We start from the raw sequence: 57,671 nt of genomic DNA, 5'->3' as shown, positions 1-57,671 counted from the left end.
CACACCCTCGCTAAATTTATAGATAGGGCTGCTGCCCTCATAAAATCGTTTTGATCGCCAGTGCTGGTGAAAGAATAGGGTAGAAGCAATCTCCTTATCTCTGTTTTTTTTAGCCACAATATTCATCTAGTGTGCTCTTTGTGAGTCTGTTCGTGATTGCATCTCAAAATAAACAATATGGCTTATGGCAATGTGTAAGCAATTTGTCATAAATGACTGTTTTGTGATAACACAGTACTGTGTTTTAATGCGGAGCGAATAGCATGAGCAGAGAAACTGAAAAAAGTATGATTGTTCTCGCACGGCATCGTCTGAAATGGTTAAAAGTCGCCTTAGCGGGTAGGAATGCAGATTTAAATCTTGTTCAAAACACATTTCATCAACTAACAGGCCTAACCAGTCTCAGGTTTGTTCAAGACAATGGCTTAAGTGAAGAAACCATTCGAGAGCTGGCCATCATCGATAATCTCGCCACCCTAAATGTGCAACAGCAACACCCTGAAGTATTGGACAAACTATCAAAAGAAGCTCAGGAATTATCTAAATATCTCGATATGCCCGCGCGTGAATTGTTAGATTTACTCTTCAAACAAGGGGCGCGATTTCATAATCAGGATGCCATCTCAGTAGCACTTCACCGAGGCCTAATCAGTGATATTCATCATGAAGCTGAAGCCTACGCACGCCTGCAAGAAAGGGAGTGTCGTGATAAAGCATAGCGATAATGGTATAAAGTTTGACTCTTAAAGACGACCGGTCATATTATTGCTTCATGACATTACAAAAACACATCAAAAAAGAACAAATTCTTAACCATGGCATTCAGTTACTGATGAAGCATGGTTATCATGGAACAGGCATCAAACTGATACTCGACACAGTCAAGGTGCCAAAAGGATCGTTCTATAGTTATTTTGATAGTAAAGAAAATTTCACATCCGAGGCAATTACGCATTACATCACGCCTTTCATTTCCAGATTACAAGGCTTTTTGGATAATTCAGACTTAAATGGTCATCAGGCTATAAAAGCGTATTTCGACTCTTTGATAACTGATCTGGAACACTCTGATTTTAGCGGTGGTTGTTTACTAGGCGATATGATGGGAGAAATCAGTACCTCCAGTGAGTTATGCCGACAGACATTACTCGCCGCGATCACGGATTATTGTCAGCTTATAAGTCATGGACTCAGTGAAGGCCAGGCCTTAGGTATTATTCGTGATGATATGTCTGCAGATAACATGGCAATGCTGCTGTTCGATCAATGGCAAGGCGCGTTACTGCATATGAAAGTGGAAAGATCGACAGCCCCGTTATCACGTTGTTTATCGCAATTACTGGACGACTATTTTCTTCAACGTTAAATGACGTTGATTTTTTTCAGCCGGTTATAAAGACGACCGGTCATTTTTAAGAGGTAATAAGATGAATAAATATATTATCGAGCGAGAAATTGCAGGTGCAGGTGATTTGACCAATAATGATCTGGACCAGATAACGCACAAATCCTGTTCAATTTTAAGAGAGATGGGGCCGGAAATTGAGTGGGTAGAAAGTTATGTGACAGATAATAAAATCTATTGTGTATACAAAGCTGAAAGTAAGGATTTAATCTTGCGTCATGCAGAGCAAGGTGGTTTTCCTGCCAACGCTATCTCAGAAGTCAAAAATATGATTAAACCAAAATAAATACTGAGAAAAAACACACCCTATATAAAAAAGGGGAGAGAAATGAAAAATAAAACAAAAGTCACGTTAAGTGCCATGACATTAGCCATTAGTACCCTGTTGATGCTGAATGTCAATGCGGAAGAATACCCAGTAAAACAAGTGAGTGAGGGTATTTATTATCACCAGGGTGTTCAGGAAGATGCCAATCGGGACAATAAAGGTGAAATAGCCAATACTGGTTTTATCATCGGTGAAAAGTGTATTGCCGTAGTTGATACCGGTGGCAGTTACCTTGAAGGGAAATCGCTTTTTGCAGCGATACGCGACAAAAGTGATTTACCGATTTGTTATGTCATCAACACGCATGCTCATCCGGATCATTTTTTAGGCAATGCAGCATTCAAAGAGACTGAAGCAACCTTTATTGGCAACGATAAAATGCCAGCTGCAATCGAAGCCCGAAAATCGTTTTATGAAACCCGTTTCAGTGACATTCTGGGGCCTCACTTTGAAGGCACAGAGTTTATTGAGCCCACCCAATTAGTGAGTGTGGATGACCCCATCACTATTGACTTGGGTGAGCGTGAACTGGTTCTGACCAGCTATCCCACCTCACACACAGATAATGATCTGACGGTGCTGGATAAAAAAACCAAAACCTTATGGACCGGCGACCTACTCTTTGTAAAACGGATTCCAGCCCTGGATGGCAGTATTAATGGCTGGCTAAGCACAATTGAAGCACTTAAATCCATGAAGTTAAATACGGTGATTCCCGGCCATGGACCTGCTCAACATGAAGAGTGGCAACAAGCCTTTGATGATGAAGCGCATTATTTCAGTACGATTAGAGAGCAAATCAGAGCCATTATTTATGATATGGGCACCATCAACGAAGCAACCGAATCTGTCGGTCTGAGTGAGAAGGGCAAGTGGTTGTTATTTGATGATTATCATAAACGCAACATCACCGCTGCTTTTACCGAACTGGAATGGGAATAGAACAATGAAAATATTATTAAAACATTTCGGCTTTGCTGCTTTATTGAGCTTAGTCTTCTTGCCGTGGTTAAGCATGGCTGATGATGAGCCTGAAGAACAATGGCAAACCCTGAAAGAAATCTACTTTGAAGATAAAACCATTCTAGAAGATGCGGATGACTGGTTAATTATCGAGGCACCGAAAAGAGCAGAAGATGCGGCGATAGTGCCGATTCATCTTATTTCAAAGAAACCACAAACGACCAATTCGTATATCAAAAATCTCCACGTTTTTATTGATAATAACCCCATGCCATATTCGGCTAACTTCCATTTATCACCGGCATTAGAAACGGTGGATATTTCCACACGAATGCGGGTCGATCAATACACCTATATTCGAGCCATAGCAGAAATGAATGACGGCAGCCTGCATATGGTGAAACGGTTTGTTAAGGCGTCTGGTGGTTGCAGTGCTCCTGCAGCGAAAGACCAGGTAGCGGCAATGGCCAGACTTGGCAAAATGCAGATTCGTTATCGTGATGGGGATACGGAGCAAGCCAAACCGGTTCAGGTGGTCATCAGCCACCCTAACAACAGTGGTTTACAGATGGATTTAAAAACCCGTGGTTACATACCCGCTCATTATGTCGAAAAAATGCTGATAACATTGGATGATGAAGTGTTAATGACCATTGATACAGGCATTTCTATTAGCGAAGATCCCAGCATGCGTTTTGTGTTACCGGCGGGCAAAGAAGGGCATGGTGTGCTGAAAGCAGAAGTAACAGATAATAAAAAACAGGTTTATACAATAGAAAAACAAATTTAATGACGTAATTAATGACTGACAGGAAAGTCAGTCATGAAATGGAAATTTCCAGTTGATTTGTTCAGCCGGCATCATCTGATTCACGCTCAGTTGAATCATGCCGGTAGGATCGCTGGCTTGGCCTATCACAACATAACGCTTACCTGACTCGGTATAGCCTATGCCTTGGGCTTGATTAAACTCTTTAATAGGACTGCTATTGCGTAATGTAAAAGGCAGTAACTCATCTTCTTCATCCACTGGCTTGAATGGCGGCACGGTTTCTGGCCGTTGACGTAAACCCACAAAGATTTCCTCACCACTGGGAAGAATGAGTATATTCCAGTTATATAAGGTCATGACTGTATTGGCAGCGCTTGTCATTTACTGAGCACCTTCGATACGGTGAGTTAAAAAATACATAGGGCAATCTTCAGGTTTTAACGGGGGACTATGATAGTAGCCTTGGAATATATCACAGCCCATTTCCACTAGGGCCTCTCTTTGTTCTAGCGTTTCTACATATTCAGCCACAACCGAGACTTTCTGAGATTTACCCAATGCACTGATAGTGCGGATAATATCGGCATTGGTAGAGTTCGTTAGCACATCCCGGGTAATCGACCCATCAATTTTAATCGCATTCACAGTAAAGCGACGCATATGTAAAAGCGATGAGTAGCCCATACCAAAATCATCCATGGCCAGATGAATACCGAGATCACTGATTTCCTGTAAGATTTTTTCTACTTGCTTCGAGTCAGAAATTTCAGATGACTCAGTAATTTCTAATTCAATTTCATCCGTACTGAGTCCGTATTGTTGAATACAACGTGTGAGAAATGCAGGCAAGGCATTATCATTGAGCTGGAGTGGTGAAATATTTATTGCCATCGTCAGAGCATGATGGCCTTCTTTATTCCATTTGGCTTTAGTGATGCAGCATTGTTCAAACACCCAATTACCTAGTTTGTTGATATCGCCACTGTCTTCTGCCAGCATCACGAGCATGGCAGGGGACACAAAGCCGTAGCGTGGGTGTGTCCAACGTACCAGCGCTTCAACGCCCACAATGTGACCAGCACGATGATGCTTAGGTTCGTAAACAACCGTTAATTCATTGCGGTAAATAGCCTGACGCAGGTCATACACCAGATCCCTGGCAATCATGCCGACTTTGTCTTGGCGGCTAATAATTTGCTGTTTGGCCTGACCATGGTGAATGATAGTACTGGTGGCTTCTTCAAAAGCCAGTTGTTCTTGTTGCTGTCTGTAAACCTCTGCTTTACGAACGAAGGGTAGATAGAACACTGTACTCATACCGATTGACAGTAGTTGTAATGCTACACCGTACCATGACTCAGTGATTAACCAGGCTGATAAAAGAGGTGGTGTAGTCCAGGTCGCACCGGATGAATTGACTACGTCAATCAAGCCTGATTGAAAGGCCAGCAATGATATTGCCATCAATATCAGTGGCACGGCGAAAAAGGGGGTTAAATACCGAGGGTTAAGAACGATAGGTAAACCATAAATCAAAATATCGTTAATGTTAAAGAGGCTAGGTATAACTGAAATTTTGGCGACCTTATTTTGAACACCTGTGCGTGTGGCCACTAATATGGCGATAACCAATCCCATGGTTGCGCCTGAGCCACCTATTAAAACGAAGCTTTCGTAAACAGACCGTGTTACCCAATCAGTACTGATGGCAACAACATCATTAATAAAAAATGCCCCTTGCTGGTATGACTCAATAGCAATTCCACCATGAATGCCGACAAACCATAAGCTTTGATTAATCAATACGGTGAGTGTGCTGAGCACCCATGCACCGTACCCTGTTTTCTGTGCCCAGCTTGTCATTGTATTGTACGCATCGGGGAAGTCGGGCAATACAGCAAGAAAAGCGGCAAGCAGAAAAAAGAAAACCCCGACAAGGACAATGGTCGGAGTTAATCGCATGGCATTATAAAAAGCCGTATCTGATTCGATGGATAGGTGTAATAAGTCTGGTAAACGTTTATGTGTCAACCATGAGATTAATTCAGCGGTTGCAACGCCTAATATGATCGAAAGCATCATTGATTCGATACTGAAACTAAGAGCCGAATAGCCTAATAGAGTCAACACAACGATAAAATTTATGGCCGCGCTGATAGCAATCATTAGAGGTGTGGGCACATCAGTTTCAGATGTGCTCCGACTGTTAAGTTTATAGGCTAATTGAACAGCAATAATGGTTGTCAGCGCCAAGGCAAAAAAACTAAACGTAAGATGAGTCATCTGAGTTAATGGCTCTTTCCAACCATCACCAAACAAGTTCGTCATAAACGTTTGGTATGAATTCCAGGGGAAATAGACAAGTAAGTCGAGTGTTACACGAAGTAATGTCAACGGGAGTAAAGAAACAAAACTATTACGTGTTGCTACTATCCATAACAGCATTCGTTGTTTCAATCTCTTTCTCCCTAAAGCTTTTATAAAAGTTTTTTCTAATTGAAACATAAACACAGTGAAAAAGCTGTGCAATATCTCATAAATTTATAAAAATCATCACTTAAGCGTGAAAACCTAATCTGTATTATATTCACTTAAATGTATCACATGCTTCAACATGACCGTTCTCATAGCCGGTTTTAAACCATGACACGCGTTGAGCCGAACTGCCATGTGTGAATGAGTCAGGTCGCACCACGCCGGTGGCTTGTTTTTGTAATGTATCATCGCCAATAGCACTGGCTGCTGTTAATCCTTCTTCCAGATCGCCCACTTCTAATAACTGCCTTGCTTTATTCGCGTGATGTGCCCAGATGCCAGCAAAACAATCAGCCTGTAATTCTTGCTTAACTGATAACTTATTCCATTCAACCTGGCTTATGCTATTTCGAGCCGCATTCACTTGTTGCGATATGCCTAATAAAGTCTGAATATGATGACCCACTTCGTGAGCGATGACATAAGCCTGAGCAAAGTCACCCGGGGCATTTAACTGATTCTGTAATTGATCATAAAAACTCAGGTCGATATACACACGCTGATCGGCCGGACAATAAAAGGGCCCCATAGCCGATTGAGCTGTACCACACGCTGAATTCACCACACCGCGAAATAAAACCAGTTTGGGTGGGGTATAACGTTGGCCATTATCGCTAAAGATCGCTGACCAGGTTTCTTCAGTATCAGCAAGAATGACGGAGACAAAGTCGACACGTTCTTTTTCTTCAGCGGTTTCTTGCAATGGTTCGGAGGATGAGACGGTAGGGGCAGAAGCGGGGATACCGAACAAAGATAATAATGCCGGTAAGTTACCTGTGAATGTCGCCAACAACACAACACCTATCAGCAGAATGGCCGTGCCTTTAAAACCCAGTAATCGAAAGATAGCTGGTAGCAAACGGATAATACCGCCAGAGCCACTACGAACAGCTGAAACGCCTTGACTACGACGATCTTCAATATTGCTGCTTCTCTGTCTACCACGCCATTTCATTGTGTATCCTTTAGTAAAAAGGGAGCTTCTAAACAGGTCTGATATTACGGCATTTCGGGTACTGACTACAGCCCCAGAAAAACTGACCGGCATTGTCACCTTTTTTGCTTTGGCGTTTAACCATTTTATGGCCACAGCGAGCACATAGTGGTTCGTCCGTTTGCTGCCGCTCAACTAATTGCTTTACATGAGCCACATGCTCTCTGTTTGTTTTCAAGCTGCGTGAAAGGCGACCAGATTCAATTTGAGCAATGATGGCGTCCTTTTCTGCCGGCGTCAGCACAGGATTTGTTTTTGATTTTATATAGCGAGCATAGCCCAAGCCATAAGTCACATTATCTGGCATCGGTGTTTTAAAGTGGCTGTCACCAATAAAAACAATGACGGAAAAGACGTGTTCGTCTCTTAAGTCGAGCAAGGTTTGAAGTGTTTTGAGGTGTTTATGATTTTGATGAAGTGGATTTTGAAAACGGTATTTGTGCTTATAAAGTTGCTGAGTCCAATTTTTCTGAGAAGCACTGCCAAATATCCAGCCGCGAATATTTTTGGTTTCTACGACAAACACGCCATAAACAGAGACGATTATGTGATCAATCTGAGTCGTGCCATCTTCTGTCGGCAGGGTCACGTTTTTGATTAAATGATAATGCTGTTTATCCAATTGCCATCGGGCAATCACGTTGACCATAAACTCACCCATCATGCCTTTGAACCAGGCTGAGCGAAGAACGGCCAGACAGAGAAATAACGGAATGAAATACCAGAGAGACAATAAAGAAGAGAATATCGGAGTGAAGTCCATTTCAGCACCTTGGGGTTAATGTTCCAAGGTCATACAATGCACAAAAAAGGTGGGATAAACAAGCGGGCTGGAATAGAAGAGGAGATTTTCTTGGTGGGTGCTGAGGGGATCGAACCCCCGACCCTCGCCTTGTAAGGGCGATGCTCTCCCAGCTGAGCTAAGCACCCCAAGAAAGCGAGGCATTCTACAACATCTTTTTGAAGTTTGCTCGAAAAAAATGAAGAAATTTTTATCTTTGTTAAGGATTATTTTTAAGCAGATTAACTAAGTGATTGATTCACCGTTTAAAGCCTGATTAAAACCATTTCTTCCAACGGAATAAAATTAATAATATCAGAGCTACAACAGTCAGCATGATGATGACATCAGTAAAAGCATGACTATCATTCGCGCCTGGAATGCCACCCACATTAATCCCCAATAAGCCTGTCACAAAGCTTAAAGGTAAAAACACAGCAGCAATCACAGACAGCACATACATACGTGCATTGAGTTGTTCAGCGGTTTTACTATGCAGTTCTTCCTGAACCAATACAGCCCGTTCACGCACAGCGTCCAGATTTTCGATGTAACGAATCAGCGTGTCACTGATTTCATGAATCTGAATCCGATCATAATCAGATAACCAGGATATCATCTCCAGTGTCAGGCGAGCCAGGGCATCCCGCTCTGGTGCAAGATAACGGTGCATGCTAATCACTTGTCGACGCAACTGAGCAATATTATCGTGTAAGTTTTCTGTATTGCCTGCCAAGACAGCGTCTTCGTAGTCAGCAATCATATCTTCGAAGGCGGCAATCGTATCTGACATGCCATCGACGGTCAGATCAATAAGCTTAATTAAAAATTCAGCACTGTCTTTCGGGCCGATACCTTTATTGAGTAACTTATCCAGCTCAGCAGCAGAAGACGACATTTCACGACGTGTTGTCACAATAATATGTGGGTCGATCCAGACACGAATAGAAATCATATCGTCACAATGAGCGTGCTGATTGTGATTGATGCCACGTAAGGACATCAGCAAACCATTGTTTATTGACGTCGTGCGTGGGCGTGTTTCATTTTCCAATAAGGCATTGGCAATAACGCTGTCCAGCCCAGACTGCTCAAGTAACCAGCGTTCGGCATCAGGATGAGTATAGTCAAAATGCAACCAGAGCACACCATGATCAGCTTGCCATGCCGGCAGATCCGTCTCATTCAGTTCGCTGCTTCCACCTTGACCATCCAGTAAATGTGCAAAAGCTAAACCTGATGAATTGGACATAACACGGATATTCCCAAGCAATTGAAAAAGTGAGCTTAGCATAACAGGGGAGTGATAGAGCCAGACTAGAACTCAAAAAAAGTTATATCTTGAGACAATAAAAAAGGGAGCCAATGATGCCATTGACTCCCTTTAAAACTAAATAACTAAGGCTATTTAGCAAAGTGTTCTACTGAACAGATTTAACGCCAGTTGATAACCGATTTGTGCCGTTTGTGCATCATAACGACCACCATCACCTTCATCACGCATAAACGCATGCTCAGCATTAAACTCATGCCAGGTGAAGATAATATCGGTTGCTTTTAATTCCTGATAGATTTTCAGTAAACCATCTGCAGGCACATGGTTATCCTGCTTACCCCAAATCATTAATAACTCACCTTTGATGTCATCCAGGCGTTCCATGCTGTGCTGGCCTGGTTTGTTGGGGATTTTCTGAATATGTAAATCTGTGGCGTAGAAACACGCGGTGCCTTTGACTTCAGGTTGTAAAGCAGCACGGAAAGCAAGGTGACCACCAATGCAATAGCCCATGGCACCAATGTGACCGTTACACCATGGTTGTGTTTTGACGTACTCAATCATGGCGACGTTATCAGAGTCATAACCCTGAACATCTTTCGCTTCTTTATCTGCATTGCCTTTGTCACGACCAGCATCATCGTAGCCCAATACAGTGCCGATAGGATTCAGCTCATGAAAGACTTCTGGCACTAACACGGCATAACCGTGGCTGGCCATCAATCTTGCGGCACGTTCAATGGGGCCGGTTTGTTGAAAAATTTCAGAGTAGAACAAAATGACTGGGTAACTACCTTCACCTACCGGGCGGTGAATATAAGTACGCATCACGCCAGTAGGGGTATCAAGATCGACAAAGTGGCTTTGAATTTTCATAGTAGGCTCGCTAGATTGCTTGAATGTCTGAAGAACGAAAGCACGCTATTGTACAAGAACTTGTCTGCTTCATCATGGCTGACTTCAGCCGCAAATTTATTAGCATCATTTATTGTTTCTATTAGAGTGCATATCTTCAGATTGAAAAAGTGAAAAATAGTTAATTTTTAAAAAGTCAGGGTAAAAACCTCCCGAAGCGCCTAAGCACCGATTCATTTTTTATAACTGGTTTAATCTCTGTAATTTTAGGAATATTTCCTATATTTACTCTGTGCGATGCGTAGTAAATTTGCGTATCCTTATGTGAATTTTGTGAACATGCTCGCAGAGTTTACCCAGAACTTGTGACAAGCAATCTTACTGCAAACCATCAAAAACATAGGGTGTAGTTAATCTGGCAGCTTATCTAACAAGGGAAGCAGGCAATTGAGTGACATAGCCTTACACCATGAATCAGACGTGAGTATTCTGGGTAATTTTGAAGCAACACGTGACTCCATCGTCACCGACCTTTATCGTACACACAACAGCTGGTTAATGGGCTGGCTCCGCAAGAAAATCGGCTGTAGTTTTGATGCCGCTGATTTAATGCAAGATACCTTTTCCAAAATTTTGCAAAAAGAGGATCTGGGCAGCATCAAAGAACCACGAGCCTACCTGACCACAGTTGCACATGGCCTCATGGTCAACCATGTTCGACGCAAGGATATTGAAAGAGCTTATCTCGAGGCGTTGGAAAATATGCCCGAAGTTGACGTACCTTCACCTGAGTCTCTCAATATCATGGTAGAGACCTTAGCTAAAATAGATGAAATGCTGGATGGCTTACCTGAACGAGTTCGCAGTGCTTTTTTATGGTGTCAGCTGGAAGGGTTGTCACACGCCGAAATTGCTTCACGACTCTCAGTTTCAGTCAGCTCTGTTCGCCAGTACATCGCTAAAGCACTACTGCATTGTTTAAACCTGGATAACTAAAATGTTCTTTTATGGCTCATTCTAAGAAAGACGCGCTCTATGAAGCGACAAACTGGTTTGTTGAACTGACATCCGGTGAGGCGACAGATACAGATCGTAAAGAATGGCAAAGATGGTTAAATGCTTCACCAGAAAACAGACAGGCATGGGAACAAGTTGAAACCGTCACCAACTGTTTTATGGGGCTGGATTCAAAAACCAGTATTGCCGTATTAAACCGTCCGATTGATACCCGATATATCCAATCACAAGAACGTCGCCAGGTCATTAAAACACTGAGTTTGCTTATCGCTGCCGGTACAGCAGGCTGGTATGGCTATCAACAAAAACCATGGCAGGTTTTATTAGCAGACTATTCCACTGCCGTGGGGGAAATTAAACAGCTCGTCCTGGATGACGGCACGCAACTGGTCCTCAACACAGATACCAAACTATCTGTTCATTATGATGAACAAGTTCGTAACGTTAGGTTATTACATGGCGAAGTATATGTAGAAACGGCAGAAGACCCCAACCCAACTTATCGCCCCTTTATCCTGACCACAGAACACGGCACGATCAAAGCCTTGGGCACAAAATTTAGTACTCGCCTCATTCATGAGAGAAGCTGTGTCAATGTCTACGAACATGCCGTTGAAGTGAGCCCCATTAATGGTTATGGCGATAAAGTTGTCGTGAATAGAGGTGAAGCAGTGAAATTCACCGCCGACTTATTTCAGCAAAAAATGTTATTTGATGCCTCCATCCTGGGTTGGACAAAAGGTTTCTTAGTTGTCGATAACATGCCACTCAAAACCTTTGTTGAAGAACTCTCACGTTATCGAACCGGCATGATGCGCTGTGATCCCGCGATTGCTGATTTAGAAATCTCTGGGGCTTTTCCAGTAAAAGATATTGATGGTGCATTAAGAAGTATCACCAAAACCCTGCCAGTACGTGTTGAAAGTTACACACGTTATGTCACCATGCTAAAACCTGCCTAAGAGTTAACTCAAGATCAGCCACACAGTTTATAAAAAACACTAAGAAAGTATCGTCCTTAAAAAGCATTACTAAATCTCTGCTACTAACTGTTGAAACTGATACTTGTTTCTTTATCAATGAGCAAACTTCGTAAAAATATCTCCTCGCAAACCCAGATATATCAACGTTTATAAAAAAATTTTAAAAAAAGTCTAAAAAATAATTGTCACTTTCCAATTCTCGATTGGCATACCTAATAGAACAACAAAAAAATAATAACTATTAGTCGGAGAGAAATATTGGAACTGCAAGCAAAGGGCCGAGTTTGCCTTAAGAATAAACTCTGTCGCTGTTTATCTATCGCCACGATGAGCATGGTCGGTGCCATGTCAATCAATCATCTTGCCCTGGCAGAAGATAACGCAGCTGAACAAGTGAAACGTTATGACATTCCTGCTGGCCCTTTGGGCAAAGCCATCTCAAATTACGCAGCCGAAAATGGTGTGAGATTAACCTTTGACCCAGCCTTGGCAGAAGGAAAAGAAACCAAAGGTCTTCATGGTGAATATTCCGTTGAAGAAGGCTTTCAAAAATTATTAAACGACAGTGGCCTCGAAGCCATTGATGATACAGATGGCGGCTATTTTCTGGTGCCTGGTCAAGAAGAGTTACCTGCTTTGGGTGATGACCGCTTAATTCTGGACACCGTCCAAGTCAGAGCACAACGTTTTTATGAAGTAGGGCCATTGCCAGGTCTAGGCCTTACCAAAGAAGAAATTCCGGCCAATGTGCAAAGTATCTCGGCCAAAGAGATAAAAGAAGCACATTCATTAAGCATGACGGATTTGTTTAATACAAAACTACAAGGCGTCACGGTTAATGATTACCAAGGTAATCCATTCCAGATGGATATCCAATATCGTGGTTTTACGGCGGGACCACAAATAGGTACACCACAGGGCTTGAGTGTCTTTATCGACGGTATTCGGGTGAATGAACCGTTTGGCGATGTGGTGAACTGGGACATGATCCCCATGAATGCCATAGCTGGTGTGGAGCTATTTCCTGGGTCCAATCCTATCTTTGGTTTGAATACCTTAGGCGGTTCATTTGCCTTAAAAACCAAAGATGGCTTTAACAATACCGCTGCAGATGCTGAGGTGCTTGCTGGCTCATTTGGTCGTAAACAATTACAAATGGAAAATGGCTGGAACAACGGCACCATCGCCTTTTTCGGCGCGGCCAGTTTATTTGACGAAAATGGTTGGCGTGATAATTCTCCGAGTGAAGTGAATCAGTTATTCGGTAAAGCTAGTTATCGAGGTGACAAACTTGATTTACATTTCAGCACACTGATTGTTGATACTAATTTGGTCGGTAATGGGCTTATTCCAAGTGAAGAATATCGACAAGACAGGGAAGGAGTCTTTACCGCACCAGATACTACAGAAAATAGATTACAGCAGTTTCAGTTAGCTGGTGCTTATCAGGTAAACGATACGTTTAGTATTACGGGGCAGGTTTACCGTAGAACAAGTAGAAGAGATTCTCAAGGTGCAGATGTATACACAGATTTTGATAACCAGACAGTAAAAAGAAACCTTGCCCCTGGCGAAGAATATACCTGTCTTTATGAAACGACAAATGAATATAACTTACCAGATTACTACGTTATAGATTTACCCGGTGGGGACCCTTTCAGCTCACCAGATTATATTGATTTCGTGTTAAGCCCTACTATTGAAGATGCTTTTGCGACGCTTGATGCGAGTCAGTTCAATACAGCACTCCCAGATGAAGTGGTGGCATTGGCGCAGAGCTCAATAAACTTCTGGAAAAACTTTCAAGCAACTGAAATTTTTCAAGCTGCTAACGATACTGGAGCAGGGCCACAGCTACTTGATGAAGGGGATGAAACATCATATTCAAATAATGAACATTCCTACATATACAACGCTAAAGTTGATTTAACAGCGCTAAAAGATAGTGATCCTTTTGCATTTGCAGCAGGAGCTGAGGGGAGCTTCTATTATTACACCACTGATGGTGTTAAACATGTGATCCTACCCAAACTCCCAACTAACGCTGATACGTGTAAGGGCGATGCCGGCTCAAATGATACATTGGAAGTAGCAGGACCTGAAGGTGGTGTACAGACCGTTGATGGTGCTGCATATAGCCAAACCAATCCTGGTGTTGTAGATGGAACACCTACCGCAGTATTAACTGATAACACAATTGATCAAGTTACTGATGGTGTATCCATTCAACTCAACTGGAATACAGATAAACACAAATTCATGATTGGGGCGTCAGTCGATAGACCCACAGCGGAATATACCAGTACACAACAGTTAGGCCTTTTAACTGCAAACCGGGAGTTCTACTATGCTCCTGATGAAATTCGTGATCAGTATGTAGCGGCTGATGTACCAATTAGTAACAATAATTTTGAAGGGGAGCAATTAACGAAGAGTCTTTATTTCAGTGAAACCTGGAGTCCCGTTGAAACGTGGCATTTTAATGTTTCTGCGCGCTACAACGATACTCAAGGAGAAAACAGAATGAGGTCTAGAGAGTATGGTATCGCTTTTATTCCCAGCCTTGCTCAATTAGAAGCCTTTCCAGATTATTTTGACGTCTGTGCGCCGGGTGAGGATTGTCCAACAGGCTATGAAACACCAGACACAAGCAGCCTACTAAACGAAGAAGAAAAAGAATCATTTAGCTATTATTCGTTAAACCCCTCTTTTGGTGTCGCTTGGCAGGCAAGAGATGATTTAAATCTCTACGCTAATTTCTCACAAGGTGTGCGCGTTCCTTCCGTTATTGAGCTAGGGTGTGCATTGGATAAAACACCTGTTGGTTCGAAAGGAATTTATAGAAGTCTTATAGAAAACAGGACATGCTCACTACCTTCGACTCTCTCCGGTGACCCATATTTGCCTCAAATAAAAGCACAGACATTTGAAGTCGGTGTTAGAGGGGTAATAGATGATTATTTGCAATGGAATTTATCCGCCTATCAAACCAATATTAAAGATGATCTTTATCTGGTTTCCTATCCTGATAATCGTAACTTCTTTGACAATATTGGTTCAACACGTCGTCAAGGTATCGAGGCGGGATTCTCTGGTCAAAAAGGTAAATGGGCGTTTAGTGTTAACTACTCACTTACTGATGCCACATTTGAAGATAACTTTACTATTGCAGGCAATGACAATAGCAGTTCTTATGAGGACTTTGCCGGTAATTATAACTATAGCCGTTTAATTGATGTTGAAGCCGGTGCTCGCATGCCGGGCGTATCACTTCATAACCTTAACGCATCTGTCAACTACCAAGTTACCCCTAAATGGACCGTTGGCCTCACGGCTGTAGCTCATTCATCAAGTTATGTCAGAGGTAATGAAAATAATAAACACCGAGCAGGGCAGGTGATATACGAGACTGCTGAAATTTCCGGAACGCAAACACGCGTTGCTAGAAAAGCGACGAATAATCCAGGCAAGGTGCCGGGGTATATGGTGTTTAATTTCCAAAGTAATTATCAGCTCACCAAAAACTTCAGTGTCAATTTACTCGTAAACAATATCTTTGATAAAGAATACTTTTCAGCTGGCACGCTGGGACGCAATCCATTTACACCTGGCACCTATGGTGCTAGAGGGCCTGATGGCTACAACCACAACTCACTTGAATGGAATAGCACAAACTTCGTGGCGCCTGGTGCACCGAGAGCAGCTTGGGTCAGTGTGAGATGGTTATTTGATTAAAAAATATGGAAATAAGTTGAGGCAAGTGTGACTGCCTCACAATGAGTTCATCTTCGATCGATGGAAGTTTAAGACGCTCACCAAGATTGAAGTGAATGGGTGATTCGGGCAGCCACAAATGCCCGCCTATATCTTGTTGGTGACTAGTCCAGCTCTTCACTCAAGTCATCTAAGGCAAGATGGCTACGTGGGCCAAGGTCATTGGCTAATATGGTTAAGGTTTACTATTCATATAGCTAATGAATGTGACTGATAAAAAAGAAAAGGACATCAAAAATAGTGAAGGGGATTAAAAACAAGCAGAGGCATAGGCAATTCGGGATTTCGATATATCAACTCCTCGTTCTCTTCGTCACGCTTAGCATCATTGTTATTGTATTCATCAATAATTACGAAACTATGGATACCCAACTCACAGCCCAAGAGAATGTGCTCCGTCATGAACTCATCGTGATGCGAAGCGCTATCATCCAATACCACAGTGTCATGAATACCTACCCTCACTCAATAGAGCAGCTTGTTGATACTGGCTATTTGCGAGATATTCCTGTCGATCCCATCACCAATAGTCATGAAACCTGGGAGTTAATAAAACACGCAGAAACTGACGATGTTATTTCTGATGTCCGAAGTGGTTCTCGACTTATGTCATCAAAAGGTACCCCGTATTCAGACTGGTAAGTTCATGTTTTACAAAGCAATTAAAAAAGTCAAAAAAATGTCACTTTTTCATTTTCGATTGGCATATAGAGTAAGAGCACAAGAAACAGTGCTCCTTGGTCAATGGTTGGTTTAACTTTTTAGTTCGTCATTGCTTGTTATCTTGATTCTAGGGAAAGTGGTTTTTTATGGATGCAGTTCCAGATATTGTTGATGCGGTACTTATCTTCCTTGTTATTTTATCGGTACTTATCTGGTCAGTAGGGATTAGTAAATACCTGGCCTTTTATCGTAATAGCCGTTTTGATAGAGAATTTCTAGCGGTTTTCTCCAAAGCTCGTGATATTCAGGATTTGTTGGCGGTGATGTCTTCAACAAAAGGCCGTCTTGCTCGTGTTTGTCAGGCAGGATTAGATGAGCTGGTTTCATGGCAATATCTGGCTAACTCTGTTGCGCCAGATGATAAACGTGAAATGTTGATGCACTCGCTGAAACAACAAGCGCATGCTGAGCAAACCCGCATGGAAAATGGCTTGTCTATTCTAGCCAGTGTGGGCTCAACTGCCCCCTTTATTGGTTTATTCGGTACGGTCTGGGGGATTATGAATGCACTAAAAAGCATTACGGCATCGGGTTCAGCGAGTCTGGATGTGGTGGCGGGACCGATAGGGGAGGCGTTGATTGCAACAGCCATAGGTATTGCTACCGCTGTACCTGCCGTTCTGGCGTACAACTACTTTTTACGTAAAGTCAGGTTGTCTGCGGCCACCATGGATAATTTTGCGTCGGCATTTCATCTGTTAGTGCTCAAATCTCGTATCAAACACGATTAGGCGGCTCAACAGGAATAATGCCTGCTGAAGGCATCAACCTGTTGCTCGATAATGCATAAAGGAAATTTGTTATGGCGATGAATACTGGCGGTGATGACAATATGATGAGTGAAATCAATGTGACGCCCTTAGTGGATGTGATGTTGGTGCTGCTGACCGTTTTTATCGTGACAGCCCCGTTATTGATGAATTCGGTGCCAGTCAATTTACCTAAAGCCAGCTCAGACTTAACACTCACTCAACCTGAGTCTATCAACATTAGTGTGACTGCTGACGGCACCATGTATTTTAGTGATGAAACGGTGAATGCTGAACAACTGGATATGGCACTGATGGAGGCGGCACAAAACGTGGACACTAGTGTTGAGATTTTTGCTGATGAAAAAGCGGAGTACGGCACAGTGGCTAAAGTCATGGCGGCCATTCAACGTGCTGGCATCAGTAAGTTTACCTTTGTGATACAACCTGAGTCTGGTCAGTAATGCTGTTTATTGATTGGTTGTGTGACGCGTTAATATGACGGCTTTGGTCGTTGATTTCTCTTCAAATCGTTCGGTTGGATCAGAACGCTTTCTACCTGGTTTTTTATGGGCAGTGCTGATTCATCTGTTATTGATTTTATTATTTATGCCCACACTGGAGCCAGCAGCACCGGCAGCACCAACAAGAATCACGGTGCAGGTAAGCCAGCTTGAACCCATCGTTGAAGAGGTGGTTGAACCTGAACCAATGCCAGAACCTGTCGCTCCGATAAAAAAACCAGAAACAAACAAAAAACTGCTCGTTGCTAAAGATGATACCCCTCCTGAGCCAGAGGAAATGGTGGTGATAGAGCAGCCACCTGAAAGTGAGCCGGTAGAAGAGATAAAACCCGAACCACCCAAGCCTGAACCGAAAAAAGTTGAACCTAAGCCAGAACCTAAAAAGGCAGAGAAACCTAAGCCAAAGCCCGAACCCAAAAAGGTTGAAAAGCCTAAACCAAAACCTGAGCCGAAAATAATTGAAAAGCCTCAGCCCAAACCTAAGAAACCGATTGAAACGGTGAAACAGGTGCAGCAAAAACCGATGGCTGAACCTGAGGTTGTAGAAAAGATTGAGCAAGTCGAGACGCCAAGCGAAGTAGTTAAGGGCGTGGTGACTGATACACCAGCAGCACCGTCAGTGACGGCATCCGGTAGCTCGACCTCATCTCAGGCTGACGCCACTGGCACGGGCAATGCAGCTAATGGTAATGGTAATGGTAATGGTAGTAACCCAGGTGGTACTGGGGAAGTGGATCGAAATACCGCCTGGAAAGGTTATGGACAGTTGCTTTATGCCATGGTGTCTAAGAATAAAACCTATCCACAATTAGCGATTCGCCGTCACCTTGAAGGCACAGTGATGGTGAGTGTCCGTTTTGAGCAAGGCAGGATGGTGAGCATGTCCGTTGTTGGTCAGGGTAGTGGACATAGTGTTTTAGATAGAGCCGCGCATGAGATGGTCGAAAAAGCGGTGAAAGCCTTACCCGTTCGCGGTGATTTATCGAGAAAATCCTTTAGTGTGGTGGTGCCTGTTAACTTTCGTTTAACAGACTAAACTTATTCGTCAGCTTTTATCATGGCTATAGTGATGTATAGCGCCAATCAAGATATGATAAAGTGTGTCAGCCAAAATTATGGAAACCCAGCGTTACACAGTCTCTTAATCAACCTTGCCATTGAGGGAGGGGTGATTAAGGCAGTAGTCGAAATGTCTCTCATATTTCAAACGAGCTATTGTCGCCAGCCTTACGCGGGTATGCGAGGTCATCAGTGCATGAACTTGCGATTCAAAATCACGTATTTTTAAGGGTTTAGAATGTCGAAAATTATTTATACCAAAGTAGATGAATCACCTGCATCAGCAACGTACTCTTTGTTGCCCGTTATTCGTGCTTTTACAGCCAATGCGAATATTGATATCGAAAGCCGGGACATTTCACTTGCAGGACGTATCATTGCTAACTTTCCCGATAATCTAAGCGACGAACAAAAAATTCCTGATCACCTGTCACAACTCGGTGCCTTAACTCAGGACCCGGCTACCAACATTATCAAGCTACCGAATATTTCTGCTTCCATCCCACAGTTAAAAAACGCGATTGCAGAATTAAAATCAAAAGGTTATGACCTGCCTGATTATCCTGAATCACCTAAAAACCCTGCTGAACAAGCGATTAAAGATCGTTATGCCAAAGTATTAGGTTCTGCTGTGAACCCCGTGTTACGTGAGGGTAACTCTGATCGTCGAGCACCCGCAGCGGTGAAAAACTATGCACGTAAAAATCCGCATAGTATGGGCGAATGGAAAGCTGATTCAGCCACTGACATCGCGCATATGGATGCGAATGACTTCTATGGCAGCGAATTATCCATTACCTCTGCTCAGGCCGATGACTTTAAAGTGACGTTTGTCGATACAGCAGGCAATGAAACGGTACTGAAAAAGTCGATTCCGGTATTAGCGGGTGAAGTAGTAGATGCGACGCGTATGCGTGCAAGCAGCCTGCAGGCGTTTTATGCCGATGCCATTGCGAGAGCAAAACAAGACAATGTGCTGTTATCTCTGCATTTAAAAGCCACCATGATGAAGGTATCTGATCCTTTGATGTTTGGTTTTGCTGTCAGAGTGTTTTTCAAAGATTTAATTGAAAAACACAGCAATTTATTTGATGAACTGGGTGTGGATTTCAATAACGGTTTAGGTGATTTATACAGCCGTCTCGCCAATGTTGATGAAGCGACCAGAAAAGAAGTCGAAGCGGATATTGAGGCAGTCTATGCCAGCCAGCCTGATGTGGCGATGGTCGATTCAAACAAAGGTATTACCAATTTCCATGTTCCTTCAGACGTGATTGTGGATGCCTCTATTCCGGCGATGATTCGTGCCGGTGGCAAAATGTGGAATAAAAAAGGTGAGCAACAAGATACGCTGGCGATGATTCCGGATCGCTGCTATGCCGGTGTGTATAAAACAGTGGTGGATGACTGTAAACAAAAAGGGGCTTTGGATCCGGTCACCATGGGTACCGTACCGAATGTGGGCTTGATGGCTCAAAAAGCCGAAGAATATGGCTCGCATGATAAAACCTTCCAGGCGAAAGGCGATGGCAAAATTATTGTCACTAACCAACAGTCTGAAACGGTATTTGAGTTTGATGTGGAAGCAGGGGATATCTTCCGTATGTGTCAGACCAAAGATGAGCCGATTCGTGACTGGGTGAAATTAGCCGTCAGCCGAGCACGTTTATCCGATACACCGGCGATTTTCTGGTTGGATGAAAACCGGGCACATGATGCTGAATTGATTAAAAAGGTAAATGACTATTTACCTGAGCATGATACAGCTGGATTGGATATTCGCATTCTAAATCCGGTCGTGGCCACACAACTCTCTTTAGATAGAATTCGAGCTGGTAAAGACACGATTTCGGTGACTGGTAACGTATTACGTGACTACAACACCGATTTATTCCCGATTCTGGAGTTAGGAACATCGGCGAAGATGTTATCTGTAGTGCCACTCATGCAAGGTGGTGGTTTATTTGAAACCGGTGCAGGTGGCACAGCGCCAAAATTACTGGATCAACTGATTGATGAAAATCATTTGAGCTGGGATTCTTTGGGCGAATTGATGGCTTTGGCGGCTTCGTTGGAGCATCTATCTAATACCCAGGATAATCCAAAAGCAAAAGTGTTAGCTGACACCTTGGATGCCGCAACGGGCAAATTACTGCAAGAAAACAAATCGCCCAAAGAAAAAACGGGTGAGTTAGATAACCGGGGTAGTCATTTCTATTTAGCCATGTACTGGGCTGAAGCACTGGCTGAGCAAACAGACAATGCCGAGTTAAAAGCGGTATTCACACCTGTCGCTCAAGCCATGGCTGAAAATGAAGCTGCCATTGTGAACGAATTGAATGAGGTACAGGGTAGATCGGTTGATATGGGCGGTTACTACCTGCCTGATGATGAGATGATGAATTCGATTATGCGTCCAAGTGCCACATTGAACGCCATTCTGTCCCAGCTTGTTTAAGCGTCATCATTTAATAAAAAAAGCCCCGAATGTCGGGGCTTTTTTGTTTTTATCGCATTCTCAGTAACGACTATGATAATAGTACCGGTCATGTTGGTATTTTCTATGTTGATGTTCAACCGCTTTTCGATACTTGCGATATTCTCGAGCCCTGTCTTGACGGTATTTGGACTCTAAACGTGCCATTTTTTGTTTGTGTTTCCAGTATTTTTTATCGTAGTGATCATTGTGATAACGGTGGTGATGATCATCACGATACCGGTTTGATGAGACCTTGCTGGTGGCAACTGACCCGACAGCGCCACCAATGGCAGCACCCAAGATAGCGCCGTTTTGACCTCCCATTTCGTGTCCTACTGCAGCACCGACTGCACCCCCAATACCTCCGCCCAAAGCGGCGTTAATCGTATTGTTATCTGCCATGGCTGCACCAGAAATCAGTGTTGATGACAGTAGTAAAGGTATTAATCGCTTCATATCTACCTCCTGATGTTTGGTATTCACTTAAGTAAAAAGTGAAAAAAGAAGCTAGGCACCGCGGCTATCTATTAACAGCATAGAAGACCGTGATGTCATGATGAGTTGTAACAATCAGGAGGTTAAGTCTTGGTTAAGTGAGCGAAACCTTAATCCACAATATTCTTTTGTAGCAGGTCGGTCACAATTTCAGGTACGAATGTCCGTTTAATGGTGATGGCGTAAAAGTGTTCGTAGACATTGGGTAACACTTGGTACTCAGACAAATTGCCACTGGATATTTCATCTTTGACGACAACCGGAGGCAGGGCAGTAATGGCGCCGGTATCACGTACTAATAGTCGTAACATCGCCATGTCATCGGCTTCGGCAATAATATCCGGCTCATACCCGAGCGTGGCACAGTAGGCATCAAAAGCCGAACGAATTTCAGTGATTTTGGTAGGCAGCACCCATTTCAGTTTTTCATAACCTTGTGGAAAGGTTTTTTTAGGGTTGTGTTTTGCCGGACCAATGATAGATACCGATTGTCTCGAGACCAACTGGCTTTGCCAGATGGCATCATCATTTTGTTGGCTGACAGAGCGATTGGTCAGCACCAGATCCAGTTCATGACTACTGAGGCCATTGAGTAGGTTGGTCATGCCTCGCGTGGTGAGTGTAAAGCTGACATTGGGCTCTTGAAGTAAGGGGCTAATAAAGCTCTCAGTAAAGTTTCTGGACAGGGTGGTCAGTACACCGATTTTGATGTGTTTTTGTGTCGCTGTACCGCCTTTACTGATAAAGGATTGTAACTCTTCACCTGTCGTAAAAATTTCATCTGCATAGGTCAGAATCTTTTTGCCCATATCCGTTAATAAAAGTTGTCTGCCTGCACGCTCGAATAATTTGACGTTCATCGTGGTTTCGAGTTGTTTGATTTGCTGTGATAATGCCGATTGTGAAACATGACATTCTTCAGCTGTCTTGGTGATACTGCCAGACAGGGCAACGCGCCAGAAATAATAAAGATGATGGTAGTTTATTTTTGCCATACTTAATTAAAACTTATTTATTTGTTAATAAATATCTATTTTATTTATGTTAAAGCATTTGCCATACTTTCACCATCTTAAGGAGGTATGTGTGTGAATTTTGAACTGACAGCCGTTTTCCCAGCGCTTATTCCATTAACCTTAGCCATTGCTAGTCTTTTATCCGGGGCAAGTCGACTCAGTGACAACACCCGTCAAAGCATTCTTAAATCTATTTCGGTGGCTGTTGTCATCTCCGCCATATTAATCACTGTTTGTCATATAGAAAAACCAGAAGACTCACACGCCTTACTGGCCATGAACAATGTCAATCTGATTGTGCTGTTGCTCGTGTGCTTTATGACTATTGTGCTGGTGAAGTTTTCTCAGCGTTATTTATCCGGTGAGACAAAAACACATCGTTACTGGCGTTGGCTATTTTTAAGTCTTACCTCTGTATCCATAGTGATTGTCAGTAATCATCTGTTGATTTTCTGGCTGGGCTGGGTGTCCATCAGTTTATGTTTCCATCGTTTATTATTATTTTATCCAGACAGACCTCGCGCTGTACTAGCCGCCCATAAAAAATTCATCTTAGCGAGAGTGTCTGAGCTCAGCTTACTCTCAGCATTTGTTCTTTTATATACACAACACGGTTCGTTTTACCTCAGTGAAATAAGCCAGTACTACCTGACATCGGCATCGGCTGCTGAGTTGGGTGTCGCAGAGACTGTAGCGGCTATCTTACTGGCCATCACCGCCTTAATTAAATGTGCTCAGTTACCGCTACATGGCTGGTTAATTCAAGTGGTTGAGGCTCCCACGCCGATTAGTGCTTTGTTGCATGCCGGAATTATCAATCTGGGTGGTTTTTTATTACTGAGCTTTGCACCATTGATTGCGTTTAGTGTTGATGCACAATGGGTACTGCTTATTATTGCTGGTTTGAGTACGCTCATCAGTGCCTTAGTCATGATGACGCGTATCAGTATTAAAGTAAAACTGGCCTGGTCAACCTGTGCCCAAATGGGATTAATGTTGATTGAATGTGCTTTAGGGTTATATGAGCTGGCATTACTTCACTTAATCTCTCATTCACTTTATAAAGCTTATATGTTCCTCAGTGCAGGTGATGTGTTGCAGGAATACAGTCTTAAGCAATTAGCACCGCAGAAAAACGTCACTTTTCTCTCTGCGATGTCGAGTCTATTACTGGTCATCATCAGCACTTATGGGATTGTCTATTTCACTTCCTATTCAGGGCCGTTGAGTGTCTGGTTATTAGTGAATACTGCATTAGCTTTATATCTGGTGTCTGCAGTAAGAAACGGCACTCTATTGCAGTTCCTCACTTCTTGTCTGACTGTGGCGTTACTGGTTGGCTTTTACATGGGTGGCAAAGCGATGTTTACTTGGGTCATGCCGCCTGTGTATGCAAGTACGATGTTTGATGCCATGGACATCTGGTTGTCTGCACTGTTTATCGCATTATTTTTACTGGCTGTGCAGATGCGTGTGTTTCCTCAGGCTAAAGCCACCAGAACCTTATATCGTTGGCTGTTTTCAGGTTTGTACTTAGATGAATTGATGACCCGACTGACTCTATTTCTGTGGCCAATCACATTAAGACCAGAAACCAGAGTGGAATCTAACAATCAGCCACTTAGCAAGGAGACTTCATGAATACTGTGAATCAGTCATTGTCTGGACTCAGCGTCGAACATACCGCTGCCATCCATCAAGCGAGTTCATATATTGCTCCAAACTGGCCATTGGATCGGTTCATTGCGGTCAATGCTTTATGGGAATTTCGTGAGCAAACGATCGAGTCGGCTTCAGCCAGAATAGGGGCATTACAAGGTCTGAACACAACGATGTCAGCTGACTATTACCTCGGCTTGTTTCAACAAGGCCAAATCAGTGAGTCGGCATTACTCGAATCTGCTAAGACATATGGTGTCAACACGGCGACAGTTGATGAATTGAAGGCCTCACTTGAACATCCACAGCCCGATGCAGCATTGAGCATCGCCGAAATTGCGGATTTAAGCCGTGATCATCACAAAATGCGTTGGCAGGATGAAATTGTTCACCAGATCAGTCAGTTTTGTGGTGAGTTTGTGAATCAGGAGCCAGAGACTTTCGATCATCTCTATTCTGCCTGGTTGGATTTCACTCGTCATGATTACGGCATGTCACTACTGATGGGTGAGAAAAAACTGCGCCACGCCTTCACTCAGCTGCCTGATGACCTGGAAAGTTTGTTTGCCCAAGCGGTTGCTGAGTTGGAATTGACGCCGCAGCAGCTCGAGTTATATGCACATAAGTTATTGATGTGTATTAATGGCTGGGCCAGTTATTTTGCCTGGCAACGCTGGGAAAACCGCCTCAATAGTCAACAGACCGCCTGTGTAGAAGCGCTGCTTGCTATCAGAATCGCTTGGGATTTAATTATCTGGCGTCAGTTAAAAAGCAAGCCTGGACAGGTTGAATTTAAGGCATTAAAACAACAGTGGGAGCATCAAAAAGAATCTCTGATGTCACGTATAGCCGCCCATCATGAATATGCCTGTCATTATTGGGTTTGGGCTTATGCTGCAGAACTGACTTACCAACAACAACTACAGAAAACACTAACCCAAACACCTAAGCCGCTTGATTCAAGACCGGTCTTACAAGCCGCATTTTGTATTGATGTACGCTCTGAACGTATTAGACGCAATCTTGAATTACAGAGTGATGCTATTCAAACCATTGGCTTTGCAGGTTTCTTTGGCTTACCTATCACCTATCAACCCGCCAAGACACAGGTTAAGCGTCCACAACTGCCAGGACTGATTGCGCCGTCAGTGAAAGTGAGTGAGCAAACACCCAACCATAAAAAGTTGACCAAAGTCAGTAATGCAAGTACCTGGAAAAACTGGGCCAGTTCACCGGTATCTTCATTCACCATGGTAGAGACCATGGGTTGGACCTACGCTTATAAACTGATAAAAGATAATTTCTTTAGCAAGAAAAAAGAAAAACTAATTGATGAGTTTACTCACCATCATCAATGGCACATAAGCCATAACCATGCTGAGCTAAGCTTGTCTGAGAAAGTCAATATGGTTACGGGTGTACTCAAAGGCATGGGCCTGACCAACACCTTTGCATCAACCATTTTACTGCTAGGTCACGGTAGTGAAAATCGCAATAACTTGCATGCATCAGGTCTGGATTGTGGTGCTTGCTGTGGTCAAAGTGGGGAAGTGAATGTCCGTGTTTTAACCAGCCTGTTAAATGATCCCGCTGTCAGAACAGAGCTGCACAAAGCGGACATCCACATTCCTGAAAACACACGCTTTATATCTGGATTACATAACACCACAACGGATGAAATCGTCTGTTTTGATGCATTAAATAATGCTGACATTGATACTTGGTTAGAACAGGCTTCTAAACAAACCCGTCGCGAACGCATTCAGTTAATGGATGCAGGCTTAAAGGACCTGGATGATGTTGCATTAGAAAAGTCGCTAAAAGACAGAGGTAAAGATTGGTCAGAAGTTCGTCCTGAATGGGGCTTAGCGAATAATGCCTCATTTATTGTAGCACCGCGTGAGCGTACGCGTGGACTGGATTTACAGGGCCGTTCCTTTTTGCATGACTATGACTGGCACAGCGATGCCGAGTTTGCATTACTGGAGCAAATTATGACGGCACCGATGATTGTGACTCAGTGGATCAATATGCAGTACAACTTATCGGTCACAGATAATACATTTTTTGGTAGTGGCAATAAGCTGCTACACAATGCCGTCGGCCAGCATATCGGTGTGTTTGAAGGGAATGGGGGGGACCTGCGAATTGGTCTTGCGATGCAATCCATCCATGACGGTGAGAACTGGCGTCATCATCCATTGAGAATTAGTGTGTATATTGCTGCGCCAAAACAAGCGATTGAAAATGTGATTGCCAAGCATCAAACCGTACGCGACCTTGTCGACAATGGCTGGTTGTTTCTTGTGCACTGGTCTGATGACAATACTTTCGAACGCTATCAAAAATCAGGTTGGAAGTACATTGACTAAGTAGCTGACATGGATAACAGAATGAGACAGTTAGGCTATCGACTGTTTCATTCTGAATCAGTCAGTTTATTCGCGATCAGTTGATCTTTTCTGAGTTGAAACTTCCTCCAGTCAGCGTTGGCTAAAGTTAAAAGAGGAGAGAGTATGAGAATTGAAAAGTTATCGTTTGTCGTGTGTTTATGTCTGCTTTTTGGCTTCAACACCGCTCATGCACAGAAAGACGAAAAATCTGATGTGCTCCTGCTTGGCTTCGAGTTACGTGGTGATGATACGGTTCAGTCATTACAAGAACATGATGCCGAGGTAATAGAAACATCTAATCAGTATTTACAAGAAACTCTGAATAATGACACTTCGTTTGAGGTTATTGATACGCCAGAATCACAGGCATTACTGGCTGAAGCAAGGCAGAAGTTTAACCTTGAAAGGTGTAATGGTTGCGAGTTTGATCTTGCTGAAAAAGTCGATGCCAGATACGTGGTGGTGCCATGGGTATTTCGTATGAGTGTGTTGATTCAGACACTTTATATAGAAGTCCGTGATGTAAAAACGCAAAACACCGTTCTGCGTGTTGTGCGTGACTATAGAGGCAATACGGAGAAAGCCTGGCAAAGAGCGATTGATAGTGCCGTGCTTGAAATCAACGAGTCTTATCAATAAAACAACCTTATTTATCGTGCTTGTCTCATCACAGCAAGTTTCAGTAAAGCTGCTACTGACATGGCATCTACGATGTCGCCGTTCATGGCCATTTCAATGGCTGTGTCTACTGAGACCTTTATTAATTCGATATCTTCAGTCTCTTCGAGTTCTTGCTCACCGGCTGTCAGTCCTGTCGCCAGGAAAATATAAGCTTTTTCGTCGGTCACTGAGTTGGAGGTGCGTAACTCCATCAGTGGCTGCCAGTCTGTTGCCGTAAACCCTGTTTCTTCTTTGAGTTCTCTTTTTGCCGCTTCCAGAGGGTGTTCATCCAGTGGGCCACCACCTTCCGGAATTTCGATGGTGGTTTCATTATTTGGATAACGACTTTGTTTGACTAACCAAGTATGATCATTGTCATCAATGGCGATGACGCCAATGGCATGAGACTTGAAGTGGACGACACCATAAATTCCTTCACTGCCATTCGGTCTGATCACTTCTTCATGGCGAATTTGAATCCATGGGTTGTCATAAGGTATTTGCTGGGATGTCTGAACCCAGCCGCCAATTTTTGTTTTTGTCATAAATATTTTTTTCTTTAATTAAAGAAAGAGAAAAAATACTACTTTAGTACTATACTTTTTTAGTTGTGGTGGTTATATAATTTAAGTAATCACATAAAGGAAGATTCAAATGCGTTTGTCAAAACTTGCCATGGTTGGAGTAGTGACTCTTAGTGTTAATCAGTTAGCTTACGCTGATGCTGTTGAAATAGACGCCATGTCTCTTCTTAATCAATACAACCTTATTACTAGTGGCAATGTCATTAGTACCTCTGAAATAGATGGTAACGCATTAATCGGTGGCAATGTTAACGGTGGTATGTACAACATGCATTCCACGTCAAATGCCGCTGTTCCATCTTTAACTGTCGGTGGTGACCTCAAGGGTAATGTACAAACTAAAGGCAAAGGCCTTAATATCGGTGGTGATGTGTCTGGCTCACTCACCATTAATGATGGTGGTGATGCGTATATAAACTCAGTCTCAGGAACTGTTCGAAACCTCGCTAATGGTAATGGTTCAACCTCTGTGGTTGGTAATGTTTCAGGCACTGTAGAGACTAATGGTGGTAATACTATCTTCGGTGGTACTAACACAGGAACAGTCAAAGCAAACGGTAGTGGTACGGTTATCAATCAACCGGTATCAGTCCCTTTTGATCCAGCTGCTGCAGCAGCAAATGCGGTGAACACATTAGGTCAGTTCTCTAACCAGTTAGCAGGTACTGATTTTAATAGTAACTACACAATTACCGGTGGCAAAGTCACGTTTAATGCGACACCGAATACCGATGGATTAGCGGTGTTTAATATTAACGATGGTGAAAGCTTTTTTACTAGTGTGAATGAGTTTGCATTCAACATCGGTAGTGCAACCAGCATTTTGTTTAATGTGTTTGATGACGCACTTTCTGGGTACGATATCAGCGTGAATTTCCTGGCCAACTCAGCAGTGGATTTAGCTGACATACTGTTATGGAATTTTACCGATGCAGACAGTCTTCACATTACCTCACAATTCGGCGGTAGCATTTTAGCATTGGGTACAGATGTTGTTACTCACGGGAATATTGAAGGCACCTTAGCTGCAAAAACCCTAAACCAGAACGCTGAAATTCACTCACAACCTTCAGGTTTTGTGCCGCCTTCAGCTGTACCCGTTCCTGCGGCTGCCTTTTTATTCGCTCCCGCTTTACTGGGCTTCTTAGGCCTACGTCGCAAAGCGAATACTGTAAAAGCCTCTGTTTAAGTCACACTTTCAGCGATACAAAAAAGCCACCTGAATGGGTGGCTTTTTTATGTTTGGAATATCGTTATTATTGTCTTTCTAATGTTGCACAACCCGCTGTGGCATGTTCCCAAGTTTCAACATAGCAAGTACCGATTGTATTCTCTCCGAGAATTCGACCATGAACATAACCTTGGCTTGGTGTTGATACCCAGGTAAAGGCAGTATTATCAGGATAAATCACACCAAAAAAGTTTTTGGTGCCGTCAGCATAGGTAAAAGTGCCACGAAAACGTCGATCCTGTTGTTCCGTAATGGTGACAGTTTTATCGTTCCAGGTTTTATAGCCTTTTTCATCTGAGACGGTAAGATTGACACCACTCCATGTACCGACCAGGTTTGGAATGTGTTTGGTTTTCACTTCAGTGGTGTAGTAATAATAAGCAATACCTGCAGTGTTCACTAATACAAGCAACCATAGTAGAAATTGTGTTGCTGTAATGCCAGCTTGTCTTCTTTTCATTGTTATTTCTCTCTCTAATTGGACATTCGTCAAGCGATAGTCATTATATGTAGATGAATTAATTCGTGTTAGCGCACGAATACACCTCTTTTTTTACATGTTCTCGTAATTGCCGAGGCGATAGACCAAACTGGGATTTAAAGACACGACTGAAGTGGGCCATGTCATTAAACCCTGCTTCCAGAGCAAGCTCAGTAATCGTCTGATGCATAGATTGCTGATGGTGTAATCGCCGATACACTCTGTTTAAGCGTTGTTGGGTGACATAACGCATTAAGGAGGTGTTTTCAGTTTGAAAGAGATGATTGATATATCGCACTGAAAAACCGACAGCATTGGCAATGATGGTTGGAGATAAATCAGGGTGATGACAATGATTATCTATATAGCGCTTAATATGAAACAGAGTCGTGTTTTGAGATCGAGATAACTCAACTGACTGGGGTGAGAGTTGATTAAGCGATAGAGTAAGCATATCAATCAAGGGATCAAACATAGACTGGAAGGATAGCGTGTCTAATGTAGTTAATTGTGAAGCGAATGTTTGCAGCGTGTGTGAGGTTACCGCGCCAATACCTGATGTGACTGATATTTTCTTTGCTGTTAGCTCACTTACATGACTAAGCCTTTGTTTGAGGTAGTCACGGGGAATAGAAATTATCACTTTTGATGCTGGTTCAGGCATGGTAATACGATGCCATTGGGTCGCATCGTATAAGGTCATTTCGCCTTTTTCCAGAAACACTTCGCGTCCATCTTGTTCAAGTTTATATCGCCCCTCGGTCAGCATAACGGCAAAATAGTTATCTTGACTGAGTTGTGTTGGCTCTCTGGATAAACGCTCTATTTGCAACGGCTGAGTTTTGATAGGAGAAAATCGTGTGCCATATAACCACGGATAGATGACCATATCATTGAATACAGGCTCATCAGCAATTTGACTCACATCCACATTGGCATATTCTCGTCCAATGATTTCTTTCAACCAGTTCAGCCTCTGTGAGCTCGGTAAATCATCAGTACAGAAACGCTGACCTTGCAATGTGGAAAGCTGGCTATTCATCTTTATCTCTCTTTTATTGACCATCACCTTCTCGGTCAAGTTATTGCGCCGTTTCAAACAAGACGTCTTTTTGTATAACTGGATAATAACATAGGAAAAATACAATAAATGCAGGAGAGAGATATGCAAAATACGTCAGCGTCATCCACAAATATTGTTATGCTTCGGGGGGCATGTTTATGGATATTGATGGCTTTATTGTTAGCCTGGTGTCTGGTGGGGTTATATAACCAGCTGGGTTTTTTACAAACCTTGATTCCCGGATCACCTAAGCGGGTGTTACAAGCACATCTCGATTTTCTGATTATGAGTGCCTTGATTTTAGGCTTTTATGCGGCCAAGGTAGCTCTACCATGGCATGTACGCTGGTCAATGGTGGTGGGTGCGTTTACTAACTCCAGCCTATTTTTAATGTATGCACTGTTTCCGGTACTCGACCCTTTACATGATACCTTCAATCCTGATGTGACTGGGGCAGGGGTGTTTACCTTTTATTTGTATTCCAGTCTGCTGATGACCAGCTACGGTTTTGGTAAAGGGGCTGTGATTATTCTGAAATCCACGCTCACTGAAAAAACAGAGTCACAATGAGCTAGTAATTAAGCAAAAAAAGTCACTGACTTTTTTTGAGAGTCAGTGACTTTTCTTACCACCATTTCGACTGGCACTGTGGTTATCTTTTTTGCCACGTCCCGAACCAGATTTGTTACCACCACCAGACTCTTTATTGACGGTTGCCCAGGCTATACTTTCAGCTTCCTCTTCTGAGACTCCTTGTTCTTTATAACTTTCTTCTATGTGCTGAGCTTTACGTTTTTGTTTATCTGTATATTTTTCTTTACTACCTTGCGCCATGATTTCACTCCATTAAAAATAGAAACATGTTCACAAGAGGTGACAGTGGGGGTAAACGATAGTTTCTGCTCGGTTATTTATCAGAGTCAGGATGGTCGTGTTTTGCCACTAAAAATTCAAGACCAGCACCAATATCTTCCTCGCCACAGGCTGCACTTTCATCAGGACTACCTGCCAGCGCTTCCTCATGCGTTAATATCAAGTCGCGTTGTTGGTGCAGTTGTTCACTGTCATTGTCTTCTTTGTGTTCAGGGGAATAAGTCGAGTGTTTTTGCTGCATGGTCATAGCCTGTGTCACCCAAAAAGTGTTGTATATCGATTACGTTAACATTCATGCTGACAGATACAAATTTATCACCGATATCTGTCATGTTTGCTCGATATAAATGGTTAACCAGGTGAAACCAGTGGATGTGTATGAAGGCTGATGTTCAGTCAAAAAAAAAGCCCGCTTTAAAAAACGGGCTTTTACTAAATGAAAAAACAGTCCATTGTTTTATTCCCATTTTATTAGAAGTCGTAGGTGATACCACCAAAGAACAAGCGTTCACGACCAACTAATTTACCTTCATTTCGACTGACCAGATACTCTTTGTCGAATAAGTTTTCAACAATAGCAAAGACGGTAATACCTGAGTTCGGCACGGCGTAATTCACACCCGCATTCCAGATAGTGAATCCTGGGATAGTGCCTTGCAGTCCACTGACATCTTCGTTACGAGTATTACCATCATCAACAAATTGTTTACTCACATGCTGGACACCAATTCTGGCATTCACACCACTTTGATGTTCATATCCCAGATCCATATTTAACATATGTTCAGGTGCATACTGCATTCTGTTACCGTTGATTGACGGATCAGGTCCATCTTTGTATTCAGCTGTCCATAAGTTAGTATAAGCACCTGATAGATAGATATTATTTGTCCAGTCGAAAATATCACCAAAGTTGATACGGCCTGAGAGTTCGATACCGGTTTGTTCACTATCACCACTATTATCGAATGTATCACCAAAGTCCACTAAGGTATTTTGAATATCATTGTGGAACAATGTGGCTTCAACATTGATACCTTTGAAGTAACGGCTTCTGAAACCAACTTCATATAAGGTGCTTTCTTCAGGTTCAGCACGACCGCCGTCTTCAGTAAACTCCCTATCAGCCCGAGCTGGTGCGATGCCTTTATGTACTCCAGCAAAGACTGTGGTACCTGTAATCCCATTCCATGCAACGCCAAAACTCGGTAAAAACTCAGTGTATGACAACGCTTCACGGTTATTCTGGACACCGCCTTCATAGAATTCTTCGCTGGTACGAACATCTTCTACGCGAAAACCTGGTGTGAATGACCAGTTCCCTACATACGTCGTATTTTGCAAATAATAGGATAAAGCGTGCGTTTTAATTTTTGCTTCTTCCACATCGCCCGGATTGTTTGCCAGTGCTAATTTATAACTCTCACGCTCAGCAACACTCTTCGACAGGATCTCCTGACGGTGTATGTTCTCTTCATGATAGCGAACACCAAATATGGTGTCGTGTTCTAAGTCAAACAAACTATAAGAGATGTCACCACGTGTTTCTACACCACGTGTGTAATATTGACGAGGTGCATGTCGACCTGCACATAAGCTGGCATTGACATCAGTAGCTGAGACTCCTTCTTCGTCACCTTGTCCCGGGCAGTTTCTGAATAACGACACGATATTACCGTTACTATCCGGATCGCCTTCATTCTCTTCTGTACTGCGTAGACCATTACGGAATGTGTCGGTGTAGTAAGCCTGTGAGGTTAATTTGAATTTATCGTTAACACGGAAAATATGTTGTAACTGTACGACGTCACGATCTTGTTCCCATTCATCATTTTGAATAGAGGGATGCGAGTAAGGATCACGATCATATTCATAGGGTGTTAAATAGGCCTCTGTAGAATTACGTCTGTCACGCGTGTGAACTAATTTCAAGCCTAATGTCTGACGTTCGGTAATGTCGAGCTCACCTTTGAATCGGTAATCTTTGACATCAAATTCACTGTGATCATAGACACCATCACCTTTGTTCTGGGTAAAGCCAAAAGTGAATCCGCCTAACTCGTTACCATAGCCTATGGCACCATCCAGTAAACGATAATTCTGATTACCGAAAGCGGAGGTGATAGTACCCTCGACCTTGCCACTTCGAGGAACAGGTTTAGTCACGAAGTTTACCGCGCCGCCTAATGTTTGTGGGCCATATAAAATCTGACCGGCGCCTTTGATGACTTCGATACGACTTAATGCCGTTGATGGTGGTGTGTAATGGACAACAGGATCGCCATAAGGAGCCAGTTGTAGATGAATACCGTCTTCCATAATCATGGCTTTGGCACTTCGACGTGGGTTCTGTCCCCTGATACCAATATTGGTATCAAAGCCCATGCTGCCATCGGGTACGATATTGATACCGGGCACTGTACGTAACCTTTCTATGTTAGAAATTGGACGACGCGTATCTAAGTAATCCTCATCGATAATATCGAATGAACCGGGAACGGCTTCCAATTTATCCGGAAGAATTCCGGTGACGGTCATTTTGTCTACTTCAACAGCGTCTCTTTCTTCCTCAGCATGAGCACTCAATGAGGCCATGATGAGCGATGATAACATCGCACTTTTACTCAGTTTTCTTCTTAATTCCATCTCTCTCTCCTACATGTGGAAAGAGGACTATAGCGATGGAATTAACGTGATTGTTATAGGAGTTACTCCCTTCAGGGCTGGGATGGATATTCTTTAAGCTTAGCTGTTTTCATACTGAGTAAGTGAACGAGTGGTTAAAAATAACCACTGCAACATTTTTGTGATTGATAAAACGTGCGAGCACGCTGATAGTATGAATTTACGAATAACTTAAGATGGTTATACACATCCAGTCATGTGGTTAATTTCAACCGTTATGTTAATTAATGTAAAGATTTGATAAGTGTTGTTAATTCACAACAACGTAGTGAATGAATATAAGATAAAAAATAAAAGAGGGGCTAGCGACTGTATTCCGTATAGTGAATGCGTTCATTGCAGTGAATAAACAGGTGAAAAAGAACTTAAACACGCTGCTTATTGGATGCAAGATGAACGCATCATTATTCTCTATGGGAACTCAACACTGGCTATATAGATAAAAATATTGGCTAAACCAACTCATTATTATGACGACGTTTTATAGCCAAAAAGATGTTGTTTTTTTATTTTCTCAGCGACCACATCAGGCACTAATGTTTCCCAACCATCTTGATTGTCAGTAATCATTTTCAACACGTCTGGAGAAAATATGGGCAAATACGCCTCATTAAATTCTTCGAGTTGTTGAACGTGTTCACCTTGTTTCAAATATTCATAGAGATAGGATTGCTTGGGATCAATATTAAGATTATCAACCTTGTATAAGGTATTGGTATTTGTATCTTTGTAAGGGTAGATATACAGTCTCACGTTATGTTTAAGTAAGCGGCCAAAGGCTTCCAGAATACCGCCTTGCAGGCTGCTGTAATATTCATCATTAAATAATTCGACCAGACTGGATGCGCCCATGGTTAAGCCAATACGACGATCCGTGTAACGTGAGAGATAAGAAACAAGACGATAGTATTCTGGATAATCAGAAATCATCACGGTATGACCTGTTGCCTCAAGCACATCGGCACGACTAATAAAATCTTCCAGATCAATACTGTCATTGCCACTACGCAAATTATGCATAGTAATCTCCATAATGGAGATGGTGTCTGCCGGTGAGGCTTGATTGTCTGCATCAAACTGCTTTCTGGCAGCATTGAGCATATCAATGTTCACATGAGTCACTGGTCTGAAACGTCCACGTTCAACCAATACATTTTTCTTACGAAGATGTTCTGAGGGCTGTAATACTTTTCCATCGGCAGAAAACATAGCTGCATCACTTAAGCCTAACTGCACCAACCGTAAGCTAATAACACGGTTATCAACATGTAAAAAGGCATCGCCGTGCAAATCGACCATGTCGACTTCAATTCGATCGGTTGTTAAATTATCGAGAAGTGACTTAACCAGTAAATCTGGGCTGTGGCTGTAGTGGAAGGCGCCATAGACAAGGTTGACACCAATTATGCCCAGAGCTTCTTGCTGCAGCGAGTTTTCATTATCAAGCATGCGAACATGAATAATGATTTCGCTTGGGGCGGCATGAGGTTCAGTCTGAAAACGAATTCCCAGCCAGCCATGACATTCATTTGTGCCGTGATAGTTACGTGCAGAGACCGTATCAGCAAACGCAAAAAAGGCCGTTGTCTCGCCTCGCTGTTCGTTTAATCGTTCGATATTCAGGTCATATTCCAGTTTGAGCATATCTTCAAGGCGTTCACGGCAAACATAGCGTGGTGCTTTGCCGTAGATATCATCACTCACTTTCATATCATAGGCTGAGATACTTTTTGCGATGGTGCCGGCTGCACCACCGACTCGAAAGAACCAACGCACGACTTCCTGACCCGCACCAATTTCTGCAAAGGAACCGTAGCGAATGTTATCAAGATTGACTTCGAGTGCTTTGGCTCCAGGGGAGAGGATTTTGTTTTCCATAATTGACCTTTATGAGGTGACAAGTGGATGACGTATGTCGTGTTCAAAAACGAGAAACAGCATGACTTAACTTATTTTTCACATATTTAGTGAAAGTATTCAAGCTTAAACTGGTTATTAATAAGTCACTATTCGATGAATATTGTTTGGTTTAAACGCGATTTACGTATTCAAGATCATGGAGCATTGACCCTGGCAGCTGAGCAAGGTCCTATTCTGCCTGTTTATGTGTTTGAACCAGAGCTTTGGCAACAAGGTGATATGTCTCGCAGACAATACCTGTTTCTAAAAGAATGTTTGTACGAACTCAATCAGGTATTAACAGCAAGAGGATGCCCACTCATCGTTCGGGTCGGCGAAGCGGTAAACGTTTTTGAATCATTACGTCAGCAATATGCCATCACTGATGTATGGTCACACCAGGAAACCTGGAATGGTTGGACTTATAAGCGAGATATAGCAGTTCAAAGCTGGGCTGACCATCACCAGGTTAATTGGCATCAACCGCGCCAGCATGGTGTGATTAGACGACTTAAAGATCGTGATGGTTGGGCCAGACGCTGGTATCAGCATATGAATCAAGCATGCTATGTGTGCCCAGATAAACTCAGCGGACCTAGTGAAAAAAATGACTACCTACCTAGTCCGGATAAGCTTGGCTTGAGTGATGATGGATGTAGCCAAAGACAGAAAGGTGGTAGGGAACAAGGACTTCGTCTTTTAGATACGTTTTTACATCAGCGTGGGCAGGGGTATACAAAGGAAATGTCCTCACCGCTGACAGCAGTAGATAGTTGCTCTCGACTCTCACCTTACCTGGCATTTGGCTGCTTATCGATGCGAGAGGTTTACCAAGCTACAGAGAATCGTATTGCCAGCATTAAACAGAGTGATATTCCGGCAAAAGTTCAGTGGCGACAAGCTATGCGTTCATTCTCAGCGCGTCTTCGTTGGCATTGTCATTTTATGCAAAAACTGGAAGATGAACCGCGTATAGAGTTTGAGAATATGCATACGATATATGATGGCTTGCGTACACCTGATCTCAACCAGACTTATTTTGAGGCATGGCGAAATGGGCGGACTGGCTTTCCTATGATCGATGCTTGTATGCGCGCATTAATCGCTACGGGTTGGATAAATTTTCGGATGCGAGCCATGTTAATGAGTTTTGCCAGTTATCATCTCTGGTTAGATTGGCGACAACCTGCGTTATATCTGGCGAGATTATTTACGGATTACGAACCAGGTATACATTACCCTCAGGTACAGATGCAGTCAGGCACAACAGGTATTAACAGTATCCGTATATATAACCCCATTAAACAAGGTATCGAACAAGATCCAGAAGGGGACTTTATCAGGCAATGGATACCTGAGTTGGCTGATATGCCTGCCCCTTTTATTCATCAACCGTGGACGCGTCCGTCATTGATGAATGGGTATCCAGAGCCTATCGTGGAGGAAAAAGCTGCCAGGCAATCTGCTGCTGCAAAGATTTATGCCTTAAGAAAACAGTCCCAACACAGGCAACAGGCTGAGGTCATTGTAAAAAAACACGCCAGTCGAAAACGTACCTCTCATAAAAAGAAACAGAAAACACCATCCTGGCAACAAGGCGAACTTCCTCTATAGATGAAGCCAAGTTGGCGTTATACGCACTTACAAAATAGATGTCATCCATTTCTACTCGCGACATCATGCGCTTATCAGAGCTTAAGTGCTCAGTCATCTTAATATTGGTTTAACCCAGTTTGTGTTACATTGCGCGCCTTTCCGGACAAGCTAATTGAGCAGATGACTTCTTCAGACACTTCAGCACGATCTTATTCACTAGCATGGGTTATTTTCGCCTTGGCTATCGGTGGCTTTTGTATAGGTACCACTGAATTTGTGGCGATGGGCCTTATTCAGGAAATCGCTGCTGATCTGAAGGTATCTATTCCTTCTGCCGGACATTTCATCACAGCATACGCATTAGGCGTAACGATTGGCGCACCAGCATTAGCTATTTTAGGGGCGAAGTTACCGCGAAAAACATTGTTGCTAGGCTTGATGGTGTTTTATGGTTTGGCTAATGGATTAACGGCATTAGCTGATACTCCAACATCAATGCTGCTTAGTCGTTTCATAGCAGGCTTACCGCATGGCGCTTATTTTGGCATTGCATCACTGGTGGCTGCCGATTTAGCGGGTCAGCATCGCCGGGCGACAGCTATTGCACAAGTGATGATGGGGCTAACCATTGCCAATGTCATTGGTGTACCTTTCGCCACCTGGCTTGGCCAATCCTTTGGCTGGCGCGCGGGTTTTGAGTTTTCGGCGATGATTGCGTTGGCAACCATATTAGCTATCAGCTTTTTTGTACCACGTATTGATGCACACCCCACAGCGAGTTTTCGTGGTGAGCTCGCTGGATTTAAGAACATCAATATGTGGCTGACCTTAGCGATAGGTGCAATTGGTTTTGGGGGAATGTTTTCTGTCTACAGCTATGCATCACCCATACTGACCGAATATACGGGGGCTAGTATCAAAGTCGTGCCTATAGCGCTAGCTGTGTTTGGTACAGGTATGGTCATTGGTGGGTTAGTCGCTGGCTGGCTAGCGGATAAACATTTGAATAAAACGATTGTCGCCGTGCTGGTCAGTTCTTCTATCGCATTTATTATTGCTGGCCTGAGTATGGCGCAGCTATATTCAGCGATTGCCGCCTTGTTTTTGATTGGTTTCACGGTGACAGGCTTAGCAGGGGTATTACAGATCCGTTTAATTGACGTAGCAGGAGAGTCTCAAGCATTAGCTGCGTCATTGAATCATTCAGCATTTAATGTCGCCAATGCATTAGGCGCTTTTTTAGGTGGATTTGTGATTAGCCAACAAATGGGCTGGGTGGCACCTGTTTGGGTTGGACTGTTTTTAAGTTTGTCAGGGCTTGCTGTATTTAAACTGGCTCTACATGTGGAAACACGCACAAACTAATTACTCCAGCAGTAATTAAGCCTCCTACTTTGATAACCTTAGTGAATAGAGGCGCCATCTTTCTCTAGTAACAGCTCGAAATCTTTGTTCGGTACGGGTTTAGAAAACCAATAGCCTTGCGCGTAATCGCAGCCAATCGATTTTAGGAAGTTTAACTGTGCTTCGTTTTCAACGCCTTCAGCAATGACTCTGATATTGAGTTTGTGTGCCATCACGACAATGGCCTCACACATAGCTTGATCATCAAGGTTGAGGTGGATATTCTGAATAAACGTCCGATCAATTTTTAGGTAATCTACATTCAGCTTTTTCAAATAAGCTAGTGAAGAATATCCGGTCCCAAAATCATCCAGAGAAATTTCAATGCCTGCATGTTTTAGCATGTTGAGGCGCTGTTCAGTCATCGGTCCTTCATTCATCATCACGCCTTCCGTAATTTCCAGGGAAATGGCGGTATTGCTAAGTGCTTGTTGTGATAAGAAATCTGTCCACTCTTCTAGATCACAAGATTCATTTTGAAATTGTTTTGGCGAAATATTGATGCTGACTTGAAAGCTATCGATATATTTTTCCTGCCAAGCTTTTACTTGAGAGGCACTTTGTCGAAATACCCAGCTACCTAATTCGCATATCAGACCGATATCTTCGGCTATCGGGATAAATTCATCAGGCGTGATATTACCTAGTTCTGGGTGTGTCCAGCGTAATAAAGACTCAGCTTTATCTATAAAGCCGGTCTTAAGGTTAACAATCGGTTGATAATGTATAGAGAACTGCTCAGATCCTATTGAGTTTCGAAGATGTTTTACTATCTCTGTTTTTGTGAGCGCGTTTTGCTCCATGGAAAGATCAAAAAAGGAGAATTTATTACGACCAGAAAATTTTGCATGATACATAGCCTGGTCAGCATGCTTGAGTAATTCTTGAGTTGATTCACCGTGCTCAGGAAATAAGGCAATACCAATACTAAACGAGAAATAGAGTCTTTCTTCTTCTAAGATGAAAGGGGATGTCATGGCATCTAATAGTTTTTGAGAAACAGTGCTGGCGTCATCAGCCGTATTCAGGTTTGTCAGACAAACCGTAAACTCATCGCCACCTAAGCGAGCGATGAGATCATCCTCACGAATACAGGTTTTCAAACGTAATGCGGTTTCTTTGATGACGGCATCACCAATATCATGTCCTAAGGTATCGTTGATATCTTTAAAGTTATCAAGATCCAGAAACAAAATAGCGAATAATGACTGGTCAGCTTTGGAGTGTGATAGATGTTCTTCAAGGCGTTCCATAAACGCACGACGATTGGGCAGCTCTGTTAGCGGATCGTTATATGTCAATCTACAAATGGCTTCTTCTGCCGCTTTGCGTTCGGTAATATCGGCGAAGATTGAGCAGTAATGTGTGATATCACCAGCACTGTTAGTAATGGCATTGATAGTTATCCATTCCAGAAACAACTCACCATTTTTGCGTTTATTCCAAATCTCACCATTCCATTTCTTGTCGTGTGAAAGTGCAGCCCACATGTCTTCATAGAATTGTTTATCGTGTTTACCTGAACTGAGAATTCGTGGGTTTTTACCCAAAATTTCGTGTTCCTGAAAGCCTGTAATTTGTGTGAAGGCATGATTCACAGCAATAATTTTATTGTCATGACTACTGATTGTCATAGCCACTGAGCTATGAAAAAAAGCGGATGAAGTAATATTAACGATATTATTTTCATCAGACTCCTTCTGGCCAGCCATGACTAAGTCTGAGAGCTTGTCAAAACTGACGGGTTTCAGTGGACATTGTTGCTGGGCTAAACAAGGTAACTCGAATGGCGAAGATATGATGTCATGATTCTCATTCAGTAAAATGATATTGACGTTGTCATTGAAGTGTCGAAACTGATGTATCGCGCAGTTCGGCATACCTCTGAGAAAAGCGGTATCGGCAACGATAGTGTCGATGGCATGCTGTTTATATAACGCTATGGCAGTTTCATAATCCTCTGCAGCCAGATAAAGGTTGATACGAGAACCAAGATAACGACGAATTTTATGCTCCAAAGGCTTATCTTTGCCCAGATAAAGCACACTCAAATCTACCTTTGAAGAGGCGGTTGATATCGTTGAGGTCATTGACTAAAACTCGTTCAGGCTGCTAGAAAATGACCTCGATGCTTTCACTGGGAGAACGAAATAGGACGTGTTTTCTGATAAGAGGTATACGTGGACTTTTATTGATAACTTCTTTTTATCTTGTCCGGTTTGAACATTCGCTGGCACGGTTTTTAAACCTCAAAAAATCGTATTCGAAAATACGAGTATGTTATTAATACACATAATAAATATATGGTTAAATAACCATATGTTTATTGAGGTTGTCAACTAAAAATCATGACCTTTTTGTAATATTTACAATCTTTACTGAAAGTGAAGAATCTAAATGTTTCTTAGTCTTTCACTTATTCAGATGGGAGGAGTTGTTGAGTCATGTCTGAGTATTAAACCACTTTATTAGAGAATTATAAAACACTAATATAGATCGCCAAATATCTCTAAATGGGTAAGGTAGACCCGCACATCGAACTCAAGCTGATGATAGTCAGGTTGTATGTGGGTGCAAAGTTTATAAAAGGATTTGTTGTGGTCTTTCTCTTTTAAATGAGCCAGCTCGTGCACCACAATCATATTTAAAAATGCCTCGGGTGCCGTCTTAAATACCGAGCCGATACGCATCTCATTTTTCGCTTTTAATTTACTGCCCTGAACACGTGATACATAACTATGTAAACCCAGAGCATTATGAAGTACATCCAACTTGTCATCGTAAAGCACTTTGCTGAGCGGACTAGACTGACGCAAGTGTCGATTCTTCATATCTATAACATAGTCATACAAAGACTTATTGGTTTTGATGTTGTGTGTATCAGGGTATTTGCCAAGCAGATATTGACCGAGTGTTTTCGCTGAAATGGCGGCACTGATTTGATCTAGAACAGGGGCAGGGTAGCCTGATAAATATTTTAGGGCCGACATAATGATACGATTTGTTTCAATTGGTTGATGAGGTGAAGTGAATTGTAAAACAAATGCGAATGAAGTGAGGGACTGTCACCCAAATAATGCCAGACTGTTATGTCTTATTCCTTGACTATTGCATGCTGAAAAGCCATAAAGGAACATTGTGTTTTACTAAATAATTGTGTCGTCAGGTACTTCATTTCTATTGGAAAAAGGAAGCAAAATGCGGAAGGTGTTTGCGAAAGAATCCATCAAGTTTCTCAAGCTTGGTGTTGTTGGGCTATTACTCATCATCGTGCTGATTCTGGCAGGTGAAAAACTAAGCGGCGTAGAAGCGTTGATATTAGGGTTGCTTCCTTATGTGCTGTATCAGATTTACACGGTCGTCCAGTCAGCAAAGAAACACAAAAAGAAATAAGGAGAGCTTTTGTTATGGTGAGCCAGTGGTCAGACGGACAGGGGAGTTATCAAAACAAACTTGCCTTAGGTTGGTTTCGCTAGAGAGAAATTATTTTTACCCTGACGTTTGACATCATACATTGCACTGTCAGCGACTTTGAGGAGATTATCCAGAGTTGTGCCATGCTCAGGAAAAAAAGCAATGCCGATACTGACACCTATGCTGACTTGTCTGGTTTCATTGTCTGAGGAAGTGAAGTCGATGGGGAGCTTTAACCCATCAATCAGTTTTTGAGCCACAGTTTCCACATCACTACGATCCTTGAGATCATCAATCATAATAACAAACTCATCACCACCAATACGTGCTAACTGATCCGCCTGGCGTAATAAACCGCTAAAGCGATGTGCCACATTCCTCAGTACCTGATCACCTGCATTGTGTCCCCAAGTATCATTGACCGATTTAAAGCCATCCAAGTCTAAGAACATTACGGCAATTTGTTGTTGCTGACGCTTAGCTTTAGCTAAATAGTCCGTGGCATGTTGTTGTAAATAATGCAGTGAAGGCAGGCCAGTAATAGCATCGAAATGTGCCTGTTTTTTTAATTCAATTTGAGCTTGATTTGCAGCGTCCAAGGCTTGATGCAGCTCACTCACATCATATTCCGTGACCAACATTAAAAACTCTGCCGTTAATGGGTGGCGTGTGATGCGTATATCCAGCGTATGCTGACGTAAGCCTTCACTAGTCTTCATCATATGCGTCCACCGTCCAACCCGCTTTTCAGTGGCATCTTTTAGTCGCTCAATGCCTTCTTCTAGATGTTCAAAGCGGGCAGTGAACGCATTTTTATCACTATCAAGTTGTTGTGGAATGATGTGTTTATAGGCTTCTGTTGCAGCTGGGTTTTCGATAACGATGTCACCAGCAAAAGTAAACGTGCTTACCAATACCGTTGTATATCGCATCGCTTCAACGAGTAGCAAGTTTTCAGGTGTTTCCCCGAGCTCAACCTGTTCATTCACATAGGCGATAATGGCGCGATGTCGTTCAGGGCCGATTAAAACAGCTTTATGCAACATATACAGTGTTTTAGCTTTACCGTTAGGATAGGTCGTCCACGGGTCAATACTCAGACCATTTTTCGCGGCTAATTCAAAGGTTTGATGAATTCTATCTCGTGCACCCTGGGTATCACCCGATAAATCTTTATGGACCAGCTCATCAACGGTGCTCAATCCCCAAAAAGTCAGTGCCGCGTCATTTCCCCACCACCAGCCATGTCTATCAAGATCAAAAATCCAAACCACAGTAGGAATCAGTTCGTAAAGATGAAGCTCATCTATACTCTTGATATGGGTAAGGTGACTGTAATCTGCGGTCATAGAGGGTGAAATTTACCGTTTGTAAGCTGTTGAATTTTTCAGCGTTATTATCGCACATTCACAAATACACATAAGTCAGAAGTCTGGCTTGTGTGAGATAGTGATTAATTACACATGAAAATGCATTACTTTTCTGGCTATTGTTCTCCCCCTGTATCCTTATGAGAGCATTTAGTCTATTTACTCTGTCTCTTAGTTGAAAATAATAGAGTAATCCCACACCTTTAATTAAGACTCTCATTATTAGTGGATACCTGTTTCATGAATGACACAATTAAATTGCTAAAAAATCATCGCTCAATTCGGCAGTTCACATCGGACCCCGTCAGTGATGAAGTGGTACGTGAGATTATCGATGCAGCTGGCTGGTCAGCCACATCTAACTTTGTTCAGGCATACACGGTTATAAGAGTCAGAAATCCACAAACACGTCAGCAGATGGCAGAGCTAGCCGGATCACAAAGTTGGGTGAAAACCAGCCCGGTATTTTTAGTGTTTTGTGCTGATCTCAAACGCAACCAGGCTGCCTGTGCTTATGAGAATATGGAAATGGTCTCCGGTTATACCGAGCAGTTCATAATCGCTACAGTAGATGTGAGTCTAGCTGCACAAAATGCGATGATAGCTGCAGAATCGCTTGGCCTTGGCGGTGTTTTTATTGGCGGTATTCGTAATAACCCTGAAAAAGTGTCTGAGCTGCTTAATCTTCCTGAGCAAGTTTATCCAGTGTTTGGCATGTGTCTTGGTCATCCGGCTGCAGCGCCTGAGCAAAAGCCTAGGCTACCTGTCGATGTCGTTTTGAAAGAAGAGTCTTATCAAGAAGATGAATTAGAACTTGGACAGTACAATGAAACGTGCAAAACCTACTATCAAAACCGATCCAGTGGTTCGCGTGATGAAACCTGGACACATCAAATAGCCACGATGATGAGCAAGCCAATGCGTCCACATATGAGAGCGTTTCTTGAGAAAAAGGGCTTGAAGTTTAAGTAAATATTTGGAAAGTCATCTGAGTGAAAGTCCTGCCAACATAGAGTTCCAGTAATGGTTTTTCATATCGATACTATTATTGAACAATTCAAGTTGGTTTTGGTCTCGCTATTTCAATGCTTGAATTTTGTTCATTGAGTTCAAGAGCAGTGGTCGAGATTATTTGCCCGTTGGTAATGATGCAAAAACTCTTGCATAAAAAAGGCTAAATCATCATTGATGTCACGGACGTTGATAATATTTTTGGCGTAACGTCCCCATACATAGCCCCATGTACTCTGTATGGAGTCATCAACAGGAAAAAACACATGTCGATGAAAGTCTGCATAGAGCAGGAAACGACCAGCATGCTCCTCAACCCGAACAATTAATCTCGCATCATCACGCTCAGCTAATGTCACAGGTAAAGACTGAAAAGCTGCTGACACAACCGAACGAAGTTCAGCTTCATTAACCGCTTCAGGCTCTAGTAGATAGCCAATAGCCACTTCACAAGGATTGTTTAAACGTAACGCGGTATCTGCCTGTGCTTGTTGGGTGATGAGAAATGAAGATAGGATGCTTACCAGAAGGGAAGGTAGCCATTTCATATGTGGAGTCCGCTATTAAAAAGCGTTTAGCATACTATCTAATTCAGCTATTTTGAGATGCGTGCAGTAATCAGGGAAAAACTCATACCTTCGATCAAGTGACGTTACCTCGATAGGCTCTTTGGGGTTCATGCTTCTACCCAAGCCACGCTCTTTGATTTGTGCACTTTTAAATATACAAACCTATCTTGTATTTATTATGCTTGGCTTTCTAGCAAATATATAAAAGTGTGTGGAGCTTAACAGGGATATGTATGGAAAAGATTGAGGGATTATTAAAGTTAGCTGCAACAGCGGTAGCGCTAGTTGTGCCATGTATTTTGTTGTCTGGCTTTAGTTATCATATTGGTCATATTTTTGCATTTGGATTAAGTCACGAACTCATAGATAAAGACATGTCTGATGTCTTGGTAGAAAGTTGGTACATCGGTGTTTTAGGTGCAGGGTGGTTACTCTCTAAATGGCCTTATTTTCTTGGTTTCTTTGTGTTTCTAGTGGTTAGTGGTGTAGCAGCAATTTTGTTTGCAAGACATGCTAAAGAAAATGGTAAAGATTGGTTCTTTGAAGAATTGAGCAAGGAAAATCAAGGTAGAAAAATATTAACCATCACTCGGTGGCAGTGGAGTCAATTAGGAGGGATGATTAATGAACTTTTTTCGTGGTTAGCCTATCCCATCTTTATTGTTTCAATCGTATTAGTTTTGGTGGGATTTTCTTATCAACGAGGCCAGCAAGATGCCGAAAAACAAATGAAAATATTTGTAGAATCAGGTTGCCAGAGTGAAGAAAAAGTTGGCCGCTGCACTTATTTGCTCGATACCAGTAAAAATAATCTAGTGATTGCAAAAGGCATTCTTATCTCAGCCAATGATAAGAAAGTCGCTCTATATAACAACAAAGTAGAAATCTGGCCTTTATTAGATAGTTATCTAATTAGAAAAGATAAATAACGTACTTGTAGGTTGGGTAGAGCTATAGCGAAACCCAACAAGTTATGATTTAAGTAATTTGTTGTTATTTGAGGGGGCATTTGTTGGGTTTTATGCTTCAACCAAACCTACGAAAGATATCAATGTTTGTTTGTAGGTTGGGTAGAGTGATAACGACACCCAACATGTCTAAGGAGGGTATAAAACTCAATTTCTCTCACCAAATGTTTTCATATCAACACTCTCATCATATCCCCAGTTTCTATCAATTATTCCATCACGAACAAATTTATGAATGCTGGAATAAGGCCAATCGATGGCTTGATTGACATAACCATGTTTAACCGGATTGTAATGAATATAGTTAACATGATTTATATAATCTTTTTCGTCACGAATTAAGTGTTCCCAATATCGACGTTGCCAGATACCGCGTTCATTTTTCGAGTGCCGGGTTTTGTTGATATGCTCATCCTTGGGCAAGCCTCTCGAAAATGTCGATTTAATCAATCGCCAACGCATTGCAAAATCAGCATCAGTTTCAGGCAAAGTCCAAATGGTATGTAAATGATCGGGCAAGATAACAATGGCATCGATGTTAAATGGATGAGCTTGTTTGACGTATTGGAAAGATTGTTTTAACAGAACGATATTATCCGTTAATAACGTTTTATAGCGTTCCAATAAAGTGACCGTAAAGAAAAAGGTACCACCGTCCACAAAGCTGCGTCGATATTGCATTGTTCACCATCCATGTGAAACAAAAAGTAACCATTATTGTAGGTTGGGTTGAGTGATAACGAAACCCAACATTTTGATGATATGAGAGTTGTTTAGATATTTGAGGCGTGTTTGTTGGGTTTCATTCTTCAACCCAACCTACGGGCTGAAGAATGTTGTTGGATATTAAAAATATGCTCACCTCGAAGGAGCTTGCTATATGCTCGCAGTGACATCCATGCATATAAACCAAGTACAGGCACAGTAAAAGTCAATAAAGAAATAATTTTTGAAATTTCTAATTCAAGTGCCGATGAAATTATCCAGGGTGATAACGCTCCAAATGCCAAGATAAAATATAGAAATAAGTACATCTTCTTTCTCCAATCTCTCGAGAGGTCAGATTTATATTTGTCTTTAAATATAAGCTTAAAATCATCATCTGTATCCGATCTTTCAAAAAGTTGCTTGGATAAAACAAAATCATTGATGCATTGGATAGGATTTTCGAGAGATAAAATATACTCTATTTCATTTGCTTTTACTGTGGTTGTTCCCGCAATTGCCTGATAGCCCTTGCCTAGAGTATATGGATGGAGATTTTCTTTACTTGTCTCATCTATAAACTCTTTAGCAAATTTATACTCTTCCCTGTAGTTTGTTCTTTCCACAAGAAAAACATCAAATAAAACCTTGCCTGCGGTAAAAATAGCAGCCATCGCTATGATAAGTTTGGTAAATAGCTCCCATTCCATATGAAAAGCTTAAGGGAGCTCTGCTCTTCGAGTTAGTTTGATTCCAATTTTCATTGCTGGATTTTCAATCATATATCCCTGAAGAATGAACTCGTTACGTTGAGGTTTTCCCGATAAGCTTAACGTAAATTCGTCAATATCACCGAATATAGATTGGAGTATTTTTCTATCATTAGTACATTTGACTTCGGCCTTAATTCTTAATTATTCCGTTTTCGAGCTTATAATTACCTACAAAAACAAATGAAGAATCTCCGCCAAGAATACGTTCAGTTTCTAGTACTACAACTCCATACCCAGCATCATTCATGTTTGATTCAAACTCAACTCCGTACAAAGCTTCTATCATGTCAGACTCCATTAGCAACCACTAAAACAAAAAGCCGACATAAAAGTCGGCTTTTTTCGTTGGATCTCAGATAAGTTGAGATAATGACAGCGTTGAGAAATATATAAATCAAAGGGTTACGTCACTTTCGATTCATAAATATTACATCGAATTTCATAAAAAATGAGATTAATCGTTGAGAGTTTCAGAAAAGTTGATGTTGGATAACGTGCCGATATATTTGAAGAAAAATGTTTATTTCAACCGTTAGGAAAAAAATCGAGTCTGATATACCACTGTAGAGATATTTCTATCCATTCTAAGTACTCTCTGGGAGAGATTATGAAAACCAACCGCATTCTTCCCTTGGCTATCAAACGCCATTGGAGTTTGCTGCGGCCAATCGACTCGAGAAAAATAATTCACAAACCACGGGCATTACTAAGCTGAGATTCGATTAAAGACAGGGGGCAGGTCACCTTTTGATGAGCGAGGTTTTCTGTACCCAACTTGCGCTTTGATGCCTGCCTGTTTCATCAGACGCAACACGCGGTTCGGACCACAATGCTCACCATATTCGAGTAGGTCGCTGTAAATCTTTCGATAGCCATACACCGCACCAGACTCTAGCCAGAACTGTTTAATAAGCCCTAATAACCGCTGGTCAGCTATCGCCCGGCTTGATTTGGGTGTTTTGAGCCAGGAATAAAAACCACTGGGGTGAACATCCAGCAACCGACACAATTTCCTGACCGGCCAAATACGCTGGAATCGTTTGAAAAACGTGTTGCGTTGACAGGTTGAATCTACAACGGCTTTTTTTAGGATGTCTCGCTCTTCTGTAACGCGTTTCAGTTCTTTTTGGATGCGTTTTATATCAGCATCGGCATCCGCTTGTTGCTGAAAATGTGGTGCTTCCGGACCTTACTTCTTGAGCCAGGCGTAAAGGCTATGCGCCGTGACGCCAAGTCGACGTGATACATCAGCTACTGAGTAACCTCGGTCTGTGATTTGACGGACGGCTTCGATTTTAAATTCTCAGGGATAACGTTTGTTGCTCATTTGCACCCCTCTGATTGCCATTTTGAATGGCTGAAAGGTGTCTAGCAAATCGGTGACTATTCAATCATTAAAAGTAAGCAATGAGGAAAGTGGCTGAAATTGTGTCACAGTCACTATTGCGATAGAGTTAACATTTTTAATTGCTAGGATGGCGCTCTGCAAAGACAGGATAGCTAGCCATTCAGGTAACTGAGTAACAGTTCATCAAGGAATGGCTAATGTCATCACACTTAGAAAATTTCCTGCGTTCCCTAGAAATTGCAGGAGTAACCTCATTTTTTCTCTATGCCATCCTCGCAGCTTTTATTGTTGCTGTTGTCGCACTGGTATTTAAGAGACTCCGTAACTATACAAGCTTCGTTCCTACACTACTTACGAGTATGGGTATTCTCGGTACGTTCGTCGGGATAGTCATTGGTCTGATGGGATTTGAAATAGCCAATATCGATGGCAGCATCGAAAAACTATTGGCCGGTATGAAAACCGCATTCATCACTAGTCTTTGGGGAATTACTTGGTCTTTAATTTATAGAGGCGTCGCTGTTCCAATAATAATGGCGTTTCAAAAAAGTACGAAAAGAAGCTCTGATAGTGTCAGTCCTGCTGAAGTACTCGCTGCTATAGAAGCTCAGGGGCAATCCCTTGATAGCCTATCCCGCACAATTGGTGAGGAGAGTGAGAGTAGTGTTATTGGACAGCTAAAGCTTATGCGTTCTGACATCAACGACAATAGTAAAGCTGCTCTCAAGAATTTAGAAAATATAGACACACATGTAGAAAAGCAGTCCGAGGCTTTTTCTGAGTTCGAGAGTAAGCTTTGGATCAAGCTTCAAGACTTTGCAGATATGATGTCTAAATCTGCCACAGAGCAAGTTATAAGTGCATTAAAAGAAGTTATTACAGACTTTAACAATAATCTTGTTGAGCAGTTTGGTGAGAATTTCAAACAGTTAAACCAGGCTGTGCATGAATTAGTTGAGTGGCAAGAAAACTATAAAGCCCAACTCCAAGACATGCGCGAGCAATACGACAATGGTGTTAAAGCAATCACTGCTACTCAGACATCCGTCGCCAGCATAGAGACTCATACCGAGAATATTCCGTCGAACATGAAACATCTGGATACGATTATTAAAACTAATCAGACCCAAGTTGAGGAGTTATCTAGGCATTTGGAGGCATTCAAAGACATACGTGATAGAGCTGTTGATGCTGTACCTCAGATCCGTGATCAGATTGACCTCACCTTGAAGGGAGTCAATGATGCAACTGGTGAGTTATCCAAGGGATTAACTGAGAGCAGTGCAGAATTACAAAAAGCCATAAATGATGGTGCTCAAGTGTTCGTAGATAACAGTCAACGCGTCAATGAGTCACTGCAGACATCTTCAGACTACATCAGTAAAAACAGCTCTGATACAAAAGAGCTCATGGAAGATTCTATTCGGGATCTTAGTTCAGAGTTAAGAGTTCTCATATCAGATATATCAGAGGGCTCAAAAGCCATTACCACTCAAATTGAATCTGCTGGTAAGAGTGTGATTGACGAGACAAACAAAACATCACAAGCATTTCGTGACCAGATTGAAGATATTCAGAACAGACTTGATGAGTCCATCAGAAACACCACAAGCCATCATGCATCAGAGGCGCAAAAGATGTTGAATGGTCTATCTGAGACAATACAAAAGTCTCTCAACGATACTGGGGAATCAGTTGAGAAACAGGTGAGTATGATTGACAGAACTATGCAGGAAGAAGTTAACCGTGTCATGCAGGAGATGGGGAGGGCTCTTACAAGTATTAGCGGACAGTTCACTAACGATTACCAACAGTTAGTGGGACAAATGCAAAGTGTCGTAGCCAACAATGGTAAATACTAATGTTTTCGAGTGGACACAACGATTCATCCCACACTGAAGATTCTCACTGGCTGTCAGTATCAGATTTGATGGCTGGGCTGATGATTGTATTTCTGTTCATAGCTATTTCATTAATGAGGAATGCATTCATTGAGAGAGACAAAATAAAAAAAGTAGCGGTCGCCTATCAGGACACACAAGTTGCAATATACGACGCCTTGATGGGGGAGTTTGATAATGACATAGATAAATGGAATGCAGAAATTGATAAGGAAACAATTACGTTCACTTTCAAATCACCGGATGTGTTGTTTGAGAACGGCGAAATTGCTTTGAAAGAAGAATACAAATACATCCTGAGTGATTTTTTCCCAAGGTATATGGAGACTTTGGATAAATTTTCTGAATCGATCAATGAAGTGAGGATTGAAGGTCATACAAGTAGTATCTGGAATAACGCTGTCAGTAATAACGAAGCTTACTTCTTGAATATGGAACTATCACAAGGTCGTACTCGCTCAGTTCTCGATTATGTATACAACCTCACCGAATTGGAGGATAAATACAAGCCCTGGATTAAACAGAACATCGCCGCAGTTGGTCTTTCCTCATCCAGAGCCATTTATGAAAACGGTGTGGAGAATGAAGATAAATCACGAAGGGTCACTTTCAGAGTCATAACTAACGCTGATATTCGTATCAAGCAGATATTGGAAGTGGATGCGTGAAACTCGATGTAGACCTATCCCATCTATGGAAAGTTGTGAGTGCAATGGGTGCTGAGATCGTAAATGAGTTTCACCTAAACCCACAAACTGATGACATAGAGTTTGATATCGATAAGGAGTTGAGCTCTAACGAAGGTAAATCAATTACACTCGATGAGCTTGATACCTCTCAGGGAATATTGAGTGTAGAAGGACGGCAAGTCTTACTTTTCATACCTGATCAAAGCTTCAGGATAAGTGAAGTTATTGAGGATCCATCTAAAGGCAGGAAGTTTCATGTGGCTGACTGCAAAACGCTCAAGTCAATGAGACAAAAAAATCGGTTTGACAGATACAGCGTCACGAATAATCTCTCAGGGTTGTTTAGAGTCTTTGGTACCGAACAAATAACAGGCAAAGACGTTGATGATGAGGTAGAGCTAGAAGTTTGTAAAAACTGTCTGGCCTTTCTCAATTACGAAAATTACCGTAACAGTTCAAGCAAATGGAAAATCTTTTCAAATTTTACGATTGATGATTTTTTTTCGACCTACAGCACGGTCTTTCCTCACTTGCCCAAGAAATTTTCAAATAACAACAAAACTGGTTATACCAAAGATTGGAAAGACGTTTCTGAAGCCTACAGAAAACAAAAATCATTCATTTGCGAGTGTTGCAGCCTGGACTTAAATTCACACAAAAAGCTGTTGCATACGCACCATATGGATGGAAACAAGCACAATAACAAAGAACAAAACCTGCAAGCACTTTGCATTGACTGTCATCGTAAACAGCCACTCCATGAGCAAATGTTTATTAAGCAAAGTGATATGCAAACTATAACCTTACTTAGAAAAGAGCAAGGCCTACTAGATGAACTGACTTGGTCAACAGTCCTCGATATGTCAGATTCTTCACTGCATGGACTGCTCATGTTCTACCAAAAAAAAGGAAAACAATTACCGGAGGTCGGATACCGTGTGGAACTGGGAAGTGAAGTAGTTCTGTTGGAATTAGCCTGGCCTTCTGCCATGGAGGGAGTCGTGATGACCTACCGGGATAAAGACAAGTTGCGGCAGCGTAATTGGAATATTAAAACTCTGGGTGAAGCTTTTGAGGAAATGAACCTTTAATGTAAACGACTCACAGGCATCAATCACACCTCTCTCTCCGATAAATGTCCACCAAGCTTTATCGTACTCGGGTTCATATCTCATCAAAGAAATGATACTGATTCAGGGGAAAAGTCAGTTGTAAAAAATTGGCCTGATTATGTGGTGAGCGAAAAAGTTTCTGGTAAGCTTTCAGCCTGATTCATCAAATGTATAAGGATTTACGTGTCGAAATTTACATGGATTCCAGCTTTCAGTGCTCTTTCTGAATGGTTGGAAACGCAGCAAGACCATCAATCAAATCTTATCGATACTCTTGAGTCTGTTGGCGTGAAAAACGGACTCATAGACCGAGACAACTCTGAACAAGAGTCCAGATTATCGGAAATGGATCCATTCACATTCTTCGCCATGCTGATGAAACAAGGGGAAGAAAAGCGTCTAATAATTTTTCAATCCTTAATTAAAGAATTGAATCTCGATGCTGTAGCTCCAGAAGATTTTGATGGCGTCCCTTCAGCACAAGCATTAAGGGCCTGGCTCTTCCCTTATAAAAGAACAAGAACACCAGATATGGTGGAGACTCTCTGGAAAGTTTTTTTCAAAGCCAAAACCAGGGATATTGGAGCCGATCGTTTTGATCAAGCGCTAACAGTACCCAATACTGGCTTCGCAAAGTTAACCCAATGTTTGTTTTATGCCTACCCTGAGACCTATCTCCCAATAGACAGTCAGACACGACCATGGTTGGAGAAAAACTCCATTCCAGAACCTAATCAGAGCTGGGGATCCTACATTGAGTGTTTGGACAAAGTTCGAGATAGATTTCCAGATAAATCATTTCCTGAGATTTCAAGGGAAGCCTGGCTGGAGAACAGAAATAATCCTTTTAATGCGGCGAGTGCGATCAGCCACCTCATAGATCGGTATCCTGACAGCCCAAAACCCACTCAACATATATTTGCAGTACAACTGGAAAATGGGAAAGAGCTTGCGCTTGACCCCAAAACATCCAGAAGTGCAAAGATATTTTTCTCCCAGATGCCCAGCAAGTCTATTTTTGATGGTGAGTTAAAGCATTACATGCCAGAGAAAAGCAGAAATCATCATCTCAAGCAAAGAGCACCATCACTCTCTATAGGCAATGATGCATATCTTCTGACAGTGACTTCACTGGAACAATTAGAACAGCTTTGTGATTGGTATGAAGAAAAAATCACCAAGGAAACAACAATGGAAGCGAGTACTAAGGAAAATCTCCCTGCAGAATTGAATCAAATTCTCTATGGTCCCCCTGGAACGGGTAAGACTTATGCGACCACAGAGCTTGCCGTTCAATTAGCTGAGCCGGATTGGTATGAGCAATTGATGCATCATGGCATGGTTAAAGGGCCAGCACCCAGGGATGAGATCAAAGAGAAATATGACGAATTGGTCCTTCAGGGAAGAATCGCTTTTACGACCTTTCATCAAAGCTTTTCTTATGAGGATTTCATCGAAGGGATCAGAGCTAAAACGGATGAAGAATCTTCAAATATTAGTTATGAAATTGAAAATGGTGTTTTCAAACGAATAGCAGAAAAAGCAAGTAAGGCGACTGATTCAGGTAGGCAGTTAGGCATCTCCGCAACACCAAAGATTTGGAAAATATCAATCGGGAAAAAAGATGAACATGCAATCAGAACAGCCTGTCTCAACAGTGGTGAGGCTAGAATCGGCTGGAATGATACGGGAGATCTCTCATTAGAAACAGAACAGCGATCGTCTGAGCAAATTGATTATTGGGAAAAGCTCTCTGAGCAGAACAAAAACACGATTCGAAACTTTTCTGAAGATATTGAGGTTGGTGACATACTCCTCTGCTTGAGAGACAAATCAACGATTCAAGCGGTCGGTGTTGTGACAGGTGATTATTTCTTTGATGAGGATGCAGAGAGCAATCCTGGAGAGACTCAATTTGCTCACTGTAGACCGGTCAATTGGCTCCTGAAAGATATAGAGCTGGATATTAAAGAGCTAAACCAAGGAACCAGACTTGTTCAGAAAACTGTTTATGCCCTAGACCGGATGAATTGGGATGGTGTTTTAAATGCCATTCATGAACAGGGGTATCAGATTGCTGTTGAGCGCCATGATTCTAAAAAGCCAAACTATGTTTTGATCATTGACGAGATTAATCGAGGCAATATTTCCAGGATTTTTGGCGAACTAATTACGCTCATTGAGGCCGATAAACGCATGGATGGGGAAGATGTCAGAAGTTCTCTGCTTCCATACTCAAAAGAGCGGTTCTCTGTTCCTTCCAACCTGTATTTGCTTGGAACAATGAATACTGCAGATAAATCGCTTGCTCACATCGATCTCGCCTTGAGAAGAAGGTTTTCTTTTGTTGAGCTCATGCCAGCACCAGAATTACTGGATGAAGTTGAAGTTTACGGTTTCAAGGTTGGCGATTTACTTAGAACAATCAATAATCGGATCGATGTTCTTTTGGATAGAGACCACCTCATCGGACACAGTTATTTTTGGCCATTAAGAGAATCCGACGGCTCCTCGAAAGAAGAAAAGCTTGCTTACATTTTTGAGAAGAAAATAATCCCCTTACTTCAGGAGTACTTTTTTGCAGATTGGGAAAGAATCAGTTGGGTGCTTAACGACATAGATAAAAACGAGGATGAACGTTTCATCATCCTACAAAATGGTGATAGTGATCTTGGTAAGCTTTTCAGTGACAAAGTCCTTGATACGCTTCAGGATCGACGATATCTGATAAATAAATCAGCTTTCTCAAACCCGCGCTCTTACTTGGGTATTTTTAAATAGTCCTTATGCCTGTGCAGGTAAGAGAATATGCGAGGCTGACTAAGTGCATTTCGCATGTACCATCAATTGATCTGGGGCTGATCTCAGAGACAACCTTTAATTGGATAACGAGGGAGTTAAGAGGTTCAGAACAATCTGCGAAAGTCTGGAAATATGAAACTCCTGATACTCTGAAGCTTGGCAGTTTTGTAGGTTACATAGAAACTCCAAATGGTGAGTCAATAGAGGTATTACCAAAGACTAGCCAAGGTTCTTCAGATATAGAGAAGGACCGTCTTTTATTAAGACGAATGCTACTTTCAGTCTTTGCCTTGCCTAGTCGTGAGATAGGACCTGCGGATCTGATGAGAACGGACCGCCCGATTCATGAGTGGATATTGGCTCAGTTTTTGGGTGAATTAAAGAAGCTCGTCAAACTCGGGTTCAGATTTGATTATGAGCGTGTAGAAGAAGAAAGCTATTACCTACGCGGTCAGTTGGATGTCGCTCGCCAACAGCGTCAGCCTGCTAACAAGGCGCATCAATTCCATATTCGTCACGATGTGTTCTCACCCAATAGAGTAGAAAACCAACTCATCAAGACGGCACTAGAATACTCACTAAAAGTCACAAAGGACAACGAGAACTGGCGTCTAGCGAATGAGCTTAATCACTATTTGGAAGACATTGAGTCCTTGACCAAACCACTGCATTTCATAGAGTCATGGACTCATTCAAAATTAATGCAGGCATACACTGACATCAAACCATGGTGCGTGCTCGTTTTGGAGAAATTGAACCCTATTTTTCAGAAAGGCAATCACAGAGGCATTTCGCTACTTTTCCCTATGGAGCAGTTGTTCGAAAAGTATGTGGTCCAATGCCTAAGAAAGTCTCTTCGCAGCCCAGCAAGATTACAAGAACAGGCGAAGTCAAAATACCTTGTCAGTCATCAACCATCGGGAAGAGCCGAGCCAACTAGGTGGTTCCAATTAAAGCCAGATATTCTCTTGTGGGGGAGCGAAACCTCTCATGTACTGGATACGAAGTGGAAGCTGATTAACGAGAGCTTGAATACCAGTGAGAATAAATACGGTGTCAGCCAGGCAGACATGTATCAAATGCTTGCTTATGGTTATCGTTACCAGTTAGGACAAGGCCACATGATGCTTATCTATCCAAAGCATTCAGGTTTTACTTTGCCTGTTGGTCAATTTAATTACTCAGATGATCTTAAATTATGGGTTGTTCCGTTTTGTTTAGAGTCTGGTTTATTAATCCAGGGGGAGTGGTCTGAATACTTTCCACCTCTACAATTTGAGGGCGGGTAATCTGCATTAGAACTTCTGACTTTTGAAGAGGTACTGATATGACAGAAAGACTTGAGATGACCAGAACTGAACTCTATGAGCTTGTTTGGTCAAAGCCGATGAGCAAATTAGCGAAAGAGTTTCATCTGAGCGATAAGGGATTAGCCAAGAAGTGCATCAAGCATCATATTCCTAGACCGCCTGTTGGCTATTGGGCACGAGTAGACAGTGGCCAGAAACCCAAGCAAACACCACTACCGAATACTAAAGATCCGATTTTAGACACAGTCCACTTTGAACTGAATGAGAGAAAAGGTGCTGACCAACTGTTGAGCAGTACCTTTGAAGTTGACCAGGACTTACTTGATAAAGCTAGAGAATTCAAACTCCTAAACTCAATAAAAAAATTCCACCACATCATCAGAGAAACTAGAAAAGCAAGGTTAGATCATGATGATAAATAAGGTGAATGAATTATTTACAAA

52 protein-coding genes, 1 tRNA gene and 1 pseudogene (1 of these 54 running past the window's edge) are annotated in these 57,671 nt (G+C 42.2%); 30 read left to right on the top strand and 24 right to left on the bottom strand.

The window, feature by feature from the left end; genetic code table 11:
• The 6 genes from B3V56_RS00965 to B3V56_RS00940 form a co-directional block, all read left to right on the top strand.
• A protein-coding gene (locus B3V56_RS00965; protein WP_289283874.1) for a GAF domain-containing hybrid sensor histidine kinase/response regulator crosses the window boundary here: on the top strand, nucleotides 1-14 show its 3' portion. The gene continues 1,669 nt to the left of window position 1, outside the view; the window shows 14 of its 1,683 coding nt (coding positions 1,670-1,683); its start codon lies beyond the left edge, outside the window; the stop codon is at nucleotides 12-14.
• 249 nt (nucleotides 15-263) lie between these two features.
• A complete protein-coding gene (locus tag B3V56_RS00960) occupies nucleotides 264-719 on the top strand; it encodes a hypothetical protein (protein WP_289281702.1) in 456 nt (151 codons plus the stop codon).
• 53 nt (nucleotides 720-772) lie between these two features.
• Entirely contained in the window at nucleotides 773-1,366 is a 594-nt protein-coding gene (locus B3V56_RS00955; protein WP_289283873.1) for a TetR/AcrR family transcriptional regulator, read from the top strand.
• Nucleotides 1,367-1,427: 61 nt separating this feature from the next.
• Entirely contained in the window at nucleotides 1,428-1,691 is a 264-nt protein-coding gene (locus B3V56_RS00950) for a DUF4242 domain-containing protein (protein WP_289282809.1), read from the top strand.
• Between the two features lie 42 nt (nucleotides 1,692-1,733).
• The gene (locus B3V56_RS00945; RefSeq protein ID WP_289283872.1) at nucleotides 1,734-2,675 is read left to right on the top strand and encodes a quinoprotein relay system zinc metallohydrolase 2; all 942 of its coding nucleotides are present in this window, start codon (nucleotides 1,734-1,736) and stop codon (nucleotides 2,673-2,675) included.
• Between the two features lie 4 nt (nucleotides 2,676-2,679).
• Nucleotides 2,680-3,486 (top strand): quinoprotein dehydrogenase-associated SoxYZ-like carrier, encoded by an 807-nt coding sequence (locus tag B3V56_RS00940; protein WP_289282807.1) that lies wholly within the window; start codon nucleotides 2,680-2,682, stop codon nucleotides 3,484-3,486.
• Nucleotides 3,487-3,513: 27 nt separating this feature from the next.
• Here B3V56_RS00940 and B3V56_RS00935 read toward each other — a convergent pair whose 3' ends face one another.
• The 7 genes from B3V56_RS00935 to B3V56_RS00905 form a co-directional block, all read right to left on the bottom strand.
• Nucleotides 3,514-3,849, bottom strand: a complete 336-nt coding sequence (locus tag B3V56_RS00935; protein ID WP_289282806.1) for a hypothetical protein — start codon at nucleotides 3,847-3,849, stop codon at nucleotides 3,514-3,516.
• The gene (locus B3V56_RS00930; RefSeq protein WP_289283871.1) at nucleotides 3,850-5,925 is read right to left on the bottom strand and encodes an EAL domain-containing protein; all 2,076 of its coding nucleotides are present in this window, start codon (nucleotides 5,923-5,925) and stop codon (nucleotides 3,850-3,852) included.
• Nucleotides 5,926-6,055: 130 nt separating this feature from the next.
• Nucleotides 6,056-6,958 carry a KPN_02809 family neutral zinc metallopeptidase gene (locus B3V56_RS00925; RefSeq protein ID WP_289283870.1) on the bottom strand — a complete coding sequence of 301 codons (903 nt, stop codon included), beginning with the start codon at nucleotides 6,956-6,958 and terminating at the stop codon, nucleotides 6,056-6,058.
• Between the two features lie 28 nt (nucleotides 6,959-6,986).
• The gene (locus B3V56_RS00920) at nucleotides 6,987-7,760 is read right to left on the bottom strand and encodes a nuclease-related domain-containing protein (protein ID WP_289282801.1); all 774 of its coding nucleotides are present in this window, start codon (nucleotides 7,758-7,760) and stop codon (nucleotides 6,987-6,989) included.
• Nucleotides 7,761-7,851: 91 nt separating this feature from the next.
• Nucleotides 7,852-7,927, bottom strand: a tRNA-Val gene (locus tag B3V56_RS00915).
• 128 nt (nucleotides 7,928-8,055) lie between these two features.
• Entirely contained in the window at nucleotides 8,056-9,030 is a 975-nt protein-coding gene (locus tag B3V56_RS00910) for a zinc transporter ZntB (RefSeq protein WP_289283869.1), read from the bottom strand.
• A gap of 156 nt (nucleotides 9,031-9,186) precedes the next feature.
• Entirely contained in the window at nucleotides 9,187-9,930 is a 744-nt protein-coding gene (locus B3V56_RS00905) for a dienelactone hydrolase family protein (RefSeq protein WP_289281830.1), read from the bottom strand.
• Between the two features lie 465 nt (nucleotides 9,931-10,395).
• Between B3V56_RS00905 and B3V56_RS00900 the strand changes: the two genes are divergently transcribed.
• The 8 genes from B3V56_RS00900 to B3V56_RS00865 all read left to right on the top strand — a co-directional run bounded on the left by B3V56_RS00900 (nucleotide 10,396) and on the right by B3V56_RS00865 (nucleotide 21,196).
• The gene (locus B3V56_RS00900; RefSeq protein WP_339608439.1) at nucleotides 10,396-10,905 is read left to right on the top strand and encodes a sigma-70 family RNA polymerase sigma factor; all 510 of its coding nucleotides are present in this window, start codon (nucleotides 10,396-10,398) and stop codon (nucleotides 10,903-10,905) included.
• An 11-nt stretch (nucleotides 10,906-10,916) separates the two neighbouring features.
• Entirely contained in the window at nucleotides 10,917-11,888 is a 972-nt protein-coding gene (locus B3V56_RS00895) for a FecR domain-containing protein (RefSeq protein WP_286304791.1), read from the top strand.
• Between the two features lie 279 nt (nucleotides 11,889-12,167).
• Complete coding sequence (locus B3V56_RS00890; protein WP_286304790.1) at nucleotides 12,168-15,644, top strand: TonB-dependent receptor domain-containing protein; 3,477 nt, start codon at nucleotides 12,168-12,170, stop codon at nucleotides 15,642-15,644.
• A 399-nt stretch (nucleotides 15,645-16,043) separates the two neighbouring features.
• Nucleotides 16,044-16,325: a hypothetical protein gene (locus B3V56_RS00885; RefSeq protein ID WP_289281827.1), complete on the top strand. Its 282-nt coding sequence runs from the start codon at nucleotides 16,044-16,046 to the stop codon at nucleotides 16,323-16,325.
• 167 nt (nucleotides 16,326-16,492) lie between these two features.
• The gene (locus tag B3V56_RS00880) at nucleotides 16,493-17,137 is read left to right on the top strand and encodes a MotA/TolQ/ExbB proton channel family protein (RefSeq protein WP_289245392.1); all 645 of its coding nucleotides are present in this window, start codon (nucleotides 16,493-16,495) and stop codon (nucleotides 17,135-17,137) included.
• Nucleotides 17,138-17,208: 71 nt separating this feature from the next.
• Nucleotides 17,209-17,619 carry an ExbD/TolR family protein gene (locus B3V56_RS00875; RefSeq protein WP_289245393.1) on the top strand — a complete coding sequence of 137 codons (411 nt, stop codon included), beginning with the start codon at nucleotides 17,209-17,211 and terminating at the stop codon, nucleotides 17,617-17,619.
• Nucleotides 17,620-17,653: 34 nt separating this feature from the next.
• Complete coding sequence (locus B3V56_RS00870) at nucleotides 17,654-18,715, top strand: energy transducer TonB (protein WP_289281826.1); 1,062 nt, start codon at nucleotides 17,654-17,656, stop codon at nucleotides 18,713-18,715.
• 261 nt (nucleotides 18,716-18,976) lie between these two features.
• Nucleotides 18,977-21,196 carry an NADP-dependent isocitrate dehydrogenase gene (locus B3V56_RS00865; RefSeq protein WP_289283868.1) on the top strand — a complete coding sequence of 740 codons (2,220 nt, stop codon included), beginning with the start codon at nucleotides 18,977-18,979 and terminating at the stop codon, nucleotides 21,194-21,196.
• 60 nt (nucleotides 21,197-21,256) lie between these two features.
• On the opposite strand, the gene B3V56_RS00860 is transcribed toward B3V56_RS00865, so the two are convergent.
• Together B3V56_RS00860 and B3V56_RS00855 are read right to left on the bottom strand one after the other, a co-directional pair.
• Nucleotides 21,257-21,673 carry a YMGG-like glycine zipper-containing protein gene (locus tag B3V56_RS00860; protein ID WP_289281823.1) on the bottom strand — a complete coding sequence of 139 codons (417 nt, stop codon included), beginning with the start codon at nucleotides 21,671-21,673 and terminating at the stop codon, nucleotides 21,257-21,259.
• A 149-nt stretch (nucleotides 21,674-21,822) separates the two neighbouring features.
• Entirely contained in the window at nucleotides 21,823-22,707 is an 885-nt protein-coding gene (locus B3V56_RS00855) for a LysR family transcriptional regulator (RefSeq protein ID WP_289281822.1), read from the bottom strand.
• Nucleotides 22,708-22,800: 93 nt separating this feature from the next.
• On the opposite strand from B3V56_RS00855, the gene B3V56_RS00850 reads away from it, so the two are divergent.
• The 3 genes from B3V56_RS00850 (at nucleotide 22,801) to B3V56_RS00840 (ending at nucleotide 27,419) form a co-directional block, all read left to right on the top strand.
• Entirely contained in the window at nucleotides 22,801-24,369 is a 1,569-nt protein-coding gene (locus tag B3V56_RS00850; protein WP_289283867.1) for an NADH-quinone oxidoreductase subunit L, read from the top strand.
• Nucleotides 24,366-26,759, top strand: a complete 2,394-nt coding sequence (locus tag B3V56_RS00845) for a YbcC family protein (RefSeq protein ID WP_289281475.1) — start codon at nucleotides 24,366-24,368, stop codon at nucleotides 26,757-26,759. The genes B3V56_RS00850 and B3V56_RS00845 overlap by 4 nt, the downstream gene beginning before the upstream one ends.
• A gap of 144 nt (nucleotides 26,760-26,903) precedes the next feature.
• Nucleotides 26,904-27,419, top strand: coding sequence for a DUF2380 domain-containing protein (locus B3V56_RS00840; RefSeq protein WP_289245400.1), 516 nt, complete (start codon nucleotides 26,904-26,906; stop codon nucleotides 27,417-27,419).
• Nucleotides 27,420-27,430: 11 nt separating this feature from the next.
• Here B3V56_RS00840 and B3V56_RS00835 read toward each other — a convergent pair whose 3' ends face one another.
• Complete coding sequence (locus B3V56_RS00835) at nucleotides 27,431-27,985, bottom strand: NUDIX domain-containing protein (RefSeq protein WP_289245260.1); 555 nt, start codon at nucleotides 27,983-27,985, stop codon at nucleotides 27,431-27,433.
• 109 nt (nucleotides 27,986-28,094) lie between these two features.
• Between B3V56_RS00835 and B3V56_RS00830 the strand changes: the two genes are divergently transcribed.
• Nucleotides 28,095-29,213: a choice-of-anchor A family protein gene (locus B3V56_RS00830; RefSeq protein ID WP_289283866.1), complete on the top strand. Its 1,119-nt coding sequence runs from the start codon at nucleotides 28,095-28,097 to the stop codon at nucleotides 29,211-29,213.
• A 67-nt stretch (nucleotides 29,214-29,280) separates the two neighbouring features.
• On the opposite strand, the gene B3V56_RS00825 is transcribed toward B3V56_RS00830, so the two are convergent.
• Both B3V56_RS00825 and B3V56_RS00820 read right to left on the bottom strand, forming a co-directional pair.
• Nucleotides 29,281-29,715 carry a hypothetical protein gene (locus B3V56_RS00825; RefSeq protein ID WP_289283865.1) on the bottom strand — a complete coding sequence of 145 codons (435 nt, stop codon included), beginning with the start codon at nucleotides 29,713-29,715 and terminating at the stop codon, nucleotides 29,281-29,283.
• Between the two features lie 58 nt (nucleotides 29,716-29,773).
• Entirely contained in the window at nucleotides 29,774-30,778 is a 1,005-nt protein-coding gene (locus tag B3V56_RS00820) for a helix-turn-helix domain-containing protein (RefSeq protein ID WP_289281478.1), read from the bottom strand.
• Nucleotides 30,779-30,901: 123 nt separating this feature from the next.
• Here B3V56_RS00820 and B3V56_RS00815 point away from each other — a divergent pair, with 123 nt between their 5' ends.
• Entirely contained in the window at nucleotides 30,902-31,369 is a 468-nt protein-coding gene (locus B3V56_RS00815; RefSeq protein WP_289281479.1) for a hypothetical protein, read from the top strand.
• 42 nt (nucleotides 31,370-31,411) lie between these two features.
• Here the strand turns inward: B3V56_RS00815 and B3V56_RS00810 are convergent, their stop codons facing one another.
• From B3V56_RS00810 to B3V56_RS00795, 4 genes are all read right to left on the bottom strand, one after another.
• Nucleotides 31,412-31,633, bottom strand: coding sequence for a plasmid stabilization protein (locus tag B3V56_RS00810; RefSeq protein WP_286304756.1), 222 nt, complete (start codon nucleotides 31,631-31,633; stop codon nucleotides 31,412-31,414).
• Nucleotides 31,634-31,706: 73 nt separating this feature from the next.
• Nucleotides 31,707-31,913, bottom strand: a complete 207-nt coding sequence (locus tag B3V56_RS00805; protein ID WP_289282457.1) for a hypothetical protein — start codon at nucleotides 31,911-31,913, stop codon at nucleotides 31,707-31,709.
• 230 nt (nucleotides 31,914-32,143) lie between these two features.
• Complete coding sequence (locus B3V56_RS00800) at nucleotides 32,144-34,318, bottom strand: TonB-dependent receptor family protein (RefSeq protein ID WP_289283864.1); 2,175 nt, start codon at nucleotides 34,316-34,318, stop codon at nucleotides 32,144-32,146.
• 507 nt (nucleotides 34,319-34,825) lie between these two features.
• Nucleotides 34,826-36,235, bottom strand: coding sequence for a TonB-dependent receptor (locus B3V56_RS00795; protein ID WP_289282454.1), 1,410 nt, complete (start codon nucleotides 36,233-36,235; stop codon nucleotides 34,826-34,828).
• Nucleotides 36,236-36,370: 135 nt separating this feature from the next.
• Here B3V56_RS00795 and B3V56_RS00790 point away from each other — a divergent pair, with 135 nt between their 5' ends.
• Complete coding sequence (locus tag B3V56_RS00790; RefSeq protein ID WP_289283863.1) at nucleotides 36,371-37,870, top strand: FAD-binding domain-containing protein; 1,500 nt, start codon at nucleotides 36,371-36,373, stop codon at nucleotides 37,868-37,870.
• Nucleotides 37,871-38,032: 162 nt separating this feature from the next.
• Nucleotides 38,033-39,217, top strand: coding sequence for an MFS transporter (locus B3V56_RS00785; RefSeq protein ID WP_289283862.1), 1,185 nt, complete (start codon nucleotides 38,033-38,035; stop codon nucleotides 39,215-39,217).
• A 38-nt stretch (nucleotides 39,218-39,255) separates the two neighbouring features.
• Here the strand turns inward: B3V56_RS00785 and B3V56_RS00780 are convergent, their stop codons facing one another.
• Both B3V56_RS00780 and B3V56_RS00775 read right to left on the bottom strand, forming a co-directional pair.
• On the bottom strand, nucleotides 39,256-41,346 hold the full coding sequence (locus B3V56_RS00780) for a putative bifunctional diguanylate cyclase/phosphodiesterase (protein WP_289283861.1): 2,091 nt from the start codon (nucleotides 41,344-41,346) through the stop codon (nucleotides 39,256-39,258).
• Between the two features lie 396 nt (nucleotides 41,347-41,742).
• Nucleotides 41,743-42,246: a YgjP-like metallopeptidase domain-containing protein gene (locus tag B3V56_RS00775; protein WP_289283451.1), complete on the bottom strand. Its 504-nt coding sequence runs from the start codon at nucleotides 42,244-42,246 to the stop codon at nucleotides 41,743-41,745.
• Between the two features lie 208 nt (nucleotides 42,247-42,454).
• Here B3V56_RS00775 and B3V56_RS00770 point away from each other — a divergent pair, with 208 nt between their 5' ends.
• The gene (locus B3V56_RS00770) at nucleotides 42,455-42,649 is read left to right on the top strand and encodes a hypothetical protein (RefSeq protein WP_289283450.1); all 195 of its coding nucleotides are present in this window, start codon (nucleotides 42,455-42,457) and stop codon (nucleotides 42,647-42,649) included.
• A 65-nt stretch (nucleotides 42,650-42,714) separates the two neighbouring features.
• Here B3V56_RS00770 and B3V56_RS00765 read toward each other — a convergent pair whose 3' ends face one another.
• Nucleotides 42,715-44,019 (bottom strand): GGDEF domain-containing protein, encoded by a 1,305-nt coding sequence (locus tag B3V56_RS00765; RefSeq protein WP_289283449.1) that lies wholly within the window; start codon nucleotides 44,017-44,019, stop codon nucleotides 42,715-42,717.
• Nucleotides 44,020-44,280: 261 nt separating this feature from the next.
• Here B3V56_RS00765 and nfsA point away from each other — a divergent pair, with 261 nt between their 5' ends.
• A complete protein-coding gene (nfsA, locus tag B3V56_RS00760; RefSeq protein WP_289283860.1) occupies nucleotides 44,281-45,012 on the top strand; it encodes an oxygen-insensitive NADPH nitroreductase in 732 nt (243 codons plus the stop codon).
• Between the two features lie 137 nt (nucleotides 45,013-45,149).
• Here nfsA and B3V56_RS00755 read toward each other — a convergent pair whose 3' ends face one another.
• Nucleotides 45,150-45,599 (bottom strand): hypothetical protein, encoded by a 450-nt coding sequence (locus tag B3V56_RS00755; protein ID WP_289283447.1) that lies wholly within the window; start codon nucleotides 45,597-45,599, stop codon nucleotides 45,150-45,152.
• Between the two features lie 254 nt (nucleotides 45,600-45,853).
• Between B3V56_RS00755 and B3V56_RS00750 the strand changes: the two genes are divergently transcribed.
• Nucleotides 45,854-46,549, top strand: coding sequence for a hypothetical protein (locus B3V56_RS00750; protein ID WP_289283446.1), 696 nt, complete (start codon nucleotides 45,854-45,856; stop codon nucleotides 46,547-46,549).
• Between the two features lie 186 nt (nucleotides 46,550-46,735).
• Here B3V56_RS00750 and B3V56_RS00745 read toward each other — a convergent pair whose 3' ends face one another.
• From B3V56_RS00745 to B3V56_RS00730, 4 genes and pseudogenes are all read right to left on the bottom strand, one after another.
• Entirely contained in the window at nucleotides 46,736-47,269 is a 534-nt protein-coding gene (locus tag B3V56_RS00745; protein ID WP_289283445.1) for an REP-associated tyrosine transposase, read from the bottom strand.
• A gap of 128 nt (nucleotides 47,270-47,397) precedes the next feature.
• Complete coding sequence (locus tag B3V56_RS00740; RefSeq protein WP_289283444.1) at nucleotides 47,398-48,003, bottom strand: hypothetical protein; 606 nt, start codon at nucleotides 48,001-48,003, stop codon at nucleotides 47,398-47,400.
• Between the two features lie 193 nt (nucleotides 48,004-48,196).
• On the bottom strand, nucleotides 48,197-48,352 hold the full coding sequence (locus B3V56_RS00735; protein WP_289283443.1) for a GrlR family regulatory protein: 156 nt from the start codon (nucleotides 48,350-48,352) through the stop codon (nucleotides 48,197-48,199).
• 441 nt (nucleotides 48,353-48,793) lie between these two features.
• Nucleotides 48,794-49,360 (bottom strand): annotated as a pseudogene (locus B3V56_RS00730) (IS3 family transposase); the annotation flags it as partial.
• Nucleotides 49,361-49,611: 251 nt separating this feature from the next.
• Here B3V56_RS00730 and B3V56_RS00725 point away from each other — a divergent pair.
• The 6 genes from B3V56_RS00725 to B3V56_RS00700 all read left to right on the top strand — a co-directional run bounded on the left by B3V56_RS00725 (nucleotide 49,612) and on the right by B3V56_RS00700 (nucleotide 57,650).
• A complete protein-coding gene (locus B3V56_RS00725) occupies nucleotides 49,612-51,276 on the top strand; it encodes a hypothetical protein (RefSeq protein ID WP_289283442.1) in 1,665 nt (554 codons plus the stop codon).
• Entirely contained in the window at nucleotides 51,276-51,983 is a 708-nt protein-coding gene (locus B3V56_RS00720; protein ID WP_289283859.1) for an OmpA/MotB family protein, read from the top strand. Before B3V56_RS00725 ends, B3V56_RS00720 begins: the two co-directional genes overlap by 1 nt.
• The gene (locus tag B3V56_RS00715) at nucleotides 51,980-53,095 is read left to right on the top strand and encodes an HNH endonuclease (RefSeq protein ID WP_289283858.1); all 1,116 of its coding nucleotides are present in this window, start codon (nucleotides 51,980-51,982) and stop codon (nucleotides 53,093-53,095) included. The genes B3V56_RS00720 and B3V56_RS00715 overlap by 4 nt, the downstream gene beginning before the upstream one ends.
• Before the next feature lie 204 nt (nucleotides 53,096-53,299).
• Nucleotides 53,300-55,897 carry an AAA family ATPase gene (locus tag B3V56_RS00710; RefSeq protein WP_289283857.1) on the top strand — a complete coding sequence of 866 codons (2,598 nt, stop codon included), beginning with the start codon at nucleotides 53,300-53,302 and terminating at the stop codon, nucleotides 55,895-55,897.
• 5 nt (nucleotides 55,898-55,902) lie between these two features.
• Nucleotides 55,903-57,207: an McrC family protein gene (locus B3V56_RS00705; protein WP_289283437.1), complete on the top strand. Its 1,305-nt coding sequence runs from the start codon at nucleotides 55,903-55,905 to the stop codon at nucleotides 57,205-57,207.
• A gap of 38 nt (nucleotides 57,208-57,245) precedes the next feature.
• Complete coding sequence (locus B3V56_RS00700; RefSeq protein ID WP_289283436.1) at nucleotides 57,246-57,650, top strand: hypothetical protein; 405 nt, start codon at nucleotides 57,246-57,248, stop codon at nucleotides 57,648-57,650.
• Nucleotides 57,651-57,671 lie beyond the last annotated feature (21 nt).

Origin of the sequence: Methylophaga sp. UBA2513 (assembly GCF_002341285.1) — a bacterium.
GTDB classification, from domain to species: Bacteria; Pseudomonadota; Gammaproteobacteria; order Nitrosococcales; family Methylophagaceae; genus Methylophaga; species Methylophaga marina.
Note: the sequence above shows the minus strand (reverse complement) of the source record. Positions and strands in the feature narration are given on the sequence as shown.

What these genes read in the sequence shown, in the direction of transcription:
- B3V56_RS00835 (WP_289245260.1), bottom strand. Translation starts at nt 27,985, where the DNA reads ATGACAAAAACAAAAATTGGCGGCTGGGTTCAGACATCCCAGCAAATA.
- B3V56_RS00785 (WP_289283862.1), top strand. Translation starts at nt 38,033, where the DNA reads ATGACTTCTTCAGACACTTCAGCACGATCTTATTCACTAGCATGGGTT.
- B3V56_RS00780 (WP_289283861.1), bottom strand. Translation starts at nt 41,346, where the DNA reads ATGACCTCAACGATATCAACCGCCTCTTCAAAGGTAGATTTGAGTGTG.
- B3V56_RS00905 (WP_289281830.1), bottom strand. Translation starts at nt 9,930, where the DNA reads ATGAAAATTCAAAGCCACTTTGTCGATCTTGATACCCCTACTGGCGTG.
- B3V56_RS00740 (WP_289283444.1), bottom strand. Translation starts at nt 48,003, where the DNA reads ATGGAATGGGAGCTATTTACCAAACTTATCATAGCGATGGCTGCTATT.
- B3V56_RS00810 (WP_286304756.1), bottom strand. Translation starts at nt 31,633, where the DNA reads ATGGCGCAAGGTAGTAAAGAAAAATATACAGATAAACAAAAACGTAAA.
- B3V56_RS00945 (WP_289283872.1), top strand. Translation starts at nt 1,734, where the DNA reads ATGAAAAATAAAACAAAAGTCACGTTAAGTGCCATGACATTAGCCATT.
- B3V56_RS00845 (WP_289281475.1), top strand. Translation starts at nt 24,366, where the DNA reads ATGAATACTGTGAATCAGTCATTGTCTGGACTCAGCGTCGAACATACC.
- B3V56_RS00705 (WP_289283437.1), top strand. Translation starts at nt 55,903, where the DNA reads ATGCCTGTGCAGGTAAGAGAATATGCGAGGCTGACTAAGTGCATTTCG.
- B3V56_RS00795 (WP_289282454.1), bottom strand. Translation starts at nt 36,235, where the DNA reads ATGGAAAACAAAATCCTCTCCCCTGGAGCCAAAGCACTCGAAGTCAAT.
- B3V56_RS00830 (WP_289283866.1), top strand. Translation starts at nt 28,095, where the DNA reads ATGCGTTTGTCAAAACTTGCCATGGTTGGAGTAGTGACTCTTAGTGTT.
- B3V56_RS00910 (WP_289283869.1), bottom strand. Translation starts at nt 9,030, where the DNA reads ATGTCCAATTCATCAGGTTTAGCTTTTGCACATTTACTGGATGGTCAA.
- B3V56_RS00855 (WP_289281822.1), bottom strand. Translation starts at nt 22,707, where the DNA reads ATGGCAAAAATAAACTACCATCATCTTTATTATTTCTGGCGCGTTGCC.
- B3V56_RS00950 (WP_289282809.1), top strand. Translation starts at nt 1,428, where the DNA reads ATGAATAAATATATTATCGAGCGAGAAATTGCAGGTGCAGGTGATTTG.
- B3V56_RS00745 (WP_289283445.1), bottom strand. Translation starts at nt 47,269, where the DNA reads ATGCAATATCGACGCAGCTTTGTGGACGGTGGTACCTTTTTCTTTACG.
- B3V56_RS00880 (WP_289245392.1), top strand. Translation starts at nt 16,493, where the DNA reads ATGGATGCAGTTCCAGATATTGTTGATGCGGTACTTATCTTCCTTGTT.
- B3V56_RS00790 (WP_289283863.1), top strand. Translation starts at nt 36,371, where the DNA reads ATGAATATTGTTTGGTTTAAACGCGATTTACGTATTCAAGATCATGGA.
- B3V56_RS00720 (WP_289283859.1), top strand. Translation starts at nt 51,276, where the DNA reads ATGTTTTCGAGTGGACACAACGATTCATCCCACACTGAAGATTCTCAC.
- B3V56_RS00955 (WP_289283873.1), top strand. Translation starts at nt 773, where the DNA reads ATGACATTACAAAAACACATCAAAAAAGAACAAATTCTTAACCATGGC.
- B3V56_RS00800 (WP_289283864.1), bottom strand. Translation starts at nt 34,318, where the DNA reads ATGGAATTAAGAAGAAAACTGAGTAAAAGTGCGATGTTATCATCGCTC.
- B3V56_RS00960 (WP_289281702.1), top strand. Translation starts at nt 264, where the DNA reads ATGAGCAGAGAAACTGAAAAAAGTATGATTGTTCTCGCACGGCATCGT.
- B3V56_RS00735 (WP_289283443.1), bottom strand. Translation starts at nt 48,352, where the DNA reads ATGATAGAAGCTTTGTACGGAGTTGAGTTTGAATCAAACATGAATGAT.
- B3V56_RS00725 (WP_289283442.1), top strand. Translation starts at nt 49,612, where the DNA reads ATGTCATCACACTTAGAAAATTTCCTGCGTTCCCTAGAAATTGCAGGA.
- B3V56_RS00770 (WP_289283450.1), top strand. Translation starts at nt 42,455, where the DNA reads ATGCGGAAGGTGTTTGCGAAAGAATCCATCAAGTTTCTCAAGCTTGGT.
- nfsA (WP_289283860.1), top strand. Translation starts at nt 44,281, where the DNA reads ATGAATGACACAATTAAATTGCTAAAAAATCATCGCTCAATTCGGCAG.
- B3V56_RS00765 (WP_289283449.1), bottom strand. Translation starts at nt 44,019, where the DNA reads ATGACCGCAGATTACAGTCACCTTACCCATATCAAGAGTATAGATGAG.
- B3V56_RS00775 (WP_289283451.1), bottom strand. Translation starts at nt 42,246, where the DNA reads ATGTCGGCCCTAAAATATTTATCAGGCTACCCTGCCCCTGTTCTAGAT.
- B3V56_RS00935 (WP_289282806.1), bottom strand. Translation starts at nt 3,849, where the DNA reads ATGACAAGCGCTGCCAATACAGTCATGACCTTATATAACTGGAATATA.
- B3V56_RS00865 (WP_289283868.1), top strand. Translation starts at nt 18,977, where the DNA reads ATGTCGAAAATTATTTATACCAAAGTAGATGAATCACCTGCATCAGCA.
- B3V56_RS00870 (WP_289281826.1), top strand. Translation starts at nt 17,654, where the DNA reads ATGACGGCTTTGGTCGTTGATTTCTCTTCAAATCGTTCGGTTGGATCA.
- B3V56_RS00815 (WP_289281479.1), top strand. Translation starts at nt 30,902, where the DNA reads ATGCAAAATACGTCAGCGTCATCCACAAATATTGTTATGCTTCGGGGG.
- B3V56_RS00940 (WP_289282807.1), top strand. Translation starts at nt 2,680, where the DNA reads ATGAAAATATTATTAAAACATTTCGGCTTTGCTGCTTTATTGAGCTTA.
- B3V56_RS00805 (WP_289282457.1), bottom strand. Translation starts at nt 31,913, where the DNA reads ATGCAGCAAAAACACTCGACTTATTCCCCTGAACACAAAGAAGACAAT.
- B3V56_RS00860 (WP_289281823.1), bottom strand. Translation starts at nt 21,673, where the DNA reads ATGAAGCGATTAATACCTTTACTACTGTCATCAACACTGATTTCTGGT.
- B3V56_RS00920 (WP_289282801.1), bottom strand. Translation starts at nt 7,760, where the DNA reads ATGGACTTCACTCCGATATTCTCTTCTTTATTGTCTCTCTGGTATTTC.
- B3V56_RS00750 (WP_289283446.1), top strand. Translation starts at nt 45,854, where the DNA reads ATGGAAAAGATTGAGGGATTATTAAAGTTAGCTGCAACAGCGGTAGCG.
- B3V56_RS00825 (WP_289283865.1), bottom strand. Translation starts at nt 29,715, where the DNA reads ATGAAAAGAAGACAAGCTGGCATTACAGCAACACAATTTCTACTATGG.
- B3V56_RS00885 (WP_289281827.1), top strand. Translation starts at nt 16,044, where the DNA reads ATGGATACCCAACTCACAGCCCAAGAGAATGTGCTCCGTCATGAACTC.
- B3V56_RS00820 (WP_289281478.1), bottom strand. Translation starts at nt 30,778, where the DNA reads ATGAATAGCCAGCTTTCCACATTGCAAGGTCAGCGTTTCTGTACTGAT.
- B3V56_RS00840 (WP_289245400.1), top strand. Translation starts at nt 26,904, where the DNA reads ATGAGAATTGAAAAGTTATCGTTTGTCGTGTGTTTATGTCTGCTTTTT.
- B3V56_RS00875 (WP_289245393.1), top strand. Translation starts at nt 17,209, where the DNA reads ATGGCGATGAATACTGGCGGTGATGACAATATGATGAGTGAAATCAAT.
- B3V56_RS00895 (WP_286304791.1), top strand. Translation starts at nt 10,917, where the DNA reads ATGGCTCATTCTAAGAAAGACGCGCTCTATGAAGCGACAAACTGGTTT.
- B3V56_RS00700 (WP_289283436.1), top strand. Translation starts at nt 57,246, where the DNA reads ATGACAGAAAGACTTGAGATGACCAGAACTGAACTCTATGAGCTTGTT.
- B3V56_RS00755 (WP_289283447.1), bottom strand. Translation starts at nt 45,599, where the DNA reads ATGAAATGGCTACCTTCCCTTCTGGTAAGCATCCTATCTTCATTTCTC.
- B3V56_RS00925 (WP_289283870.1), bottom strand. Translation starts at nt 6,958, where the DNA reads ATGAAATGGCGTGGTAGACAGAGAAGCAGCAATATTGAAGATCGTCGT.